The organism is Polaribacter sp. WD7, from assembly GCF_003335085.1.
In the GTDB taxonomy this organism is placed as follows: domain Bacteria; phylum Bacteroidota; class Bacteroidia; order Flavobacteriales; family Flavobacteriaceae; genus Polaribacter.
Genome location: NZ_QPEJ01000014.1, coordinates 57,672 through 115,342, shown reverse-complemented (window position 1 = coordinate 115,342; position 57,671 = coordinate 57,672). Strand labels below are relative to the sequence as shown.

44 protein-coding genes and 6 tRNA genes (2 of these 50 cut by a window edge) are annotated in these 57,671 nt (G+C 31.4%); 41 read left to right on the top strand and 9 right to left on the bottom strand.

What is annotated here, in order from left to right; genetic code table 11:
• Positions 1 to 808: the 3' portion of a DUF2851 family protein gene (locus DUT90_RS02195; RefSeq protein ID WP_114425081.1), read on the top strand. Its footprint begins 464 nt before the window's first position; the window shows 808 of its 1,272 coding nt (coding positions 465-1,272); its start codon lies beyond the left edge, outside the window; it ends in the stop codon at positions 806 to 808.
• Between the two features lie 7 nt (positions 809 to 815).
• Here DUT90_RS02195 and DUT90_RS02190 read toward each other — a convergent pair whose 3' ends face one another.
• From DUT90_RS02190 to uvrA, 5 genes are all read right to left on the bottom strand, one after another.
• Positions 816 to 3,245 carry a zinc-dependent metalloprotease gene (locus tag DUT90_RS02190; protein ID WP_114425080.1) on the bottom strand — a complete coding sequence of 810 codons (2,430 nt, stop codon included), beginning with the start codon at positions 3,243 to 3,245 and terminating at the stop codon, positions 816 to 818.
• Positions 3,246 to 3,324: 79 nt separating this feature from the next.
• Positions 3,325 to 5,778 carry a thiamine pyrophosphate-dependent enzyme gene (locus tag DUT90_RS02185; RefSeq protein WP_114425079.1) on the bottom strand — a complete coding sequence of 818 codons (2,454 nt, stop codon included), beginning with the start codon at positions 5,776 to 5,778 and terminating at the stop codon, positions 3,325 to 3,327.
• A gap of 161 nt (positions 5,779 to 5,939) precedes the next feature.
• Entirely contained in the window at positions 5,940 to 8,672 is a 2,733-nt protein-coding gene (locus DUT90_RS02180; RefSeq protein WP_258848482.1) for an aminopeptidase, read from the bottom strand.
• 439 nt (positions 8,673 to 9,111) lie between these two features.
• Complete coding sequence (locus tag DUT90_RS02175) at positions 9,112 to 9,819, bottom strand: TIGR00730 family Rossman fold protein (RefSeq protein ID WP_114425077.1); 708 nt, start codon at positions 9,817 to 9,819, stop codon at positions 9,112 to 9,114.
• 48 nt (positions 9,820 to 9,867) lie between these two features.
• Positions 9,868 to 12,690: an excinuclease ABC subunit UvrA gene (uvrA, locus tag DUT90_RS02170; protein ID WP_114425076.1), complete on the bottom strand. Its 2,823-nt coding sequence runs from the start codon at positions 12,688 to 12,690 to the stop codon at positions 9,868 to 9,870.
• A 110-nt stretch (positions 12,691 to 12,800) separates the two neighbouring features.
• Here uvrA and DUT90_RS02165 point away from each other — a divergent pair, with 110 nt between their 5' ends.
• The 25 genes from DUT90_RS02165 (at position 12,801) to DUT90_RS02045 (ending at position 35,933) form a co-directional block, all read left to right on the top strand.
• Positions 12,801 to 13,022: a PspC domain-containing protein gene (locus DUT90_RS02165; RefSeq protein ID WP_114425075.1), complete on the top strand. Its 222-nt coding sequence runs from the start codon at positions 12,801 to 12,803 to the stop codon at positions 13,020 to 13,022.
• A 3-nt stretch (positions 13,023 to 13,025) separates the two neighbouring features.
• Complete coding sequence (locus tag DUT90_RS02160) at positions 13,026 to 14,024, top strand: TrkA family potassium uptake protein (protein WP_114425074.1); 999 nt, start codon at positions 13,026 to 13,028, stop codon at positions 14,022 to 14,024.
• Positions 14,025 to 14,918 (top strand): SDR family oxidoreductase, encoded by an 894-nt coding sequence (locus DUT90_RS02155; protein ID WP_114425073.1) that lies wholly within the window; start codon positions 14,025 to 14,027, stop codon positions 14,916 to 14,918.
• 91 nt (positions 14,919 to 15,009) lie between these two features.
• Positions 15,010 to 16,608, top strand: a complete 1,599-nt coding sequence (locus DUT90_RS02150) for a sodium:alanine symporter family protein (protein ID WP_114425072.1) — start codon at positions 15,010 to 15,012, stop codon at positions 16,606 to 16,608.
• A gap of 8 nt (positions 16,609 to 16,616) precedes the next feature.
• Positions 16,617 to 17,501 (top strand): helix-hairpin-helix domain-containing protein, encoded by an 885-nt coding sequence (locus tag DUT90_RS02145; RefSeq protein WP_114425071.1) that lies wholly within the window; start codon positions 16,617 to 16,619, stop codon positions 17,499 to 17,501.
• 20 nt (positions 17,502 to 17,521) lie between these two features.
• Complete coding sequence (locus tag DUT90_RS02140; RefSeq protein ID WP_114425070.1) at positions 17,522 to 18,688, top strand: acyl-CoA dehydrogenase family protein; 1,167 nt, start codon at positions 17,522 to 17,524, stop codon at positions 18,686 to 18,688.
• Between the two features lie 394 nt (positions 18,689 to 19,082).
• Positions 19,083 to 19,280 carry a 30S ribosomal protein S21 gene (gene rpsU / locus DUT90_RS02135; RefSeq protein WP_114425069.1) on the top strand — a complete coding sequence of 66 codons (198 nt, stop codon included), beginning with the start codon at positions 19,083 to 19,085 and terminating at the stop codon, positions 19,278 to 19,280.
• 210 nt (positions 19,281 to 19,490) lie between these two features.
• Entirely contained in the window at positions 19,491 to 20,378 is an 888-nt protein-coding gene (locus DUT90_RS02130; RefSeq protein WP_114425068.1) for a tyrosine-type recombinase/integrase, read from the top strand.
• A gap of 3 nt (positions 20,379 to 20,381) precedes the next feature.
• Complete coding sequence (gene hpf, locus DUT90_RS02125; protein ID WP_114425067.1) at positions 20,382 to 20,690, top strand: ribosome hibernation-promoting factor, HPF/YfiA family; 309 nt, start codon at positions 20,382 to 20,384, stop codon at positions 20,688 to 20,690.
• A 97-nt stretch (positions 20,691 to 20,787) separates the two neighbouring features.
• Positions 20,788 to 20,861: transfer RNA gene (locus tag DUT90_RS02120), tRNA-Thr, on the top strand.
• A gap of 40 nt (positions 20,862 to 20,901) precedes the next feature.
• A tRNA-Tyr gene (locus DUT90_RS02115) sits at positions 20,902 to 20,983 on the top strand.
• Positions 20,984 to 20,996: 13 nt separating this feature from the next.
• Positions 20,997 to 21,069, top strand: a tRNA-Gly gene (locus DUT90_RS02110).
• 17 nt (positions 21,070 to 21,086) lie between these two features.
• Positions 21,087 to 21,159 (top strand) — tRNA-Thr (locus DUT90_RS02105).
• 59 nt (positions 21,160 to 21,218) lie between these two features.
• Positions 21,219 to 22,406, top strand: coding sequence for an elongation factor Tu (gene tuf, locus DUT90_RS02100; protein ID WP_114425066.1), 1,188 nt, complete (start codon positions 21,219 to 21,221; stop codon positions 22,404 to 22,406).
• Between the two features lie 77 nt (positions 22,407 to 22,483).
• Positions 22,484 to 22,556: transfer RNA gene (locus DUT90_RS02095), tRNA-Trp, on the top strand.
• A 15-nt stretch (positions 22,557 to 22,571) separates the two neighbouring features.
• On the top strand, positions 22,572 to 22,760 hold the full coding sequence (gene secE / locus DUT90_RS02090; protein WP_114425156.1) for a preprotein translocase subunit SecE: 189 nt from the start codon (positions 22,572 to 22,574) through the stop codon (positions 22,758 to 22,760).
• A 10-nt stretch (positions 22,761 to 22,770) separates the two neighbouring features.
• A complete protein-coding gene (gene nusG, locus DUT90_RS02085; protein ID WP_114425065.1) occupies positions 22,771 to 23,319 on the top strand; it encodes a transcription termination/antitermination protein NusG in 549 nt (182 codons plus the stop codon).
• Positions 23,320 to 23,390: 71 nt separating this feature from the next.
• Positions 23,391 to 23,828 (top strand): 50S ribosomal protein L11, encoded by a 438-nt coding sequence (rplK, locus tag DUT90_RS02080; RefSeq protein WP_114425064.1) that lies wholly within the window; start codon positions 23,391 to 23,393, stop codon positions 23,826 to 23,828.
• A gap of 20 nt (positions 23,829 to 23,848) precedes the next feature.
• Positions 23,849 to 24,538, top strand: a complete 690-nt coding sequence (gene rplA, locus DUT90_RS02075; RefSeq protein WP_114425063.1) for a 50S ribosomal protein L1 — start codon at positions 23,849 to 23,851, stop codon at positions 24,536 to 24,538.
• A 19-nt stretch (positions 24,539 to 24,557) separates the two neighbouring features.
• On the top strand, positions 24,558 to 25,076 hold the full coding sequence (gene rplJ, locus DUT90_RS02070; protein WP_114425155.1) for a 50S ribosomal protein L10: 519 nt from the start codon (positions 24,558 to 24,560) through the stop codon (positions 25,074 to 25,076).
• A 50-nt stretch (positions 25,077 to 25,126) separates the two neighbouring features.
• On the top strand, positions 25,127 to 25,504 hold the full coding sequence (gene rplL / locus DUT90_RS02065; RefSeq protein WP_114425062.1) for a 50S ribosomal protein L7/L12: 378 nt from the start codon (positions 25,127 to 25,129) through the stop codon (positions 25,502 to 25,504).
• Between the two features lie 153 nt (positions 25,505 to 25,657).
• Positions 25,658 to 29,467: a DNA-directed RNA polymerase subunit beta gene (gene rpoB / locus DUT90_RS02060; protein WP_114425061.1), complete on the top strand. Its 3,810-nt coding sequence runs from the start codon at positions 25,658 to 25,660 to the stop codon at positions 29,465 to 29,467.
• Positions 29,468 to 29,565: 98 nt separating this feature from the next.
• Positions 29,566 to 33,840, top strand: coding sequence for a DNA-directed RNA polymerase subunit beta' (rpoC, locus tag DUT90_RS02055; RefSeq protein WP_114425060.1), 4,275 nt, complete (start codon positions 29,566 to 29,568; stop codon positions 33,838 to 33,840).
• 99 nt (positions 33,841 to 33,939) lie between these two features.
• Entirely contained in the window at positions 33,940 to 34,251 is a 312-nt protein-coding gene (locus DUT90_RS02050) for a DUF3467 domain-containing protein (RefSeq protein WP_114425059.1), read from the top strand.
• A gap of 170 nt (positions 34,252 to 34,421) precedes the next feature.
• Positions 34,422 to 35,933, top strand: a complete 1,512-nt coding sequence (locus tag DUT90_RS02045; RefSeq protein ID WP_114425058.1) for an NADP-dependent isocitrate dehydrogenase — start codon at positions 34,422 to 34,424, stop codon at positions 35,931 to 35,933.
• Between the two features lie 57 nt (positions 35,934 to 35,990).
• Here the strand turns inward: DUT90_RS02045 and aroC are convergent, their stop codons facing one another.
• Complete coding sequence (gene aroC, locus DUT90_RS02040; RefSeq protein WP_114425057.1) at positions 35,991 to 37,055, bottom strand: chorismate synthase; 1,065 nt, start codon at positions 37,053 to 37,055, stop codon at positions 35,991 to 35,993.
• Positions 37,056 to 37,300: 245 nt separating this feature from the next.
• On the opposite strand from aroC, the gene DUT90_RS02035 reads away from it, so the two are divergent.
• A tRNA-Ser gene (locus DUT90_RS02035) sits at positions 37,301 to 37,385 on the top strand.
• 33 nt (positions 37,386 to 37,418) lie between these two features.
• On the opposite strand, the gene DUT90_RS02030 is transcribed toward DUT90_RS02035, so the two are convergent.
• Positions 37,419 to 39,233, bottom strand: coding sequence for a sodium:solute symporter family protein (locus tag DUT90_RS02030; protein ID WP_114425056.1), 1,815 nt, complete (start codon positions 39,231 to 39,233; stop codon positions 37,419 to 37,421).
• 64 nt (positions 39,234 to 39,297) lie between these two features.
• Between DUT90_RS02030 and DUT90_RS02025 the strand changes: the two genes are divergently transcribed.
• From DUT90_RS02025 to DUT90_RS01995, 7 genes are all read left to right on the top strand, one after another.
• The gene (locus DUT90_RS02025) at positions 39,298 to 39,900 is read left to right on the top strand and encodes an alpha-ketoglutarate-dependent dioxygenase AlkB (protein WP_114425055.1); all 603 of its coding nucleotides are present in this window, start codon (positions 39,298 to 39,300) and stop codon (positions 39,898 to 39,900) included.
• 65 nt (positions 39,901 to 39,965) lie between these two features.
• Entirely contained in the window at positions 39,966 to 40,850 is an 885-nt protein-coding gene (rluF, locus tag DUT90_RS02020; RefSeq protein WP_114425054.1) for a 23S rRNA pseudouridine(2604) synthase RluF, read from the top strand.
• Between the two features lie 74 nt (positions 40,851 to 40,924).
• Positions 40,925 to 42,055, top strand: coding sequence for a tRNA guanosine(34) transglycosylase Tgt (tgt, locus tag DUT90_RS02015; RefSeq protein ID WP_114425053.1), 1,131 nt, complete (start codon positions 40,925 to 40,927; stop codon positions 42,053 to 42,055).
• Positions 42,056 to 42,099: 44 nt separating this feature from the next.
• Entirely contained in the window at positions 42,100 to 43,191 is a 1,092-nt protein-coding gene (locus DUT90_RS02010; RefSeq protein ID WP_258848481.1) for an LptF/LptG family permease, read from the top strand.
• Positions 43,178 to 44,092, top strand: coding sequence for a DMT family transporter (locus DUT90_RS02005; protein WP_114425052.1), 915 nt, complete (start codon positions 43,178 to 43,180; stop codon positions 44,090 to 44,092). The genes DUT90_RS02010 and DUT90_RS02005 overlap by 14 nt, the downstream gene beginning before the upstream one ends.
• Positions 44,093 to 44,166: 74 nt before the next feature.
• Entirely contained in the window at positions 44,167 to 45,120 is a 954-nt protein-coding gene (locus tag DUT90_RS02000; RefSeq protein WP_114425051.1) for an acetyl-CoA carboxylase carboxyltransferase subunit alpha, read from the top strand.
• A 3-nt stretch (positions 45,121 to 45,123) separates the two neighbouring features.
• On the top strand, positions 45,124 to 45,825 hold the full coding sequence (locus DUT90_RS01995; protein ID WP_114425050.1) for a DUF3667 domain-containing protein: 702 nt from the start codon (positions 45,124 to 45,126) through the stop codon (positions 45,823 to 45,825).
• 53 nt (positions 45,826 to 45,878) lie between these two features.
• On the opposite strand, the gene DUT90_RS01990 is transcribed toward DUT90_RS01995, so the two are convergent.
• Complete coding sequence (locus tag DUT90_RS01990; protein ID WP_114425049.1) at positions 45,879 to 46,907, bottom strand: TlpA disulfide reductase family protein; 1,029 nt, start codon at positions 46,905 to 46,907, stop codon at positions 45,879 to 45,881.
• Positions 46,908 to 48,019: 1,112 nt separating this feature from the next.
• Between DUT90_RS01990 and DUT90_RS01985 the strand changes: the two genes are divergently transcribed.
• Together DUT90_RS01985 and DUT90_RS01980 are read left to right on the top strand one after the other, a co-directional pair.
• Positions 48,020 to 49,483 carry a hypothetical protein gene (locus DUT90_RS01985; RefSeq protein WP_114425048.1) on the top strand — a complete coding sequence of 488 codons (1,464 nt, stop codon included), beginning with the start codon at positions 48,020 to 48,022 and terminating at the stop codon, positions 49,481 to 49,483.
• 5 nt (positions 49,484 to 49,488) lie between these two features.
• On the top strand, positions 49,489 to 50,058 hold the full coding sequence (locus DUT90_RS01980) for a hypothetical protein (RefSeq protein ID WP_114425047.1): 570 nt from the start codon (positions 49,489 to 49,491) through the stop codon (positions 50,056 to 50,058).
• A 96-nt stretch (positions 50,059 to 50,154) separates the two neighbouring features.
• Here the strand turns inward: DUT90_RS01980 and DUT90_RS01975 are convergent, their stop codons facing one another.
• Positions 50,155 to 50,637, bottom strand: a complete 483-nt coding sequence (locus tag DUT90_RS01975) for a hypothetical protein (RefSeq protein WP_114425046.1) — start codon at positions 50,635 to 50,637, stop codon at positions 50,155 to 50,157.
• A 250-nt stretch (positions 50,638 to 50,887) separates the two neighbouring features.
• Between DUT90_RS01975 and DUT90_RS01965 the strand changes: the two genes are divergently transcribed.
• The 5 genes in view from DUT90_RS01965 to DUT90_RS01945 are tightly spaced (at most 16 nt apart) and all read left to right on the top strand, a layout consistent with a single transcriptional unit that may run on beyond the window.
• On the top strand, positions 50,888 to 52,465 hold the full coding sequence (locus tag DUT90_RS01965) for a class I SAM-dependent DNA methyltransferase (protein ID WP_114425044.1): 1,578 nt from the start codon (positions 50,888 to 50,890) through the stop codon (positions 52,463 to 52,465).
• Positions 52,449 to 53,666 carry a restriction endonuclease subunit S gene (locus DUT90_RS01960; protein ID WP_114425043.1) on the top strand — a complete coding sequence of 406 codons (1,218 nt, stop codon included), beginning with the start codon at positions 52,449 to 52,451 and terminating at the stop codon, positions 53,664 to 53,666. Before DUT90_RS01965 ends, DUT90_RS01960 begins: the two co-directional genes overlap by 17 nt.
• Before the next feature lie 15 nt (positions 53,667 to 53,681).
• Positions 53,682 to 55,493, top strand: a complete 1,812-nt coding sequence (locus tag DUT90_RS01955) for an ATP-dependent endonuclease (protein ID WP_114425042.1) — start codon at positions 53,682 to 53,684, stop codon at positions 55,491 to 55,493.
• Positions 55,494 to 55,502: 9 nt separating this feature from the next.
• Positions 55,503 to 56,648: a PD-(D/E)XK nuclease family protein gene (locus tag DUT90_RS01950; protein WP_114425041.1), complete on the top strand. Its 1,146-nt coding sequence runs from the start codon at positions 55,503 to 55,505 to the stop codon at positions 56,646 to 56,648.
• Positions 56,649 to 56,664: 16 nt separating this feature from the next.
• Positions 56,665 to 57,671, top strand: the 5' portion of a protein-coding gene (locus DUT90_RS01945) for a DUF262 domain-containing protein (RefSeq protein ID WP_114425040.1). The gene runs 784 nt beyond the window's last position; the window shows 1,007 of its 1,791 coding nt (coding positions 1-1,007); it begins with the start codon at positions 56,665 to 56,667; its stop codon lies beyond the right edge, outside the window.

Here is a 57,671-nt window from a genome sequence, read left to right as displayed (position 1 = left end):
GCGATTAGAGCGAAAGTCTAATGATATGAAATTGCTTTTAACTGGAAATAATGACAATTATGAGGCTACATTATTTCAGGTATTGGCTAAAAATTTTGGATTAAAAGTAAATGGTGATGCATTCTTACTATTAGCCAAATCGTTTGATTTTGGTGTTCTCAGAAAAGTAAGGTTTAACGAAACGCAGTTGGCAGCACTGTTATATGGGCAAGCTGGTTTTTTGGAGGATAATATAGAAGAAGTTTACTATAAAGCCTTGCAAAAAGAATATGCTTATTTAAGACATAAATATCATTTAAAACCAATAACTAAACATCAGTTTTCATTTTTTAGAATGCGACCTCATAATTTTCCAACCATTAGAATTGCGCAGTTAACAGCATTATATGTTGCGCATCAAAACTTGTTTCCTAAAACTCTAGAAAACAATACTATAGATAGTTTTTATAACTTGTTTAGCGTGCAAGTACACTCATTTTGGAGAAACCATTTTACCTTTCAAAAACAATCAAAAACATCTACAAAAAAACTAACAGCTTCATTTATAGATTTACTTTTGATAAACACTATTATACCATTAAAATTTTTATATCAAAAAAATAGAGGAGAGGTAAATGAACTAGATTTTTTAGAGCTATTAAAGCAGATGAATCCAGAAAAAAATAGTATTATTTCTAAGTTTGAGGATATGCAAGTTTTATCAAAATCTGCTTATGATTCTCAAACATTATTAGAGTTAAAAAACAACTATTGCACAAAGAAACGATGTTTACAATGTGCAATAGGAATGGAAATCTTAAAGAATTAAAAAACTATTATTTAGGGTTTAAAATGCTATCTATCGTTGCTGTTAAATCTTTATAATGGTATTTTGTAATTGTATTTACAGCTCTTTTGCTAGCATTATTAGCTAAATACCTTAAGCTAGTTAATTCTCCTCTAGCTATAGAAATAATATCAGAATTCTGAGCGTCTTTGTCTTTTAGAAGCGCCGCAATTTGATTTACAAATGTTTTTTGAAGATTTCTTCTAGATGTAGATACATTTTTAGTAAAACTAGTTTCTGTAAAAATTCCGTTTCTCAAATCACGAATCATGTTGTATGCAGAATAGGTATTTGGATCTAGAATTTCTGCATCAATCATTCTTTTAATTTTTGAGGTATTGATAAGGCGAGATAAAAATCTATTTTGATAACGAAGCATCATATCTGCATAACCAGCTTCGTCAATTTTATTCAATATATTTTTATCTAACAACCAGTTTTGAGTGTTAAAAGCATTTTTATGCAACCATTCTATAGATGCTTGTTGCATAGATTTGGCCATAGGTTGATATACAACACCAGATTGATTTGGCTTCTTATTATATTCATAAACGCCTCCAACATTACTAATTACATGACCTACATATCTACTCCAAACCCCTATCATTTCTCCGTATAATTCTGCTAAATCGTCATAATTATTAGTTTGATTAGATGTCCATTCAGGTAAATTTTTCGCTACAATTTTTAAGTTTTTAATTCCGTAAGAACTTGCTTTTACATGATCGTCTCCAATATCTTCTGTTTGCGATTCTGGATCAAAACCACCTCTTCTTTGAAAACCAAATTTATAAATTGGGTTGTCCGCTTTTTCTTCAATCCATTTGTCTAAGGTGTTCACTTCAGCCTCAGGTGTTGTAGCAGCAGTAATTACACGGTACCCCCAATTAATTGCATGATGGTCATAAGGTCCTAATTGACGCACAAAACGAATGTTTTTATCACCCGGTTGTGCTACATAATTGTAACGAGCATAATCCATAATGGTTGCCGCAATTCCGTATTTCTGAGTAAAACTTCCAGAACGTAGAGAGTCTACAGGGTATGCATAACTGGCAGCCATATTGTGAGGTAAACCTAACGCGTGTCCTATCTCATGAGAAATTACCATTCTCATCATTTCGCCTATGTCTTCTGCAGGTGTATTTAATGTTCTTGCAGAAGGATTCGCGGCACCAGTTTCTAATAAGTATCGGTTTCTGTAAGAGCGTAAATGGTTGTGATACCATATAATATCACTTTCTATAATTTCTCCAGAGCGTGGATCAGAAACACTAGGGCCTACAGCATTTCTAGTAGTACTTGCTACATATCTAATAGAAGAATATCTAATATCTTCCATACTAAAATCTGGATCTTCTTCTTTGCTTGGAGGCATTTTTGCCATTATTGCATTTTTAAAACCAGCAGTTTCAAAAACTTTAGCCCAATCATCTACACCTTGTTTTATAAATTTTCTTAATTTTTTTGGTGTGGCAGGGTCTAAGTAATAAACAATTGGTTTTTTAGGCTCAACCAATTCGCCTCTTTTGTAAGCCTCTATATCTTTGGGTTCTAGTCTCCAACGTCTAATGTATCTTTTGTCATCTGCTTTTAGCGCTTCTGAATTATAATCAATGTTACCTACAGAAAAGTATCCTACTCTTTTATCGTAAATTCTAGGCTTCATTGGTTTTTCTGGAAGTAAAATCATAGATTGATTAACGCGTAGCGTGATTGTATTTGTGCTTTGATTGCTTGGAGGTGCATCAGCATCAAAAGTAAAATCTTGTACCACCTCTATATTTTTAGGGTAACTTTTTATGTAGTTAATAAAACTTCGTGAAGCATCTAATCTTCTTACTTTATAAGTTTTTCTGAATTGAGAGGGTAAGCCTGAGATTGCTTTAACGTCTGATGAGAAGAAATTGGTAACATCAACTAAAACAGCTGTAGAATCTGTATTTTGAGTTTTGATGTCAAAAGAATAAATAATTGGTTCTAAATTATTTGATTTTACCGATTTAAAAATAGGTAAAGAGTCGTTAGCAATAGCATTATAGGACTTTACTTTTAGTAAAATTTTATTTTTAAAGTGTTCCCAAACAACAACTTGAGTATTTACCTTAGATCCTGCATTTACATAGCCACCACCCAAACCAGAAGGAATGTCTTTTAGTCTGGTTACTAACAGCATTTCTTTTCCTAAGTACGATTTAGGGATTTCATACATGTATTTGTTTTTAGAAAAATGGACTTTAAATAAGCCTTGATCTGTTTTGGTGTTTTTGCCAACAAAATCGGTATATTTTAATTGTTTACTTTTTGTTGTAGTTGCAGTTTTTTCTGCCTTTTTATCTTTAGATTTTTTTCTTTGTGCATCCATAGAAAATGGAAATAGCAAAGTTAAAATGAGGCAAAATAGTAGTACTTTTTTCATGATAAAAATGGTTGTAAATAGAGCAACCAAATTATCAAAAAGTCTTAAAGCAAGGTCTTATAGATGTGTTAAAAAAAGACTAATACAGGCTTTTGTATTGCTTAGGATTAAATTCATGCATCATTTCATATACTTTTTCAAAAATATCTTCAGCAGAGGGTTTTGAAAAATAATCTCCGTCTGTTCCATAAGCAGGTCTATGCGCTTTTGAGGTTAAAGTAGAAGGTTTGCTATCTAAGTATACATATCCATTTTGTTTTTCTAAAATTTCTTGCAATAGATATGCAGATGCACCTCCAGGAACATCTTCATCAACAATTAATAACTTGTTGGTTTTAGCTAAACTTTTTACGCAATCGTGATTCAAATCAAAAGGCAATAAACTTTGAGCATCTATTATTTCGATATCTATATTTACTTGTAATAATTCTTTAGCTACTTCTTCAACAATTCTTAAGGTAGATCCATAAGAAACTACGGTAATATCTTTACCTTTTTTTACGGTTTCAACAACACCTATAGGTGTTTTAAATTCCCCTAAATTAGATGGTAATTCTTCTTTTATTCTATAACCATTTAAACATTCAATAACCAAAGCGGGTTCATCTCCTTCTAAAAGTGTGTTGTAAAATCCTGCAGCTTTTGTCATATTACGAGGCACAAGAACATGTATTCCTCTAACGTTGTTAATAATTCCTCCCATTGGAGAGCCAGCATGCCAAATGCCTTCTAAACGATGTCCGCGAGTTCTTATAATTAAGGGTGCTTTTTGTTTGCCAAAAGTTCTGTAATGTAATGTAGCTAAATCATCACTCATAATTTGAAGTGCATACAATAAATAATCTAAATATTGTACTTCTGCAATGGGTCTTAAACCACGCATTGCCAACCCAATTCCTTGTCCAATAATAGTAGCTTCTCTAATACCTGTATCTGCAACCCTAATAGTGCCGTATTTATCTTGTAAGCCTTCTAAACCTTGATTTACGTCTCCAATATAACCAGCATCTTCACCAAAAATAACGACTTCTGGATGCTTTTTAAGAATAGCATCAAAATTATCTCTCATAATAATACGAGCATCTACTAATTTTTTTGCTTGATTGTATACAGGAGCTTTTTCACTAATGGTTAAAGCACTATAGTCGGTTTCGCTCATCAACTTAGAAGAATATTTGTTGTGAGCACTTTGTATATTTTTTTTGATAAAATTCTGAAGCGCAGTTTTTTCTTCAAAAGTTTCATCTTTAAGGTATCTTAACGATTTTCTTGCAGTAGATAAAATATCTTTAAAATTAGGTTCTATATTAGTTACTAAATCTTTTCTGTATTTGGCTATAAAAGCACCATTTTTACTTTTTTTAGCAATATTATCTAAAATTTGAGCACATACAGCTACTTCAGCTTTTATTTCGTTTATAAACGCGTTCCAAGCATTTCTTTTGGCGTTAACAACTTCTTTTTTTGCAGCTTTTTCTAATAAGATAATTTCTTCTTCAGATTCTACAAAACGTAAGATTTCTCCTGTTTCTGTTTCCAACTCAAAATCTAAAATCCATTCTCGCATTTTAGCAATACAATCGTGTTCTTTTTCCCAAACCAATCGTTCCTTTGTTTTGTAACGCTCATGAGATCCAGAGGTTGAGTGTCCTTGTGGTTGTGTTAATTCTTTAACATGAATTAAAACAGGCACATGCTGTTCTCTTGCAATTTTTGCTGCTTTGTTGTAGGTGTCTACAAGTTGTACGTAATCCCATCCATTAATAACAAAAATTTCGTAGCCGTTTTTTTCGTGTTCTCTTTGAAAACCTTTTAAAACATCAGAAATACTTTCTTTGGTTGTCTGGTGTTTTGCGTGAACTGAAATTCCGTATTCATCATCCCAAACACTCATTACCATAGGTACTTGTAAAACACCAGCAGCATTTATGGTTTCAAAAAATAAGCCTTCACTTGTGCTTGCGTTTCCAATAGTACCCCAAGCTACTTCATTTCCTTTATTAGAAAAGTTTGTTTTATGTTGTACACTTTTTTCGTTTCTATATATTTTAGAAGCTTGCGCTAAACCTAAAAGTCTAGGCATTTGACCTGCTGTTGGAGAAATGTCTGAGCTAGAATTGTATTGTTTTGTTAAATTTTTCCAGCTTCCATCCTCATTTATGCTATGGGTTGCAAAATGACCACCCATTTGTCTTCCTGCAGACATTGGATCTGCTTTAATGTCTGTGTGAGCGTATAAACCCGCAAAAAATTGTTGAGGTGTTAATTCTCCTAAAGCCATCATAAACGTTTGGTCTCTGTAGTAACCAGATCTAAAATCACCATGTTTAAAAGCTTTTGCCATAGCAAGTTGAGGTACTTCTTTACCGTCTCCAAAAATACCAAACTTTGCTTTTCCTGTTAAAACCTCTCTTCTGCCTAACAAACTACATTCTCTACTAATTTTAGCAATTTTATAGTCTTTTAAAACCTCGGTTCTAAAATCTTCAAATGATAATTTTTGTTTATCTTTAGTAAGAGCTGTTTGCAACATTTTTGGGAGTTTTAAACGTAGCGCAAATATAGTTTTTTTAAATGATATTTAAAAATATAAATTTTTGTTAAATTATTCTCAAAAAAAATAGTTTTAAACGTGTTTTGTTTGAGGATAATTCAAAAATAAATTAAAGAAGTTGTGTTTTTTCTTCTGTTGAGTTATAAAAAACCTCTTCTAAAAAAATTATAGATTGCACCAAAATTAGCACTTAAGGTAAATCTTATTCTTTCTTGATAAGAAGGTTTGCCAATTTCCCATCCGTTGTTTGAGTATAGTGGAAAATAAATTTCTAGAATTTGATGCACAAAATTGAATCGTATTCCGTTTTCGTACGCAAAATATACGGGTTGATCTCTATTTTTTAAGAAAGCAATACCGTTATAAAATTCTAACCACCTCCATAGACCTATGCTAGAGTTTGTAGAAACCATAAATTGATTTGCAAATCGAACAGGTAGTACAGATTTAAAGCCGCCCTCTGCAATAATAAATTGCTGACTAAAGATTCCTGAATCTTCAGAACGCCCTAAGTAGTTTAATTGAAATAAATAATCTGTAGCTCTGTCTAAGCCAAAGCTAAAATCGTCTCCAACAGTATTGTTGTTAAAAAATGTTCCTGCATATAGTCTAAAATCTAATTGGGTGTCAGAAGTGTTTAATGTACGATATCTTATGTCTAATGCCGCTTTCGAAAATTTTCTTGCAAACTCTGTACTAAAACTATATCTAAATTCTTTTATGATGTCTGGGTTCATATAATTATAACTTAGGCTAAGTACGCTGTACTTGTCTTGATCAGTTTGTACTTCTCCAGGTGCTACATCTTTATCTATATCTACTAATTTTAATAATATATATTCTCTAGAAACATCTCTTAGAGATTTTCGTTTAAAAACTAAACTAGCAAAAGGAACAAAAGACCTAAAAGATAAATTTGGTGCAAAATCTAGTGTTCTACCAGAAACACCGTATTCCATTTTGTAAATTTTAGTTTTTTCGAAATACTGATTATATCTCGTAGAAAAACTACCTAAAAAATTTCTACTTTTTGTAGCATAAGCAGGTGAAACACTAAATTCAAAATTTCTTTTAATAAGTGGTTTATTATCTAATTTTAATCCTAAAATTAATCCATTGTAAAAATTGTAACTAGCTTCTGGTTGATAAAAAAGTTGGTTAAAATTAGGGCTACTGATATCTTTAAAAAATGAGAACTTTATAGGTTTATTAAGTATTTTTTTGTCTATTTTATACCAATTATTTAAGGTGTTAAGTTCTGGGTATAAGTTTTCATAATTTAGAACAACAAAGTCATAATCTCCTTTTTCAAGTTTAACAGTTTTGACAGAATCTACATTAGAAATCCATTTTTGAGCTTTTATTTTGTCGTCTTTTAGAGCGTACAAAGCTACAGGAGTAACCATGTTTCGTTTATTTCTTATGGTAACTATAATGCTATCATTATCCTCTTTAACATATTCTATTTTATGATCAATTTTTTTATTTGTCTGAATATAATCACCAAAAAACCAATCTAAATTTCTTTTGGTATTAGCAGCAATAATTTTACGAAATTTTTTGCTAGAAGTTATTTTAAGTTTGTTTTCTTGATAGAGTGTTTTTATTGATTTGTTTAGAACACTATCTCCTACATAACCTTGCAGAAATTTAAAACCCAAACCAGATTTGTACTTGCTTAACACTTTTCTGTTAAAATTAGAAAGTGAGTCTGAAGAGGTGGTTAACGATTGATCTAAAAATTTTCTAGCCACAGATTGGTAAAGGAATGGGTACTTATCATTGAACTGAAGTTTAGAAAAATTGAAACTTCTTAATAACCAAGAGTTAGCAACTTTACCAAGTAACTTTACCTCTGGGTAAAAAGTTTCTACATATTCTATCATTAAATAATTCTGTAAACCATCTATTAACCAGTAATCTTTACGTTTATTAACAAATAGTGTGTTTTCTATGTATTTTTGGCTAATGGCTTTAAACATAGTAAGATCCCATTTAAAAGTATCTGAAAACGGACGAAGAAAATCTGGTAGCTGGTTAAACCCGTAAATAGGATTTTTACGCTGAGTGGCTCTGTCTATATAAATTTCTAAGTGTGGGTATTTTCCAAGATACTTTTCTATAAATAAGAGTTCTCTATTTAAAACATTTGTTGCTAATTTATAATCTATTGCATTCGGTTTTACATTGGAGTATATGTTAATCTTGTCTGTAATAAATACTTTTTGTTGCTTTTCTTTACTGATGCTAAGTAGAATATCGATCTTATTTTTACCAATTAAATAGTAGTTAATTTTATCGGGTAAATCTGTTTTGTATTGATACAAATTACTTTCTACAATATACTTTTTAGGTACATCTAACTCTATGTTAAAGTCTGTATTTTGTTCTAATAAATCATCAATATTTAGATTACTCATTAGTTGCCAACCATTATTATAAACAGCAGGAGTAATGTACCAATATCTTAAATGATATCCTTTATCATTTTTCCCATAGTTAGTAAAACGATCACTTGGAAATTTAACAGTGTAGGTAATTGCAATTTTAGTACTATCCTTAGGTAGTAAGGGTTTGTTGAGTGTAACTTTAAGAATATCAGCTTGATTGTCTAATTCTTGAAAATTTACATTTTCGAAATTAATAGAAAGGTTTTCAATTTTAGAATACCCTAAATCTCTTTTTTTAGCAAAATAAAGATCTTTTCTGTAGTTTTCTATAAAACGTTTAGATAACGGTGTTTTTCTGTCTTTGTAACTATTAGCCCAATTGTGTAAGTATATATTTTGAAGAATAGAGTCTGATTGATTGTAATATAAAATTTCTTGCTGAATTTTTAGAATGTGATTTGTGTCATCTAATTCTGCTTTCATAGAAATAACGTTTTGCTGTGAATAAGCAACCGAAGAAAAAGAGACGTATATTACAAGTATGTAAAAATAAAATTTCAATTAGATTTTAATATTTTTTTTAGGTTTCATAGAATTTGCTGAAAGATAGTAAATACCTTTAGAAAAAGAATCTAAATTAACATCTTATTGTTGATGGTGTAAGTTATTCTTATTCTTAATTTCATCAATAGTCTATAGATGTTTTTTTGACCTTTGAAAATGAGTGGTTAAGTTTAATTCCTTATTTTTTCTTTGTAAATTGATAAAAAATTAGGTAGCACAGTATCTATAACTGTTGTAGGTATTTTGTTATACTTTAATTATCAAATTAGCATTGTATTTAGATATTGGTAAATATCATTTTACAGATTTCACTATAAAATTGAGCTTGTAAAAAGAAAAGGAAAAAAATAAAACTATTTTAGAAATTTGGTTTTAATTGATACTTGGCATAAAACTTATTTAAATGCTCAACAGCTTCATCAGCAGTATCTACTAATCTAAATAAATCTAGATCTGTTTCGCTTATGTTTCCTTCTTCTAGCAGCGTGTTTTTAATCCAATCAATCAATCCAGACCAAAACTTTTTGCCTACTAAAACAATTGGGAATCGACCAATTTTATTGGTTTGAATTAAGGTTATAGCTTCAAAAAGTTCATCCATAGTTCCAAAACCACCAGGCATTACTACAAAACCTTGAGAGTATTTTACAAACATTACTTTACGTACAAAAAAGTAATCAAAATCAAGACTTTTATCGGCATCTATCCAAGGGTTGTCATGTTGCTCAAAAGGAAGTTCTATATTTAAGCCTACAGAAATTCCTTTACCACGATTGGCACCTTTGTTACCAGCTTCCATAATTCCTGGGCCACCACCAGTAATTACTCCGTAACCGTTTTGAGTTAGTTTAAAAGCTACTTCTTCTGCCAATTTATAATATGGGTGATCAGGTTTTGTTCTTGCAGACCCAAAAATAGATACACATGGGCCTATTTTACTTAGTTTTTCATATCCTTCCACAAATTCAGCCATAATTTTAAAGATGGCCCAAGAGTCGTTAGTTTTTATTTCGTTCCAAGTTTTTTGTTGTAGTTTTTCTCTTATTTTTCTATCGTCATTCGTCATGATCGTAATATTTTAAAGTTATTTTTTATTTTAAAGAAGCAGTACTTGCTAAAATAGTTCTTTTTTTAAAAATTTAGCAGTGTAGCTACTTTTATGTTTTGCTACTTTTTCTGGTGTTCCTGTTACTAAAATTTGACCTCCTTTTTTTCCACCTTCCATACCTACGTCAATGATGTAATCTGCTAATTTTATGACATCTAAATTATGCTCTATAATTAACACAGTATTTCCTTTATCTGCCAATTTGTTTAAGACATCCATTAACACTCTAATGTCTTCAAAATGCAGTCCGGTTGTAGGTTCGTCTAAAATATAAAAAGTGTTTCCTGTATCTCTTTTAGATAATTCTGAGGCTAATTTAATACGTTGTGCTTCACCTCCAGATAATGTTGTAGATTGTTGACCAAGAGTAATATAACCTAGGCCAACATCTTTAATAGTTTTTAACTTTCGGTAAATTTTAGGAATGTGTTCAAAGAAATTAGTGGCATCTTCAATAGTCATGTTTAAAACATCAGAAATAGATTTTCCTTTGTAACGGATTTCTAAAGTTTCTCTATTAAAACGCTTTCCTTGGCAGGTTTCGCATTCTACTTGTACGTCAGGTAAAAAGTTCATTTCTATAACACGTACACCACCACCTTGACAAGTTTCACATCGTCCTCCTTTTACATTAAAAGAAAAACGCCCAGGTTTATAGCCACGAATAGAGGCTTCTGGAGTTTTTGCAAAAAGGCTTCTAATTTCATCAAAAGTTTTGGTATATGTTGCAGGATTAGAACGTGGTGTTCTACCAATGGGAGATTGGTCAATATCAATTACTTTATCAACATGTTCTAAACCTTCTATTTTTTTATAAGGCATTGGTTTTTTTACCCCTCTATAAATATATGCATTTAAAATGGGGTATAAAGTTTCGTTTATTAAAGTTGATTTTCCGCTTCCAGAAACTCCTGTAACACAAATCATTTTTCCTAAAGGAAACTCAACGGAAACATTTTTTAAATTATTGCCAGAAGCACCTTTAAGTTTGATGATTTTTCCGTTGCCTTCTCTACGGTTTTTAGGGAGTTTAATTTCCCTTTTACCAGTTAAATAATCAGCAGTTAGCGTATTGTGTTTTTTTAAATCGTTAAAACTTCCTTTGCTTACTATTTCTCCTCCATGTTTTCCTGCACCTGGGCCAATATCTAAAACAAAATCGGCTTTTTTAATCATATCTTCATCATGCTCTACAACAACTACGGAGTTTCCAACGTCGCGCAATTTTAATAAAGAATCTATTAATTTTTGATTGTCTCTTTGGTGTAAACCAATGCTTGGTTCGTCTAAAATATATAAAACCCCTACCAATTGAGAGCCAATTTGTGTTGCCAAACGAATACGTTGTGCCTCACCACCAGAAAGCGATTTAGAAGTTCTGTCTAACGTTAAATAATCTAGCCCCACATCCAATAAAAACTGAATACGCGTTCTAATTTCTTTTAATATTTCTGAAGCAATAGTAATCTGTTTTTCAGAGAGTTCTTTTTCTATGTGTAGAAACCATGTAGCTAATTCTGTAACGTCTAGTAGTGCTAAATCGCTGATGTTTTTATCTGTAATTTTAAAGTGAAGTGCTTCTTTTTTTAATCGTTTTCCTTGACAAGTAGTACAAGTAACTTCGTCCATAAAACCTTTAGCCCATCTTTTTATAGAAGTACTTTCTGCGTTTTTGTACTGATTTTCTATAAATGCGACAATTCCTTCAAAATCTATTTTATAATTTCTGGTAACTCCAACCGTTTTAGAGGTAATTTCAAAAGATTCATTGCCTCCATTTAAAATCATCTCTAAAGCATTTTTAGGAATGTCTTTTATTGCATCTGTGATGTTGAATTTATAACGCTCTGCAATATTCTGAATTTGTTTAAAAATCCAACTGTTTTTTTGTTCTCCTAAAGGTACAATTCCGCCTTTTTTGATAGAGATAGTATTATCTGGAATTACCTTTTTTAGGTTTATTTCGTTTGTGATGCCTAATCCATTGCATATAGTACAAGCACCTTTTGGGGAATTGAATGAAAATGTATTGGGTTCTGGATTTGGATATGCAATTCCGGTTGTAGGGCACATGAGTTCTCGACTAAAATAACGAGGTTTTTCATCATCAATATCAATAACCATCATAATATTATTTCCAGAGTACAATGCTGTTTTTATGGTTTCTTCCAAGCGTTTTTCTGCAGCATCATTAACAAGTAGTCTGTCAATAACTACTTCTATATCATGAGTTTTGTAACGGTCTAAACGCATTCCTTTTTCAATTTCCTGTATTTTTCCGTCTACACGAACTCTAACAAAACCTTGCTTAGAAATTTGTTCAAAAAGTTCTCTATAATGTCCTTTTCTAGATTTAATTAAAGGTGCTAAAACAGCAATTTTTTTTCCTTCAAAATCTTTTAGAATGAGCTGTTTGATTTGTTCATCAGAATAACTCACCATTTTTTCTCCAGTGTTATAAGAATATGCGTCAGAAGCTCTTGCAAATAACAATCTTAAAAAATCATAAATCTCAGTAATAGTACCTACTGTAGATCTAGGACTTTTATTGGTTGTTTTTTGTTCTATAGAAATTACTGGAGAAAGTCCATCAATTTTATCAACATCAGGTCTTTCTAAACCACCTAAAAATTGTCTAGCATAGGCAGAAAAAGTTTCAATATAACGTCTTTGCCCTTCAGCATAAATAGTATCAAAAGCTAAAGAAGATTTTCCGCTTCCGCTTAAACCGGTAATTACAACTAGTTTTTCACGCGGAATTTTAACATCAATATTCTTCAAATTGTGTACTCTTGCTCCGTAAACTTCAATATATTCTTGATCTTTCAAAAGAGGTGTTTTTTTGGAAAAAAGCAAAGTTAAAGAATCCTTATTTAATTTTGATTCTAACTATTGTTATGAATTCTTAAAATAGTATCTTGCAGTAACTAAAATAGCATATGTTAGATAGTATTAGGCACTTTTTTGAAAGAAACGGATTTGGTGTTTTTACCAGGTTAGCAGACAGATTAGGCATGAGAGCTTCTAATGTTAGACTCTATTTTATTTATGTTACCTTTTTTACAGTGGGTTTATCTTTTGGGTTTTATTTAACATTCGCGTTTTTACTCAAATTAAAGGATATGATTTACACAAAGAGAAGTTCTGTATTTGATTTATAACTTATGAAATTATTAGAATCTAAAATTAATACGACACTTTTTTTAGTCATTACAATTATTTCTACAGGAACAATTGGGTACATTTTTCTTTCTGGGTATACTTTTGTTGATGCACTATATATGACTGTAATTACTGTAACTACTGTTGGTTTTGGAGAAGTACAACCCTTTACTCCGCAAGAAAAAATATTTACAATTTTTTTAATTTTATCTAGTATTACCGTTTTTGGTTACGGGGTTTCGTCGTTTTCTGAATATTTAGTTAGCGGTAAATTATTTGAACATTTTAAACATAGAAAAGTGGAAAAACGAATATCTCAATTAAAAGGACACACTATTGTTTGTGGTTATGGTAGAAATGGAAAACAGGCTATTTTAAAATTAAAAAACTACAATACAGATCTAGTGGTTGTAGAAAATGATAAAGAAATGTCTGAATTGTTAGATTCTGAAGAACTATTAAATATTAATGGAGATGCTACTTTAGACGAAACATTGTTGAATGCAGGTATTATGAACGCTGCAAATTTAATTACGGCTTTACCATCTGACGCAAACAACTTATTTGTGGTATTAACTGCAAGTCAGTTAAATAAAAATTGTAAAATTATTAGTAGAGCATCTAATGAAACTTCGTATAGCAAATTAAAAATTGCAGGGGCAAATAACGTTATTATGCCAGATAAATTGGGAGGAGATCATATGGCATCCTTAGTTACAACTCCAGATGTAATAGAATTTGTAGATAGATTAACTATAGAAGGAGAAACTACAGCAAACTTAGAAGAAATAGATGTAAATGATTTGCCTAAAAAATATATTGGCAAGACAATTTTAGATCTCGATTTAAGAAAACAAACAGGTTGTACTGTTATAGGTTTTAGAAACCCAAATAAAGATTACGTAATCAACCCAGAAGCAGATAGTGTATTAATAAGAGGTTCTCATCTTATTGTGTTAGGTAGACCAGAACAGATTGTAAAATTGAGAGAATTATTTTAAATGACAAAAGTAGTAATTACAGGTAGTAACGGGTTGTTGGGGCAGTCTTTATTAAATTTATTATTAGATGCCTCAAAATATCAAGTTTTTGGTTTCTCTAGAGGTAAAAATAGAAGCGGAAGAGAAGATTTTACCTATGTTTCCATAGATATTACAGAAGAAGTTACCTTAAAAAAAGAGCTGTTAAAAATACAACCAGATTTCATTATCAATACAGCAGCAATGACTCATGTAGATGTTTGCGAGTCGGAAAAAGAGGCTTGTGATCTCTTAAATGTAGAGGTTGTAAAATGGTTGAAAGAGGTTTCAGAAGAAATAAGTTCACATATAATTCATATATCTACAGACTTTATTTTTGATGGTAAGAAAGGCTATTACAAAGAAACAGATATACCAAACCCATTAAGTTATTATGGTTTGTCTAAATTAAAATCCGAAGAGGTTTTAAAAAATTCAAAAATTGATTTTACAATTTTAAGAACAATATTGGTTTTTGGAAGAGTATATGATATGAGTAGAAGTAATATTGTGCTTTGGGTAAAATCGATGCTTGAGCAAGGAAAAGAAATTACTATAGTAGAAGACCAATATAGGATGCCAACTTATGTAGAAGATTTAGCTTTAGCTTGCAAAATTTCTATGGATAAAAGAGCTACAGGAGTATACAATATTGCATCATCAGAATTGTTGAGTGTCTATAAAATTGCACAACAAATTGCAGAGGCCTTTGGTTTAAATAAAAGTCTGATAACACCAATTTCTACATCAACTTTAAATCAAACTGCACCAAGACCACCTAAAACAGGTTTCGATTTATCTAAAACAAATAAAGAATTGGGTTTTTATACGAAGACTTTTAAGGAAGATTTAGAGCGGTTTAAAAAAACCTTGTAGTCAAAAACACTTTTAACGCTTAAAAGTTGTTGAAAGTTCATTTTTTTATGATATTGCAAGCTACTAATTAAAAACTAACGAATTCTATATTATGAAGAAAACACTGTTATCGTTGTTACTCTTAACAACACCTTTAATAACATTTGCTCAAGAAAAAGGATTAGATCAGCAAATAGATGAAGCCTTTGGTAATGCTACAGGATGGTTCGTAGATTTTATTTTTTATCAAATTCCATTCACAGATACAATTAGTATTTATTGGGTATTGTTTCCATTAATTTTAGGAGCAATGTATTTTACATTCTATTTTAATTTTATCAATTTTAGAGGTTTTTTTACGTCAATTAATATTGTAAGAGGTAAATACGATGGTTTAGAAGGAAAAGGTGATGGTAAGGGAATTGAGGTTTCAAACTCTGTATCAACTACAGAAAAAGGAGACAATCCAGATACAGTCAGAGTAGAAGGTCATGATGGAGAAGTGTCACATTTCCAAGCATTAACAGCAGCTTTATCAGCAACTGTAGGTTTAGGTAACATTGCAGGTGTAGCTATAGCGGTTTCAATTGGTGGTGCTGGAGCAACATTTTGGATGATTGTTGCGGGCTTCTTAGGAATGGCTTCAAAGTTTGTAGAATGTACTTTAGGTGTTAAATACAGAGATATAGAAGCAGATGGAACTGTATACGGTGGCCCAATGTATTATTTAACCAAAGGGCTAAAAAATAAAACACTAGGAAAAATATTAGCTGGATTTTTTGCGATTTTTGTAATAGGTGGTTCATTTGGAGGAGGAAACATGTTTCAAGTAAATCAAGCTTTTCAATTGGTTGAAAATATTACAGGTGGTAAAGAATCGTTTTTAAACGGTTACGGTTGGGCATTTGGTGTAGTTATGGCTTTCTTGGTTGGTATTGTAATTATAGGAGGTATCAAAAAGATAGCTAAAGTAACAGATAAAATAGTTCCTTTTATGGTAGCAATATACGTGGCAGCTTCATTGTATGTAATTTTCTTTAATTACAATATGATAGGCGATGCATTTGGTCAAATATTTTCCGGAGCTTTCTCTCCAGAAGGTGTTGCAGGTGGTGCTGTAGGTGTTTTGGTACAAGGGTTTAGAAGAGCTGCATTTTCAAATGAAGCAGGTATTGGTTCTGCATCAATAGCGCACTCTGCAGTAAAAACAAAATACGCTGCTAGTGAAGGTCTAGTTGCTTTATTAGAACCATTTATAGATACAGTTGTGGTTTGTACTATGACAGCCTTAGTTTTAATTATTACAGGAAATGTAACAGCAGAAAATGCATCTTTAAATGATGCACAAGCAATTCTATTAACCTCTGGGGCATTTGAATCTGCTATTTCTTGGTTTCCTTATGTGTTAACAGTTGCAGTTGTTTTGTTTGCGTTTAGTTCAATGATTTCTTGGTCTTACTATGGTTTTCAAGGTTGGTCATATTTATTTGGAAGATCAAAAAAAATGGAATACACTTACAAGGTTATCTTTTGTGTCTTTGTAGTAATAGGATCTGCTGCTAGCTTAGGGTCTGTAATTGGATTCTCAGACGCAATGGTATTTGCAATGATGGTGCCAAATATGGTAGGTTTAATTTTACTAGCACCTAAAGTAAAAGGTGAGTTAAAAAAATACATGAGTGCAATAAAAGGTATTAAAGCAGAAGCATAAAAAATATAATGAAATTATTTAAATCCCATTTCTGGTACCATAAAAGCCAACGGAATGGGATTTTTTTGTTGGTCATTATCATTGTATTACTGCAATCTTTTATCGTTTTTGATTGGTTTTCTTCAGGAGAAAAAATTGATGCGGAATCAGCAGAAATTCTTGCATTTAATCAACAAATAGATAGTTTACGTTTGATAGAGTTAGAAAATAAAAAACTAAAAATTTATCCATTTAATCCTAACTACATTACAGATTATAAAGGAGAGAGGTTGGGGATGTCAGTTGCAGAGGTAGATAGGTTATTGTTGTTTAGAAAAACGGGTAAATTTATCAATTCAAAAGAAGAGTTTCAAACTGTTACTCAAGTTTCTGATAGCCTACTAAATGCTATCGCACCTTTTTTTAAATTTCCAGATTGGGTTGTTCAAAAACAATTAAAAAAAGCTTCACATACAAGTAAGTATGTTGCTACAAATTCAAAAACTAAAATTACTATAAAAGATATCAATACAGCAACTGCAGAAGATTTTAAGTCTATTTATGGAATAGGGGACGAATTGTCAAAACGTATTATTAAGTATCGTTCTAAATTACAAGGTTTTTATTACGATAATCAGATTTTTGAAGTTTGGGGTTTAGAAAAAAATGTGGCCCAAAAAGTAGTATTAAATTTTAAAGTTATTGAAAAACCCGTTATAAAAAAACAGAATGTAAACACAGTAACTTTCAGTGAATTATTAAAAAATCCATATATAAATTATGAGCTTTGCAAAAAGATTTTTGAGTACAGAGATGAAGTTGCAGAGATACAAAGTTTAACAGAATTACAACACATCAAAGATTTTCCGCTAGAGTTGTATGATAGAATAGTCTTATATTTGTTAGCTGAATAAACTTACAAATATTGAGCCTAATGAACAGTATGTATTTTACTGAAGAACACGAAGCTTTTCGTGCTAGTTTTAAAGAATTTTTACAAAAAGAAGTCGTTCCCCATATAGATAAGTGGGAAAAAACAGGAACTATTGAGCGTTTTATTTGGAAAAAATTTGGAGAAATGGGTTATTTTGGTTTATCAACTCCAGAAGCATATGGAGGTTTAGAATTAGACTTATTTTATACAGTTATTTTTTTAGAAGAATTGCAAAAAATCAATTCTGGCGGATTTGCAGCAGCAATGTGGGCGCATGAGTATTTGGCAATGACGCACTTAAATAAAGAAGGAAACCATCAACAAAAAGAAAAATACCTAATTCCGAGTGTAGAAGGAGATATGATTGGTTGCCTGTGTATAACAGAGCCTTTTGGTGGCTCAGACGTTGCAGGTATGCGTTCTACAGCAATTAAAAAAGGAGATAAATACATTTTAAACGGCTCAAAAACGTTTATTACTAACGGGGTATATTCAGATTATTTAATTGTAGCAGCAAAAACAGATCCATCAGACAAATACAAAGGTATTAGTATATTTATAGTAGATAGAAAAGCAAAAGGAGTATCTGCTACAAAACTAGATAAATTAGGTTGGCGAGCATCAGATACCGGAGAAATAGCTTTTGACAACGTAGAAATTTCTGCCGAAAATTTATTAGGTCAAGAAGGTAAGGGCTTTCCTTACATTATGCAACATTTTGCTTTAGAAAGATTGTTAATGGGGGTAAATGCCCATGCAAGAGCGGCATATGCCGTAGATTATGCAATAAAGTATATGGAAGAAAGAGTAGCTTTTGGTAAATCTCTAGATAAATTCCAAGCTTTAAGGCATAAAATAGCAGAAATGGCAAGTAGAGTAGACATGTGTAGAGAATACAATTACTCTATCACAAAACGTTTAGAAGACGGTCATTACGTGGTTAAAGAAGCAAGTATGTCTAAACTACTCTCAACAAAAATGGCAGACGAGGTTATCTATGAAGCACTCCAATTATTGGGCGGTTATGGCTATATGGAAGAGTATCCAATGGCACGTTTACTAAGAGATAGTAGACTAGGCCCTATAGGAGGAGGAACCTCAGAAATCTTGAAAGAGATTATCGCAAAAATGGTAATTGACGGAAAGGAATATAAACCAGCAACCTAAGCTTTTAATTATCAAATGTGAATTCGATTCAAAAATGCAACACTCAAAAAAGCTGTCAAATTGAGTGATTTTTAGAAGTCAAACGAATAAAAATTGAATCAAATTAAGCCTTTGTCTAAACATAAATATGACTGACATAAATTTTCTTAGGTTAAACTCATGTTATTAGTAAATCAATAAGGGCGTTCCCTAAAGGTCGGGCTTTCCACTATATCTTTTTATCGTACCTCAAAAAAGGATGCCGTTTCAATCCCTAACGCAGCCACTTTGTAAATTAATTCAATTAAGGGTTTGTAATTCATAATTAATAACTACATTTGCAGTCCAAAAATTAGAAATTAACAGTACAACTGTTTTAAAATATAAAGATACTTATGAAGGGAGGTGCCAACTTATGTTAATTATACCAGTAAAAGAAGGAGAGAATATAGATAGAGCTTTAAAACGTTACAAACGAAAGTTTGACAGAACAAAGACAATGAAGAACTTACGTAACAGAAAAAACTTCACAAAGCCATCTGTAGCTAAAAGAGCTCAAAAAATCAAAGCTTCTTACGTTCAAAGATTAAGAACACAAGAAGAAGTAGGTTAACAAACTGTAGTTTTTATAAATTGTTTACAATTTTAAAACAGACAGTTAAATTAATCTCCAAAACTTAAAATTAAGTTTTAAACTATAAAACTCGTATCAAATAACTTTGATGCGAGTTTTTTTATGCCTCAAATTTTGTAGATTTACAACAATCAACAATCAACAATCAACAATCAACAACCAACAACCAACAACCAATAACCAACAACCGTGATTGAATCCTTTCTAGAATATTTAACCTTTGAAAAAAAATACTCCAAACACACGGTCTCTGCCTATAAGAACGATTTAACTTCTTTTCAAGATTTTTTAATTACAGAATTCAATCAAGAAAATTTATTGCAAGTACATTACACTCAAATTAGAAGTTGGGTAGTTTCTTTGGTAGATCTTAAAATTTCCAATCGTTCTATCAACAGAAAAGTAAGTTCTTTAAAATCTTTTTACAAGTTTTTACAAAAAACAAAACAAGTAGAGGTAAACCCTTTGTCAAAACACAAAGCACTAAAAGTTGAAAAGAAAGTTCAAGTTCCTTTTAATCAGAAAGAAATCAACCAAGTTATTTCTAATGTAGAAAATGCAAATGATTTTGTATCTGTAAGAAATAAACTCATAGTAGAATTGTTCTATTCAACAGGAATAAGAAGAACAGAACTGATACACGTTAAAGAGCAAGATGTAGATATTGCTCAAAAGACAATAAAGGTGTTGGGTAAAAGAAATAAAGAACGTTATGTTCCTTTATTAAACTCTGTAATACATACATTACATAATTATTTACATTTAAAAGCAGAATATTCAACAGAATCAAAAGAACTTTTTATTACTGAAAAAGGAAATAAAATATATGAAACCCTTGTTTACAGAATTATAAATTCCTATTTTAGTAAAGTCTCAACAAAAGAGAAAAAAAGCCCTCATATTTTAAGGCATTCATTTGCAACACATCTTTTAAATGAAGGGGCAGATATAAATTCAGTTAAAGAATTATTAGGGCATTCTTCTTTAGCATCAACGCAAGTCTATACAAACACTAGTTTATATAAGTTAAAAAAAGTATATAATCAAGCTCACCCTAGGAGCAGCAAAAAAAAGTAAATTATGAAAGTATTCACACAATCGGTAAATTTTAATGCAGATAAAGAATTGATAAAATTTGCAGAAGATAAAGTTTCTCTACTATCAAAGTTCCATGATAAAATAATAGATGCAGAAATTTTTCTTAAAGTTCAAAATACCAGTGATAAGGAAAATAAAATAACAGAACTAAAAATAAATATACCTGGTAGAGAATTGATAGTAAAAAGAGAAACCAAAACCTTTGAAGAAGGTATCAATGCTGCTGTAGACAACTTAAAGAGACAGCTTAAAAGATCTAAAGAAAAACATAGAGATTCATTGATTTCATAAAAAATAAAAAAAATAATTATAAAAAGTTTTAGAAATAAAAAAAACTTTATACATTTGCAATCCGTTAGAAATAGCGGGTTGTTTTTTTACAACAAAAGCCGATGTAGCTCAGCTGGCTAGAGCAGCTGATTTGTAATCAGCAGGTCGTGGGTTCGAGTCCCTCCATCGGCTCAAGAAAAAAACAAAAAGTTCATTTAAATAGTAAATTATAGGGGAGATACTCAAGCGGTCAACGAGGACGGACTGTAACTCCGTTGGTTACACCTTCGCAGGTTCGAATCCTGCTCTCCCCACAATTTACATATTGCGAAAGTAGCTCAGTTGGTAGAGCGTCAGCCTTCCAAGCTGAATGTCGCCGGTTCGAACCCGGTCTTTCGCTCAGAGAAATCCAACAAAGCCGGTGTAGCTCAGTTGGTAGAGCGCATCCTTGGTAGGGATGAGGTCACGGGTTCAAGTCCCGTCATTGGCTCTCTTAAAAAAAATATTAGACACTAAATATATTTAAACTAAGAATTAAAATTAATAATCATGGCAAAAGAAACTTTTGACCGTTCGAAACCACACTTAAACATCGGTACTATCGGACACGTAGATCACGGTAAAACAACTTTAACTGCTGCTATTACAAAAGTATTAGCTGATGCAGGATTATCGGAAGCGAGAGATTTTGATCAAATTGACAACGCTCCAGAAGAAAAAGAAAGAGGTATTACAATTAACACTTCTCATGTAGAGTATCAAACAGCTAACCGTCATTACGCTCACGTTGACTGTCCAGGTCACGCGGATTACGTAAAGAACATGGTAACTGGTGCTGCTCAAATGGACGGTGCTATTTTGGTTGTTGCTGCTACAGATGGTCCAATGCCACAAACTAGAGAGCATATCTTATTAGGGCGTCAGGTTGGTATTCCACGTATCGTTGTTTTCTTGAACAAAGTAGATATGGTTGACGATGAAGAGTTGTTAGAGTTAGTTGATATGGAGGTTAGAGAATTGTTATCTTTCTATGATTATGATGGAGATAATGGTCCTGTTGTTTCAGGTTCAGCTTTAGGTGCTTTAAATGGTGAGCAAAAATGGGTTGACACAGTTTTAGAATTAATGGAAGCTTGTGATACTTGGATTGAAGAGCCTTTAAGAGAGGTTGACAAAGATTTCTTAATGCCAATTGAAGATGTATTCTCAATTACAGGTCGTGGAACTGTTGCTACAGGTCGTATCGAAACTGGTATTGCTAACACTGGTGACGGTGTAGATATTATTGGTATGGGTGCAGAAAAATTAACTTCTACTATTACTGGTATTGAAATGTTCCGTCAAATCTTAGATAGAGGTGAGGCTGGAGATAATGCAGGTATCTTATTAAGAGGTATTGAAAAAACTCAGATTAAAAGAGGTATGGTAATCTGTAAACCAGGTTCTGTAACTCCACATGCTAAGTTCAAAGCTGAGGTTTATGTTCTTAAGAAAGAAGAAGGTGGGCGTCACACTCCATTTCATAACAACTATCGTCCGCAGTTTTATGTAAGAACTACAGACGTTACAGGTACTATTAACTTACCTGATGGAGTAGAAATGGTTATGCCAGGAGATAACTTAACAATTACTGTTGATTTAATTCAACCAATTGCATTAAACTTAGGTTTACGTTTTGCAATCCGCGAGGGTGGTAGAACTGTAGGTGCAGGACAGGTAACTGAATTATTAGACTAATTGTAAAATTAGTTTATTGATGAATAAATTTTAAGGGTGTTCCGTTTTTAACGGAACGCCTTTATCAATGAATAAGAACGGGTTTAGCTCAGTTGGTAGAGCACTGGTCTCCAAAACCAGTTGTCGGGAGTTCGAGCCTCTCAACCCGTGCAAAAAACAAGTAAGATGAACTTTATACAATATATCAAAGATTCTTTTGACGAATTAAATAATCACATGACGTGGATCTCTAAAGAAGATGCACAGAAAACAACTGTAACTGTAGCTGTTTTTACAATTTTATTCGCATTAGCAGTTGCTGGTATAGACTATGTTTTTCAAACTGGGTTAGATAACTTTTTCAAATTATTTTAAGAAATAAATTATGGCTGATTCAGTAATGAAATGGTATGTTGTAAGAGCCATTGGAGGACAAGAGAATAAAGTTAAATCTTATATAGAGACAGAAATCTCAAGAGTTGGGCTTTCAGATTATGTAAGTCAGGTAATTGTTCCAACTGAGAAAGTTGTTCAATTTAGAAACGGAAAAAAAGTAAACAGAGAAAGAGTTTACTTTCCTGGTTACATCATGGTAGAAGCGAATCTATCAGGAGAAGTACCTCACGTTATAAAATCCATTACAGGTGTTATTGGTTTTTTAGGAGAAACAAAAGGAGGAGAGCCAGTACCTATGCGTAAGTCTGAAGTGAATAGGATGCTAGGTAAAGTAGATGAGCTTTCTATACAAGAAGAGAATATTGCAATACCTTATACTATAGGAGAGACCGTTAAAGTTATAGATGGTCCTTTTAATGGTTTTGATGGTAGTATTGAAAAAGTAAACGAAGAAAAGCGTAAACTTGAAGTTATGGTGAAAATCTTTGGAAGAAAAACACCGTTAGAGTTAAGTTATACGCAAGTAGAAAAGATATAATTGTTACACAAATATATATCGATTTGTTTTGAAGCTTCCAAATCAAAAACAAATCATTAAACATTTTTAAAATGGCAAAAGAAGTTAGTAAAGTAGTTAAATTACAAGTAAGGGGAGGCGCAGCGAATCCATCGCCGCCGGTTGGACCCGCTTTAGGTGCTGCTGGTGTTAACATTATGGAGTTCTGTAAACAGTTCAATGCAAGAACGCAAGACAAACAGGGTAAAGTATTACCTGTTGTTATTACTGTTTACAAAGACAAATCGTTTGATTTTGTTGTAAAAACTCCTCCTGCAGCAGTACAGTTACTAGAAGCGGCCAAAATCAAAAAAGGTTCAGGAGAACCAAACAGAAAAAAAGTAGCATCTGTTACTTGGGATCAAATTAAAGTTATTGCAGAAGATAAAATGGTAGATTTAAATGCCTTTGAAATTTCTTCAGCAATGAGAATGATTGCAGGTACAGCACGCTCTATGGGATTAACAGTAAAAGGTGATGCACCAGCATAAACTTTATAAAAAGTAGTAAAATGGCAAAATTAACAAAAAAGCAAAAGGAAGCTTACGCTAAGATTGATAAAACGCAATCTTATGATTTAGCAGCTGCTTCAGCGCTAGTCAAAGACATTACTAATGTAAAGTTTGATGCATCAGTAGATATCGCAATTCGTTTAGGGGTAGATCCTCGTAAAGCTAATCAAATGGTTAGAGGTGTGGTAACATTACCTCATGGTACAGGTAAGGATGTTAAAGTGTTAGCTTTAGTAACTCCAGACAAAGAAGCAGATGCAAAAGCAGCAGGTGCAGATTATGTTGGGTTAGATGAATACCTTCAAAAAATTAAAGGAGGATGGACAGATGTAGATGTAATTATTACAATGCCAAGTGTAATGGGTAAATTAGGTCCTTTAGGAAGAATTTTAGGTCCTAGAGGTTTAATGCCAAACCCAAAAACTGGTACTGTAACAATGGATGTATCTAAAGCTGTACAAGATGTAAAAGCTGGTAAAATCGACTTTAAGGTTGATAAAACTGGTATTGTTCACGCTGCAATTGGAAAAGTATCTTTTGATGCTAAGAAAATTGAAGAGAATGCAAACGAATTATTACAAACTATTATTAAATTGAAACCAACAACAGCAAAAGGTACTTACGTGAAGAGTGTTTTCATGTCTAGCACAATGAGTCCTTCTATTGAGGTTGATGTTAAAGCTGTTTAATAAGTTAAAACTTATCATTATGACTAGAGAAGAGAAATCACAAGTAATACAAGATTTAACGGCAACATTAGCAGATACTAATACTGTATATCTAGCAGATATTTCTGGATTAGATGCACAAACTACATCAAACTTACGTAGAGCTAGCTTTAAAGCTGGAGTTCAGTTATCAGTTGTAAAAAATACATTACTTGCAAAAGCAATGGAGGCTTCAGATAAAGATTTTGGAGATCTTCCATCAGTATTAAAAGGTAATACATCTATGATGATTGCTGAGGCTGCTAATGCACCAGCAAAATTAATAAAAGAGTTCAGAAAAAAATCAAAAGATAGACCTTTATTAAAAGGTGCTTTTGCTGAAGAATCTGTATATATTGGAGATGAACAATTGGATGCTCTTGTAGATATTAAATCTAGAGAAGAACTTATTGGAGAAATCATCGGATTATTACAATCGCCAGCTAAAAATGTTGTTTCAGCATTACAATCTGGTGGACAAACACTTTCAGGTCTTATTAAAACATTATCTGAAAAATAATCAAGCGCACAAATAAACTAAAATAAACAAAATTTTTAAAAACAATTAAAATGGCAGATTTAAAAGATTTCGCAGAACAATTAGTTAACTTAACAGTAAAAGAAGTTAACGAATTAGCTACTATCTTAAAAGATGAGTATGGTATAGAGCCGGCAGCAGCTGCAGTAGCAGTAGCAGGTCCAGCAGGTGGAGGAGATGCAGGTGCAGCTGAAGAGCAAACTGAATTTGATGTAATCTTAAAAGCAGCTGGAGGTTCTAAACTAGCAGTTGTAAAATTAGTTAAAGAATTAACTGGTTTAGGATTAAAAGAAGCTAAAGGTATCGTAGATAGTGCTCCTGCAGCAGTAAAAGAAGGTGTATCTAAAGATGAGGCTGAAGGTCTTAAAGCGTCTTTAGAAGAAGCTGGAGCTGAAGTAGAGCTTAAGTAAGCTATTACTTCTCGGATATCGAACAAGGATTCGAATTCGAGAAAACAAATTTAGGTTTAGGTACTAAGAACTAACGTTTTTAGGCCTAAACCATTTTGTGTATATATTCGTTCTTTATTTTAATTCAGATTTTAATCAAAAAAATATTCTCTTTTGGCAACGAAAAACACTACTGAAAGAATCAACTTCGCAACTTCTCAAATGATCAAGGAATATCCAGACTTTTTGGATATTCAGGTTAAATCTTTTCAAGATTTTTTCCAACTTCAAACAAAAGCAGAAGAAAGAGGTGAAGAAGGTTTGTACAAAACCTTTATGGATAACTTTCCAATTACAGATACAAGAAATCAATTCGTATTAGAATTTTTAGACTACTTCGTAGATCCACCAAGATATTCTATTCAAGAATGTATCGAAAGAGGTCTTACACACAGCGTACCGTTAAAAGCACGCTTAAAATTATATTGTACAGATCCAGAACACGAAGATTTCGAAACTATTGTACAAGATGTTTATCTTGGTACAATCCCTTATATGACAAACTCTGGTACCTTTGTAATAAATGGTGCAGAGCGTGTGGTAGTTTCTCAATTACACAGATCACCTGGTGTATTCTTTGGGCAGTCTTTCCACGCAAACGGTACAAAATTATATTCAGCAAGAGTAATTCCTTTTAAAGGTTCTTGGATTGAATTTGCTACCGATATCAATCAAGTAATGTATGCTTATATTGATAGAAAGAAAAAATTACCAGTAACAACATTATTCAGAGCCATAGGTTTTGAGAGAGATAAAGATATTTTGGAGATTTTTGATCTTGCAGAAGAAATTAAAGTTTCTAAAGCAGGATTAAAGAAAGTATTAGGTCGCAAATTAGCTGCTAGAGTTTTAAAAACGTGGCACGAGGATTTTGTAGATGAAGATACGGGAGAGGTAGTATCTATTGAAAGAAATGAAATTGTTTTTGATAGAGATACTATTTTAGAAAAAGAACATATAGACGAAATAATAGAAGCAGGTGCCAAAACGATTTTACTTCATAAAGAAGATAATCAAATGGCAGATTATGCTATTATTCATAATACATTACAAAAAGATCCTACAAATTCAGAGAAAGAGGCTGTAGAACATATTTATAGACAATTACGTAATGCAGAACCACCAGATGAGGAAACTGCTAGAGGTATTATAGATAAATTATTCTTCTCTGAGCAACGTTATAATTTAGGTGAAGTTGGTCGTTTTAGAATGAACACAAAACTTCAGTTAGACGTAGATATGGATCAAAAAGTATTAACAAAGCTAGATATTATTACAATAATCAAGTTTTTAATACAATTAATTAACTCTAAAGCAGAAGTTGATGATATTGACCACTTATCTAATAGACGTGTACGTACTGTAGGCGAACAATTAGCAGGTCAGTTTGGTGTTGGTTTAGCACGTATGGCTAGAACCATTCGTGAGCGTATGAATGTGCGTGATAACGAGGTGTTTACACCAATCGATTTGATCAATGCAAAAACATTATCATCTGTAATAAACTCATTCTTTGGTACAAATCAGTTGTCTCAATTCATGGATCAAACCAATCCATTAGCAGAGATTACACATAAGCGTAGGTTATCTGCATTAGGACCAGGTGGTTTATCAAGAGAAAGAGCAGGTTTTGAGGTTCGTGACGTACACTATACACACTATGGTCGTTTATGTCCTATTGAAACACCTGAAGGTCCAAACATTGGTCTAATTTCTTCACTGTCTGTATTTGCGAAAGTGAATAACTTAGGATTTATAGAAACACCATATAGAAAAGTTAATGATGGTGTAGTAGCACCAGAAGAGCCAATTTATTTGAGTGCTGAAGAAGAAGAAGGTATGAGAATTGCCCAATCTAATTTAGAATTAAATGAAGATGGAACTTTTATTTCAGATAGAGTAATTGCTCGTGAAGAAGGAGATTTTCCTGTGGTAACTCCACAAGATATCCAATATATGGATGTTGCACCAAATCAAATTGCATCAATATCTGCATCTTTAATTCCGTTTTTAGAACATGATGATGCAAACCGTGCATTAATGGGGTCTAACATGATGCGTCAAGCAGTTCCTTTATTACGTCCAGAATCACCAATAGTAGGTACAGGTTTAGAGCGTAGAGTTGCCAAAGATTCTAGAATCTTAATCAACGCAGAAGGTGCAGGAGAAGTTACTTATGTAGATGCTAATAAAATTACAATTAAGTACGATAGATCAGAAGAAGAAAAAATGGTAAGTTTTGATTCTGATGAAGTATCTTATAACTTGATCAAATTTAGAAAAACCAATCAAGGTACATCTATCAACTTAAAGCCTATTGTAGAAAAGGGAGATAGAGTTGAAGAAGGACAAGTACTTTGTGAAGGATATGCAACACAAAAAGGAGAGTTAGCTCTAGGTAGAAATATGAAAGTAGCCTTTATGCCATGGAAAGGGTATAACTTTGAGGATGCAATTGTAATTTCTGAAAGAGTTGTTCGTGAAGATATTTTTACATCTATTCACATTGATGAGTATTCTTTAGATGTTAGAGATACAAAACTAGGTACAGAAGAATTAACAAACGATATTCCTAATGTTTCAGAAGAAGCTACTAAAGATTTAGATGAAAATGGAATGATTCGTATTGGAGCAGAGGTTAATCCTGGTGATATTTTAATTGGAAAAATTACACCAAAAGGAGAATCTGATCCTACTCCAGAAGAAAAACTATTACGTGCTATTTTTGGTGATAAAGCTGGTGATGTTAAAGATGCATCATTAAAAGCTTCACCATCATTAAGAGGTGTGGTAATTGATAAAAAATTATTCAAAAGAGCTGTAAAAGATAAAAATAAAAGAATTAGAGATAAAGAAGCTGTGTCTGCTTTAGAACAATCTTTTGTTTCAAAATTTGAAGCTTTAAAAGACGAATTAATAGAGAAGTTATTTGCTTTAATTAGTGGTAAAACATCACAAGGAGTATTTAATGATTTAGGAGAAGAAGTATTACCAAAAGGTAAGAAGTATACACTTAAAATGTTAAATTCTGTTGATGATTATGTTCACTTAACAGGTTCTTGGACTACAGATGAAGATTTAAATAAATTAGTTGGAGAATTAGTACACAACTACAAAATTAAAGTTAACGATTTACAAGGTTCTTTACGTCGTCAAAAGTTTACCATTTCTGTAGGTGATGAGTTACCAGCAGGAATCTTAAAACTAGCTAAAATTTACATTGCTAAAAAACGTAAGTTAAAAGTAGGTGATAAAATGGCGGGGCGTCATGGAAACAAAGGTATTGTTGCTCGTATTGTAAGAGCAGAAGATATGCCTTTCTTAGAAGACGGAACTCCTGTAGATATTGTATTAAACCCATTAGGTGTACCATCTCGTATGAACATCGGTCAGATTTATGAAACTGTTCTTGGTTGGGCAGGTCAAAAATTAGATAAAAAGTATGCAACACCAATATTTGATGGAGCATCTTTAGATGAAATTAATAAATACACAGATGAAGCAGGCGTACCTAGATTTGGTCATACGTATTTATATGATGGAGGAACAGGTAAACGTTTTGATCAACCAGCAACAGTTGGGGTAATCTATATGATTAAGTTAGGCCACATGATTGAAGATAAAATGCATGCGCGTTCTATTGGTCCTTATTCATTAATAACTCAACAACCTTTAGGTGGTAAAGCACAATTTGGAGGTCAACGTTTTGGTGAGATGGAAGTATGGGCACTTGAAGCGTATGGTGCTTCAAGTATCTTAAGAGAAATCTTAACTGTAAAATCTGATGATGTTATGGGTAGAGCCAAAACTTACGAAAGTATCGTAAAAGGAGAATCTATGCCTGAACCAGGTTTACCAGAATCTTTTAACGTATTAATGCATGAACTGAAAGGTTTAGGGTTAGACGTTAGATTAGAAGAATAATTTTAATAGTTGGTGGTTATTAGTTGGTAGTTATTGGATATAGAATCTAAACTAACAACTAACAACTAATAACTAAAAACCAAAAACTATAAAAAGACATGGCAAGAAGACAAGAAAAGTACACTGTAAAAAAGTTTAACAAAATTTCAATTGGTTTATCATCACCAGAAGCAATTTTAGAGATTTCTAAAGGTGAGGTTTTAAAACCAGAAACTATAAATTATCGTACACACAAACCAGAACGTGACGGTTTGTTTTGTGAGCGTATTTTTGGTCCTGTAAAGGATTATGAATGTGCTTGTGGTAAATATAAAAGAATACGCTACAAGGGTATCGTTTGTGATAGATGTGGTGTTGAAGTAACAGAAAAGAAAGTACGTAGAGACAGAGTAGGGCACATTAATTTAGTAGTTCCTGTAGCTCATATCTGGTATTTTAGATCATTACCTAACAAAATGGGATACCTTTTAGGTTTACCATCTAAAAAGTTAGATATGATTATTTACTACGAACGTTACGTAGTAATTCAACCTGGTATTGCAAAAAATGTAGAAGGAGAACCATTACAAAAAATGGACTTCTTAACAGAAGAAGAATATTTAGATATTGTTGATGAGTTACCTCAAGACAACCAGTATTTAGAAGATACAGACCCTAACAAGTTTATTGCTAAAATGGGAGCTGAGTGTTTGATTGATTTATTAGGTCGTATAGACTTAGATCAACTATCTTTTGATTTAAGACATAAAGCAAACACAGAAACTTCTAAACAACGTAAAACAGAAGCATTAAAGCGTTTAAATGTTGTTGAAGCATTCAGAGATTCTCAAAAAAATCGAGAAAATAATCCTGAATGGATGATTATGAAGGCAATACCAGTAATTCCACCAGAATTACGTCCATTGGTGCCTTTAGATGGTGGTCGTTTTGCAACTTCAGATTTAAATGATTTATATAGAAGAGTTATTATTAGAAACAATCGTTTAAAAAGATTGGTAGAAATAAAGGCTCCAGAAGTAATTTTGCGTAATGAAAAACGTATGTTACAAGAATCTGTAGATTCATTATTTGATAACACACGTAAATCATCTGCTGTAAAAACAGAATCTAACAGACCATTAAAATCATTATCAGATTCATTAAAAGGTAAACAAGGTCGTTTCCGTCAAAACTTATTAGGTAAGCGTGTTGATTATTCTGCACGTTCTGTAATTGTTGTTGGACCAGAAATGAAATTGTCTGAATGTGGATTGCCAAAAGATATGGCAGCAGAATTGTACAAGCCTTTTGTAATCAGAAAACTGATTGAAAGAGGAATCGTTAAAACTGTAAAATCTGCAAAGAAAATTATAGACAGAAAAGAGCCAGTTGTTTGGGATATTTTAGAAAACGTAATTAAAGGACACCCTGTATTATTAAACAGAGCTCCTACTTTACACAGGTTAGGTATTCAAGCTTTTCAACCAAAATTAATTGAAGGAAAAGCAATTCAATTACATCCATTAGCATGTTCAGCATTTAATGCCGATTTTGATGGAGATCAAATGGCGGTTCATTTACCATTAGGACCAGAAGCTATTTTAGAAGCGCAATTATTAATGTTGGCTTCTCATAATATTTTAAATCCAGCAAATGGAGCTCCAGTAACTGTACCTTCTCAAGATATGGTATTGGGTCTTTATTATATGACTAAAGAAAGAAAGTCTACCCCAGAAGTTCCTATTAAAGGAGAAGGAATAACCTTTTATTCTCCAGAAGAAGTAACTATTGCCTTTAACGAAGAAAAAGTAGACTTAAATGCTGGTATTAAGGTAAGAACTCAAGATCTTGATGAAAATGGTAATCAAGTAACTAGAATTATTGAAACTACTGTTGGTAGAGTTCTATTTAATGAAAAAGTTCCTGCAGCAGCAGGATATATTAATGAAGTATTAACTAAGAAAAACTTACGTGGAATTATTGGAGGAATTTTAAAAGCCACAGATATTCCAACAACAGGTGCATTCTTAGATGAAATAAAAAACATGGGATATAAATTTGCCTTTGAAGGTGGTTTATCTTTCTCATTAGGTGATATCATTATACCTGCTGAAAAACAATCTATGATTGAAGAAGCAAATAAAGAGGTAGATGGTATTGTAATGAATTATAACATGGGTATGCTAACGCAGAAAGAGCGTTACAATCAGGTAATTGATGTTTGGGGTTCTACCAACAACAGATTAACTGAGTTATCTATGAAACGTTTGCGCGAAGACCAACAAGGATTTAATTCGGTTTATATGATGTTAGATTCTGGAGCAAGGGGTTCTAAAGAACAAATTCGTCAGTTAACTGGTATGCGTGGATTAATGGCAAAGCCTAAAAAATCTACAGCTGGTGGTGGAGAAATTATTGAAAACCCTATTCTTTCTAACTTTAAAGAAGGTTTATCAATCTTAGAATACTTTATCTCTACTCACGGTGCTCGTAAAGGTTTAGCAGATACGGCATTAAAAACAGCAGATGCTGGTTACTTAACACGTAGGTTGGTAGATGTTTCTCAAGATGTTATTATCAATGAAGAAGATTGTGGAACACTACGAGGTTTAGAAGTTACGCCATTAAAGAAAAATGATGAGATTGTAGAATCATTGTCAGATAGAATTGAAGGGCGTATTTCTTTACAAGATGTATATCATCCAGTAACAGAAGAGTTAATCTTAGAAGCAAATCAACCAATTACAGCTCAATTGGCATTAGCCGTTGAAAAATCTGGAATTGATAGAATGGAAGTAAGATCTCCATTAACATGTGAATCTTCTAGAGGTATATGTGCAAAATGTTACGGTCAAAGTTTATCAACATTAAGTAAAGTTCAAATAGGTGAAGCAGTTGGTGTAATTGCAGCACAGTCTATTGGAGAACCTGGTACACAGTTAACATTACGTACATTCCACGTTGGTGGGGTAGCAGGTAACATATCTGAAGATAATAAGTTAATCGCTAAATTTGATGGTAACGTTGCTATAGAAGATCTAAGAACTGTAAAAGGTAAAGATAATGACGGTAACGAAGTTGATATTGTAATTTCTAGAACAGCAGAAATTAAAATTATAGATAAGAAAACAGGAATTACTCAGAGTACAAATATTATTCCTTATGGATCTATCATTTTTGATAAAGATAGAAAAACAATTACAAAAGGAGATGTAATTGTACAATGGGACCCATTTAACGGTGTAATCGTTTCAGAATTTGCTGGTAAAGTTAAGTTTGACAATTTAGAACAAGGTATGAATTATTCTGTTGAAATTGACGAACAAACTGGTTTCCAAGAAAAAGTAATTACAGATTCTAAGAATAAGAAAATCATTGCTTCTTTAATTATAGAAGATGAAGACGGTAATGCATTACGTTCTTACAGTTTACCTGTAGGTGCTCACTTAATGGTAGATAATGGAGACACTGTAGAAAGCGGAAAAACATTGGTAAAGATTCCAAGAAAATCTGGTAAAGCAGGAGATATTACAGGAGGTTTACCACGTGTAACAGAATTATTTGAAGCACGTAATCCTTCAAATCCATCAGTTGTTTCTGAAATAGATGGTGTTGTTTCTTTTGGTAAAATAAAAAGAGGTAATAGAGAAATTATTGTTGAGTCTAAAACAGGTGACATTAGAAAATATTTAGTAAAACTTTCTAATCAGATTTTAGTTCAAGAGAACGACTTTATTAAAGCGGGTATGCCATTATCTGATGGTGCTACAACCCCTTCTGATATTTTAAGAATTAAAGGGCCATCTGCAGTTCAAGAGTATCTCGTTAACGAAATTCAAGAAGTATATCGTCTACAAGGTGTAAAAATCAATGACAAACATTTTGAAGTAGTTGTTCGTCAAATGATGCGTAAAGTTAAGATTATTGATTCAGGAGATACATTATTCTTAGAGAATCAATTGATTCATAAAAATGACTTTATCACAGAAAACGATGCAATTTATGGAATGAAAGTTGTTGAAGATTCTGGAGATTCAGAAAACCTAAAAGCAGGTCAGATTATTACCGCACGTCAATTAAGAGATGAAAATTCTTTATTAAGAAGAAATGATCAGAACTTAGTAGAAGCAAGAGATGCAAGACCAGCTACGGCAGAACAAGTACTACAAGGTATTACAAGAGCTTCTTTACAGACAAAATCATTTATCTCTGCAGCTTCTTTCCAAGAAACTACAAAAGTATTAAATGAAGCAGCTGTAAGTGGTAAAGTAGATTCTTTAGAAGGCTTAAAAGAAAATGTAATTGTTGGTAAGAAAATACCAGCAGGAACAGGTATGAGAACTTATGACAACTTAATTGTTGGTCCAAAAGATGAGATAGAACAAAGTTTCTAAATTTATAACATAAACGTCATTATGATTAAAAGAGGAGAAATCTATAAGAAGATTACTTCAGTATATTTTTCATAATGACGTTTTTTTATTCAATAAAATATGGAAGAAAATCAAAATAAAGACGGGCAAATAAATATAGAATTGGATCAGGATGTTGCAGAAGGAACATATTCTAATTTAGCAATAATCAATCATTCTATGTCAGAGTTTATCGTAGATTTCATCAACATAATGCCGGGTGTCCCAAAGGCAAAAGTAAAATCTAGAATAATTTTAACGCCTCAACACGCGAAACGTTTGGTGCAAGCTTTGGCAGACAATGTTCGTAAATTTGAGCAGCAACATGGAGAGATTAAAGATTATGAACAACCTCCAATTCCTATGAATTTTGGACCAACAGGGCAAGCATAGTTTTTACATATAATATAATCTATTAACGATTGTAAAGTTTACAGTATTTATCCCAAGCTTTTGCTTGGGATATTTTTTATACATAAAAAAAGTTTATACATTTCATAAAAAACATATATAAAAATATATAAATTATTTTTTTGACCTTTGTAGTGTTAAATTACAAGACAATGGAAAAACTACAGACAAAAAACAAAGCTCAAAGAGTTAATAATTATAATGTTACTAAAGTAGCTGTTGCCTATGGTGATGGAATTGGACCAGAAATAATGGATGCAACACTAAAGATTTTAGATGCTGCAGGAGCAAATATTCAAGCAGATAAAATTGAAATAGGAGAACAAGTTTATCTTTCAGGAAATTCTTCAGGAATTGAAAAAAGCGCTTGGGAAACTATAAATAAAAATAAACTTATATTAAAAGCACCCATAACAACTCCACAAGGTAAAGGGTATAAAAGTTTAAATGTTACACTAAGAAAAGCCTTAGGGTTGTTTGCCAATGTTAGACCCGTAAGTGCTTTTGCTCCTTATGTAGAAACTAACTTTGCAGGGATGGATGTTGTTGTTGTAAGAGAAAATGAAGAAGATTTGTATGCGGGTATAGAGCATCAACAAACACAAGATGTTGTGCAGTGCTTAAAATTGATTACTAGACCAGGATGCGAAAAGATTGTAAGATATGCTTTTGAGTATGCAAGAGCCTATGGAAGAAAAAAGGTAACTTGTATGGTTAAAGACAACATTATGAAATTAACCGATGGTTTGTTTCATAATGTATTCAAAGAAATAGCATTAGCGTATCCAGATATAGAAAGTAACTCTCAGATTATTGATATAGGGTCTGCAAGATTAGCGGCAACCCCTCAAAATTATGATGTAATTGTAACTTCAAACTTGTATGGAGATATCATTTCTGATATTGCTGCAGAAATTGCGGGTTCAGTTGGTATGGCAGGTTCAGCTAATATAGGAACCAATGTAGCGATGTTTGAAGCAATACATGGGTCTGCGCCAGACATTGCAGGTAAAAAAGTTGCAAATCCTTCTGGATTATTAAATGCAGCTATTATGTTGTTGTCTCATGTTGGTAAAACTCAAATTGCAGACAATATAAAAAATGCTTGGTTAAAAACGTTAGAAGACTGCTATCATACTGCAGATATATACCAAGAAGCTATCACAAAAGAAGTGGTTTCAACAGGAGAGTTTGCAAATAGAGTTATCGATAATTTAGGGAAATTGCCCACTCAATTACCAGTTAGTAAATTGTCAGAAGGAAATGGAGAAATTAAAATACCAGAATATGTTAGAAAAGAACAAAAACAAGTTTTGGTTGGTGTAGATATTTTTATCAATTGGAAAGGGAAAAACCCCAACGAAATAGGAGACATTCTAAATAATATCAATTCTTTTAAAATGAAATTGAAGATGATTACAAATAGAGGTGTTAAAGTATATCCTAATGGTTTAGCAGAAACATACTGTACTGATCACTGGAGATGTAGGTTTGTAGATATTGATTCTAAAATTGATGGAGAAAAAATTTATAATCCTGTTGATTTTGAAAAAGTAATAGCGCTTCAATCTATTTTACACCACAAAGGTTTTGAAGTGATTAAAACAGAAAATCTATACGAGTTTGATGGGAAAAGAGCATTTTCTTTAGGACAAGGAGAGTAAAGGAACTGTATATTTTGAAAAAAAGTGAAACGGCAAACGTTTCACTTTTTTATGTAACTAAACTTTTCTCGTTCTATTAAGCAAGTAAAAATCAGCTAAAACTAAAGCAGTCATTGCCTCTACAATCGGAACAGCTCTAGGTACTACACAAGGATCATGACGACCTTTACCTGTAATTTCTGTTACCTCGTTTTCAGAGTTTATGGTTTGTTGGCTACTCATAATTGTAGCAACAGGTTTAAAAGCTACTCTAAAGTATATATCCATTCCGTTGCTAATTCCACCTTGTATGCCACCAGACAAATTAGACTGTGTAGAACCATCAGCATTAAAAATATCATTATGCTCAGAACCTTTCATTTTAGCACCGCAAAATCCACTACCAAATTCAAACCCCTTAACAGCATTTATAGATAACATTGCGCTACCCAATTGAGCATGTAGTTTATGAAAAATAGGTTCACCCAAACCAACAGGAACATTTTGAGCAACACAAGTAATGGTACCTCCAATGGTATCTCCTGCTTTTCTAATTTCTTTAATTTTAGTAATCATTTTTTCTGCAGCATCTTCATCAGGGCAACGAACAATATTGTTTTCAGTTTTTGAAAAATCTACTTCTTGATACGGTTTTTCCATAAAAATATCACCTACAGAAGAGGTAAATGCATTTATATTTATGCTTGCCATTAATTGTTTAGCCAAAGCACCAGCCACTACCCAATTTGCAGTTTCACGAGCAGAACTTCTTCCACCACCTCTATAATCTCTTAAACCATATTTTTGGTCATAGGTATAATCTGCATGAGAAGGTCTGTACACGTTGGTGTTGTGATTATAATCTTTACTTTTTTGATTGGTATTTTTAATGATAAAACCGATAGAAGTACCTGTAGTAACACCCTCAAAAATGCCTGAGAGAAACTCAACAGTGTCAGGTTCTTTACGTTGTGTTACAATTTTAGATTGCCCAGGTTTACGTCTGTTTAACTCTTCTTGAATAGCTTCAAAGTCTAATTGAACACCAGCAGGAAAACCGTCAATAACTCCACCAATAGCAGTTCCATGAGACTCTCCAAAAGTTGTAACTTTTAATAAATTTCCAAAAGAATTGAATGACATAATCTAAATCTTAAAAATAATTTGTGCAAAGATACTAAAGACCTATATAAAATGTAGTGCTTTTTAAGTTTTACTGATGATTTCTAAAAACCTAAAAAAAGTTATATATCTTGATAGTTAGTAAGATATGAATTGTATTAGATGATATTCAAAAAAAGTGAAAAATAATAGCATTTTTGTTTCAGAAAAATAAAAAAGCTTTCTATATTTGCATCCGCATTCAGGAAATACCTGATGAGACATTTGGAGAAATGGCAGAGTGGTCGAATGCGGCAGTCTTGAAAACTGTTGACTGTAACAGGTCCGGGGGTTCGAATCCCTCTTTCTCCGCAAAACCTCGCAATTTATTGTGAGGTTTTTTGTTTATAAAACTTTGCTTTTAATTTTTTTCCAAACTTTTAGTAGTAAAAAACTAGAAATTACTGCTGATGCAGAAAGTAAAAGTGCATTGGTTATTTGTCCGTAAATCCAAAACCCTGTGGCAAACAAACAACTATAAATTAAAATACAACCCAACAACATTGCTAAAATACCAGCAGGTACACTCCAAGGAGTATTGTTTGTTTTTAAGTTGATGTTTTCTAATGCAGCATCTTTAATAATTTTATTCCAACCCATACCACCAGGTTGAATTTTAGCATAAAAATTATACAATACATCTTTATTATCAGGCTGTGTAATATAGGTTACAATTAACCAAAAAGCGGTAGTAATTAAAACAACAAAAGGTAATTGAAACCATGTAGGTAAGATACCCGATGTAGCACCAAATAATGTTGTTCCTAAAGTTGTAAAGTTTAGTAAAATAGAAATAATACCTGATGCAAACATTGCTGAAATTTCGCTCCAAGCATTAATGCGCCACCAAAACCAACGTAAAATAAACAGTAAGCCAGTACCGGCACCAAACATTATAATAATGTCAAAAACTTGTTTTACATTAGTTAAACTTAAGGCTAAAAGGCCACTAACTAACATCATCAAAACAGTAGTTAATCGGCCAATATTTACGAGCTGTTTTTCGGTAGCATCTTTTTTTATAAACCGCTGATAAAAGTCGTTTACTACATAAGAAGCACCCCAATTTAAATGTGTAGAAATGGTACTCATGTAAGCAGCAATTAGAGAGGCTAAAACAATACCTAAAACACCTGTGGGTAAAAAGTTTAGCATTGCAGGATATGCTAAATCATGTCCTAATTTATCTTGAGGAATATCAGGAAAAGCACTATGTAAACTTGCAATATCTGGAAAAATGACTAAAGAAGCCAAGGCAACCAAAATCCAAGGCCAAGGACGTAGTGCATAATGTACAAAGTTGAAAAAGAAAGTAGCTCCAATTGCATGATTTTCATCTTTAGCCGCCAACATTCTTTGAGCAATATAACCACCGCCACCAGGTTCTGCTCCTGGATACCAAGAACTCCACCATTGCAAAGCAATAGGTATAATTAACAAAGAGATTAGTGTTTCTGTATTGTTAAAATCTGGTAACATATTCATTTTAGAAATTACCAAATCGTTTTGCAAAAGATTTTCTAAACCACCTACTTGAGGAAGGTTTACCGCATAATATGCAGCAGCAAAAGCACCAAATAAAGCAATAATAAATAAAAGAAAATCGGTATAAACCACACCTCTAAAACCACCAAAAGCACTAAAAGCAACTGTAATAGTGCCTGCGTAAACCACAACTTCCCATGGCTGCAGATTTAACATAATTCCCCCAATTTTTATAGCGGCTAGAGTTACAACAGACATCACCAAAATATTAAAAATAACACCTAAATATACAGCTCTGAATCCGCGAAGAAATTTTGCAGTGTTACCACTATAACGCAATTCGTAAAATTCTAAATCTGTATTTACAGCAGATTTGCGCCATAATTTAGCGTAAACAAAAACGGTTAACAAACCTGTAATTAAAAATGCCCACCATACCCAGTTGCCAGAAACCCCGTCTGCTCTAACAATGTCTGTAACAAGTAAAGGAGTGTCTGCGGCAAAAGTAGTAGCCACCATAGAAAAACCTAATAACCACCAAGGCATACTGCGTCCTGAAAGAAAAAACTCAGTACTACTTTTACCCGATTTTTTGGATACAAAAATTCCGATACACAATACTATGGTAAAAAAAGAAAAGATTAGAATATAATCTAGAGTGCTAATTTGAATCATAAGAAATAACTTATTTTTAAAACTTAAAAGTAACCAATTCAAGTTTAATTTGTATTTTTAATTGATGGATTTATTTTCTATAACACAAGTACAAAATCTTCTTCCTTTTGATGGAGTTGCCAATTATCACGGTATTGTTTTAACCAAAGATCAATGCAATTTTTATTATCAAAAATTACTAGATAACATTACTTGGGAAAATGATAAAGCTATTATTTTTGGTAAAACAATTATTACAAAACGAAAAGTAGCTTGGTACGGAGTATCTGAGTTTGCGTATACCTACTCAAAAATAACAAAAACGGCTAGACTGTTTACAGAAGAATTAAGGCAACTTAAAGCAATTGTAGAAAAAGAAAGTGGAGAGACCTATAATTCTTGCTTGTTAAATTTATACCATTCTGGAGATGAAGGTATGGCATATCATTCTGATGGTGAAAAAATGTTAAAAAAGGACGGGGCTATAGCTTCTTTATCTTTAGGAGCAGAACGTAAATTTTCGTTTAAACACAAGCAAACAAAACAGAGAATAGATATTTTTTTGGAAAGAGGAAGTTTGTTGGTTATGAAAGATAAAACCCAAACCAACTGGTTACATAGATTGCCCCCAACAAAGAAAGTACAAGTACCGCGAATTAACTTAACATTTAGAACTATAGAATTGTAACAGTTTATCTTATTTAATTGAAACATTCATAATAAACTTTCTTTATTTTTGCTAAAAATTTTTCTTTGGAAAACAAGAACCAACAATCTATAAACTTAAATAAATTTATCAGTTCTACAGGAATTTGCTCTCGTAGAGAAGCAGAGAAGCTTATTGTTGAAGGACGGGTAACTATTAACGGAAAACCAACCCAACTAGGTAATAGAGTTTTTCAAAAAGACGTAGTTAAAGTTGATGGTAGGCTGTTAAAACAGAAAGCAAAAACATTATACATTGCGTTAAACAAGCCTGTAGGAGTGGTCTCTACCACAGATTCTAAAGAACGCAATAATATTGTAAAAGCGGTAAATCATCCGCAACGATTATTCCCAATAGGGCGCTTAGATAAACCTTCTGAGGGGTTGATTTTTTTAACCAACGATGGTGATATTGTCAATAAAATATTAAGAGCAGGTAACAATCATGAAAAAGAATATATCGTTTCTGTAAACAAAACTATTGATGATGATTTTATAAAAAAAATGAGTAACGGAATTCCTATTTTAGGTACAGTTACCAAAAAGTGTAGGGTAGAAAAAATTTCAGAAAAGGTTTTTAAAATTATTTTAGTACAAGGTTTAAATCGTCAAATACGTAGAATGTGCGAATACCTAGATTATGAGGTTACCAAATTAAAACGTACAAGAATTATGAATGTAAAACTTGGCAATTTAAAACCTGGAGATTGGAGAGAATTAACAGAAGAAGAACTTAACATTATCAATTCGATGATTGCTACATCATCAAAAACAGAAGAAGCTTCTGTGCTTCAGGAAAATAAAAAGACTAATAAATCTAAAAAAAAGCACGCACCCACAAAAAATGATTTTAATAAGAAAAGCGCTTCTTTTAGAAAATCATCTCCTAAAAATAAAAAATCCAAATCAAAGTTTGGTAGAAAACGAAATTAACATTTTTCTTAAATATTAGTAAATTCCTTTTCTTTAAGAAGGTTAGGATACGCTTTTTACTATCTTTGCCAGCAATGAATTTTGATTTAAAAACAACAGACCCTAAAAGTCAGGCAAGAGCTGGTACTATTACTACAGATCATGGTGTTATAGAAACTCCAATTTTTATGCCTGTAGGAACTGTAGGTACCGTAAAAGGCGTACATCAAACAGAATTAAAAAACGAGATAAATCCAGATATTATATTGGGTAATACCTATCATTTATATCTAAGACCTAAGTTAGAAGTTTTAGAAGCTGCTGGTGGTTTGCATAAATTTATGAATTGGGATAGAAATATTTTAACCGATTCTGGAGGGTATCAAGTTTATTCTTTGTCTGGAAGAAGAAAAATTAATGAAGAAGGAGTTAAATTTAAAAGTCATATAGACGGTTCTACGCATTTTTTTACACCCGAAAATGTTATGGAAATTCAGCGTACCATAGGTGCAGATATTATTATGGCATTTGATGAATGTACACCTTACCCATGTGATTATAATTATGCAAAACGCTCTATGCATATGACACATAGATGGTTAGATAGATGTATGAATCATTTAGAAAAATTGCCGTATAAGTATGGTTATGAGCAAACTTTTTTTCCTATTGTACAAGGAAGTACTTACAAAGATTTACGAAAACAATCTGCAGAATATATAGCTAACGCAGGAGCACAAGCAAATGCTATTGGTGGACTTTCTGTTGGAGAACCAGCAGAAGAAATGTACGCAATGACAGAGGTAGTTACAGAGATTTTACCAAAAGATAAACCTCGCTATTTAATGGGGGTTGGTACGCCTATAAATATTCTAGAAAATATTGCGTTAGGTATAGATATGTTTGATTGCGTTATGCCTACAAGAAATGCTAGAAACGGAATGTTGTTTACAGCGCATGGTACAATTAATATCAAAAATAAAAAATGGGAAAAAGACTTTTCTCCAATAGATGAAATGGCAATTACAAATGTAGATACGTTATACTCTAAAGCATATTTAAGACATTTATTTGTCTCTAAAGAAATGTTAGGTAAACAAATTGCGTCTATTCATAATTTAGGATTTTATGTATGGTTAACACGAGAAGCAAGAAAACATATTATTGCAGGAGATTTTAGAGAATGGAAAGATAAAATGGTAAAACAAATGGATAAACGTTTGTAAATAAGTATTTAATATTCTTAAAGAAGCAATAGTAGATTTATATAGTGAAAATAATAGATAAGTACATATTAAAAAAATATATGGTAACCTTTGTGTTTACCTTACTTATCTTGATTCCTATTGCGGTAGCTATAGACATCTCTGAAAAAATAGATAATTTTTTAGAACACGCAGACCTTACCGTAGATCAAATTATTGATGAGTATTACGTTAATTTTGTCATTTATTATGCCAACACTTTTATGCCTTTGGCATTGTTTATTGCTGTTATTTTCTTTACATCAAAGCTATCCAATAATACAGAAATAATTGCTATAACTAATGCTAAAGTATCGTTTACAAGATTTTTGTACCCATATTTCGTAGGGTCTACTCTAATCGTTTTTCTATCACTATTAATGAATCACTTTATTGTTCCTAATAGTAGTACAGAAAGAAAAGGTTTTGAGAAAGAATATATAAATAATAGAAGTCAAAAAAGAGCCTTAAAATCGGTAAGAGAATTTAGCTTACAACTTACAGATAGTACTTATATTTATATTCATAGTTTTGATACCGAAAATAACTCTGGATACTATTTTTCTTCAGAAGTTTATGACGGAATAGAACTTAAATCTAAACTAATGGCAGATAGAATTAGGTTTAATAAAGAAGATTCTGTTTTTACATTAAATACTTGGAGACAGAGAATCGTTTACCAAAATAGAGATAGTATTTTTTCTGGATCAAAATTGGATACAGTATTTGATTTTACGCCAAGAGATTTAATTTATAAATCTGCGTTTGCTCAAGAAATGCCTTCTGATGAATTGATAGAATATATCGATTTATCAAGAACCAGAGGCGTAAAAAATCTAAATGCATATTTGGTAGAGTTGCATAAAAGAACAAGTATGCCAATGGCATCTTACATTTTAACAGTTATTGCAGTTGCACTTGCTTTTAGAAAAAGAAGAGGAGGTACAGGAGTAAATTTAGCCATAGGTATAGGAATTATGTTTTTTTATGTCTTTTTGATGAAAATAGCAGAGGTTTTAGGGGCTGTAGCAGGCGTAAATTCTTTTGTTTACGTTTGGATGCCAAATCTTGTCTTTGGTTGTTTAGCAGTTTATTTGTATCTAAATGCAAGAAAATAGTTTTAAACACTACCTGATACTTCATTTTATTGTTTTTATATGGGGTTTTACAGCTATTTTAGGAGCACTAATTTCTATTGAAGCTATTCCTTTAGTATGGTATAGAATGTTATTTGCATCTATCATTATTCTACTGTATTTATTGTTTAAAAAGAAACATTTAACAGTTGATAAAAGGGGACTCTTAAAATTTATAATTACCGGAGTTTTAATTGCATTGCATTGGATTTTTTTCTTTAAGGCCATTAAGGTGTCTAATGTTTCTGTTGCCTTGGTGACTATGAGCACAGGAGCTTTTTTTACCTCATTAATAGAACCTCTTTTTTTTAAAAGAAAAATTAGATTGTTAGAAATTGTCCTAGGTCTAGTAGTTATTCTTGGGTTGTATATTATTTTTAATTTTGAAAGCCAATACAAGTTAGGTATCATTTATGCTTTGATATCTTCATTTTTGAGTGCTTTGTTTTCTGTACTCAATGGTCTTTTTGTAAAACAATACTCAGCAAACACCTTGTCATTTTACCAACTTTTTTTTGGAGCGTTATTCATCACAATATATATAATAGTAACAACCTCATTTTCTATAGACTTCTTTAATTTACAAACTTTAGATTGGTTGTATCTTTTTATCTTAAGCAGTATTTGTACTGCATATGCTTTTATAGCGTCTGTAAAGGTGATGCAATACATTTCTCCCTATACAGTAATGCTAACTGTAAATTTAGAGCCAGTATACGCAATTTTATTAGCCTTAGTAATTTTTGGAGAAAAAGAAAAAATGAATTCTGAGTTCTATGTCGGTGCATTTATTATTTTATTTGTAGTGTTGTTTAACGGTATTTTAAAGAATAAAGCAGCCATAAGACAAAAAATTAGAGCAAAAACGAGCAGAAAAAAGTAAGCACTTTTTTTAAAAAACTATGAATTTTATAGTATGTTTGTTATTACAAATAACTCAAATCAGATAATTACAATATGGAATATTTAGATTTTGAAATGCCTATCAAAGAGCTTCTAGATCAACTAGATAAATGTCAGGTTATTGGTGAAGAAAGTGATGTAGATGTAAGTGCTACTTGTAAAAAAATTCAGCAAAAACTAGATAAAGCTAGAAAAGATATTTACAAAAATCTAACCCCTTGGCAAAGAGTTCAATTGTCTAGACACCCAAATAGACCATACACGTTAGATTATATTAAAGCACTTTGTGGTGATACTTTTATGGAATTGCATGGAGATAGAAGTGTAAAAGACGACAAAGCCATGATTGGTGGTTTGGGAAAAATTGGCGATCAATCATTCATGTTTATTGGTCAGCAAAAAGGTTACAATACAAAAACACGTCAGTATAGAAATTTTGGGATGGCAAACCCAGAAGGATATCGTAAAGCTTTGCGATTGATGAAAATGGCTGAAAAATTCGGAATCCCTGTAGTTACTTTGGTAGATACTCCTGGAGCTTATCCTGGGTTAGAAGCTGAAGAACGAGGACAAGGTGAAGCTATTGCCAGAAATATTTTTGAAATGACTCGTTTAAAAACACCAATTATAACTATTGTTATTGGTGAAGGAGCTTCTGGAGGTGCTTTGGGTATAGGTGTTGGAGATAAAGTATATATGATGGAAAATACATGGTATACTGTAATATCTCCAGAATCTTGTTCTTCTATTTTATGGAGAAGTTGGGAGTATAAAGAACAAGCTGCAGATGCTTTAAAGCTAACAGGTAAAGACATGAAAAAATTACAGCTTATAGATGGTATTATTGCAGAACCTGTAGGAGGAGCTCATACTGATAGAGAAGGAGCTTTTAATGCAGTTCAAAATCAAATTTTAGAAGCTTTTAAAGAATTAAAAGATATAGGAAAAGAAAAATTAGTACTTATAAGAATGGATAAGTATGCTAATATGGGTGTTTATAAAGAATAGCCATTGTCTTGTATCAATTGTAATATCGATTTTGAAGGCCAGTTTTGTCCAAAATGTGGAGAAAAAAAAGATATAGATAGAATTACGTTTCAATCTATAATTCAATCAGTTTTTTCGGGATTCATAGATATGGATAAAGGACTTCTTTTTAACCTAAAAAACTTAACAATACGTCCTAAAATTACAATATTACAGTATGTAAACGGTAAAAGAAAATATATTTTAAATCCTATAAGTTACGCTATAATTACAATCAGTATTTATCTTTTTTTAGATTCTTTATTACCAAGAGGAACTAGACCAAAACTGTCTAAAGTAGATATATATGGAGCGCAAGAAATGGGCGTTAAATTAGGCTATTTTATTAGAGATAAGATGAAGTATTTGTGGTTAACTTATGCTTTATACTCTTCATTCTTTACAAGAATCTTTTACAAAAAATATAATTTTTTTGAACACTTAGCTATCAATTGTTTTATTCTTGGACATGCAACTATTATCGCAATTTTAACAAGATTAATTTACAATAGAGAATTAATTATTTTTAACTTTTTAGTGTTCGTTTATATCTCAATTTTGCAATATAAAGTTTTTAAAAACCCTAAAGACGCTTTTGGTACAGCTGCATTATCACTAATTATAGTTTTTGTAAGCTACCTCCTTTTTTTAGGACTTCCTTTTGCATTTGCTAATTTTATAATATAAAAAAACGGACTCAAATTTTTGAATCCGTTTTATGCTTTAAAATTAAAATAGTTTTATAAATCTAAAGCATTTAGTATTTCTTCTAACCTAGGTTCAGAAGGTCTTGGTGCATTAGCGTCTACAATATTCCCTTGAGGGTCAATTAGAATAAATCTTGGAATGCCTGTAATTTGGTAGGCTTGTTGAAATGTAAAATCTTGACCAGACCATAATTGAACTCCGCTTAATTGTTTTTCTTTAACAAAATCTCTCCATTTTTTTTCTGCGGCTTCCCAGCTACCACCACTTCTTCTAGATTCGTCTGTAGATATACTAACAAATTCAATATTCTTATCATGGTATTTTTTCTCAAGATTTTTTAGATAAGGAATTTGTTGAATACAAGGACCACACCAAGTTGCCCAAACGTCTATGTAAACGTACTTTCCTTTAAAAGAGTCTAAAGATTTCTTTCCGCCTTTATAATCAACATAACCTTTAAATTTTGGAGAAGGTCTACCTTTTCCCATAATTAAATTATTGGCATATACTTGATGAAAATAACTAAACATTTGTTCATTTTGTTTGCTTGCCAAATTCACCAAAGTAGAGTCTAAATTGTGGTAAGAAGCTAAAATACTATCGTATTCTTTTTTAATTGCAGCAATTTTTTTGTCAAATGCCTTTTCTTCTAAATTGAATAATTCATTAGGATCTCCTAAATCCTTTCCTTTTTTTAACTGAGCAACTATAAATTTACTGTTATTAGAACCTTCTCCAGAATATTCTAGTGTAGTCATAATGTCTTCGTCAATATTCCCTTTAATTGTAATATCATATCCGTTTTTTAGAAATAAAGGAGCTCTTTTTTCTCTATTGATTTCAAGAGTATAAATTTCTGCTTTAGGCACTCTTAAAGTGTCTTTAAAAGAGCCGTCTTTATTGATTACTATGGTTTTAGCAATTCCTGTTCTAGTAATTATAGAAAGTATAGAATCTGTATTGTTCTGTAATTGACCGCTTAAACTTACGTAATCTTTAGGCGTATTAGTACATGAAACTAAGATTATAACCAGTAGCAATACTATATTTAGTTTTTTCATTATTGAAATGTATTTTTTATGCAAATATAATTGATATAAGAGAATAAAACTTGTTAAAAGAATGTTGTTGTTTTTTTGTGATGAACAAAAAAAAGTTTGATTATACTAAAAAAGCAACGCGTAAAACGTTGCTTTCTTTGTAGCGAAGACGGGATTTGAACCCGTGACCTCAGGGTTATGAATTTAAAATAAATTCATTTATAAAACCCCTTTTGAGCATTATTTCTATAAAATCGTGTACTAAATTGTATACTCTGATTATTAAATAATTATTATTCAAATCTATTGAAAATTGTAATACAAAAACAGATTTTTTTAATCTGATATTTTCTTCTTTAAAAATTCCAACGCAGTACCTAGTTTATTAAACATTTGAATAGTACTACTCAGTTTTAATTTGTGTTTTTCATGCTCCTACGTATTAATATCACACGTAAATTTCCATTGATCTATCACTTCTTCAGCATAAAACCTTAAGATTCATATTCTCTATTGGTTTTAAAATTATTTTATTTTTTTGTAAACGATTTATAATATGTTTTTTATGACATTCTATCATTTTTGGGAATAATAATATTAGAATTATCACTTTACTACAAACTATCAAAGAATAGAGGTTTTTTACATAAAAAATAATACTTTAAGAAACTTATAGGATAGTCAAATACCTCTTTTTAAATTTTCAGATGTATGATTAGTTTTCAGATGAAAAATAAAAACAAAATGGAGGTGTACCAAACAAATTATAACAATTTTTTTCTTAAATAAAGACCAACATGGTATTAAAGACAAAAATAAACATAGTTGTTTTGAGAGAATAAACCTAAAAAGAGTTCAAGAACCTCTGTAAAAAAAAACATTAATTTATCTATTTCAAAACTGCAAGGTTTAAAGTTTAACCAGAAATTTTAAAAATATGACCTAATGGATTTAAAATAACCGCTTACAACGATTGTGTGATTTTTTTAATAAAATAAAAGCTAATTTATAATTAAAAGAACTTTAAGTTCATAGAATACAAGTAACAGATTTTAAAATAAATATACTTAGGTATAGGTATTAAAATAACAAAACAATTAAATTAAATTTATAACAAACTAATATCTCAAATCATGTTAAGTAAAACAACATATGTCAATGTAGGCAGATCAGGTACTTTTAATCCTTCTGCAAACCATAGATACGATACAAAACCAGAAGATGTAGACGCAATAATAGAGTTATTAAGAACCAATAATCAAAGAGAATTAGGATTATATTTTCATGGCGGTTTGGTAAAAGATACTGCTGGTATTCAATCTGCAAAAATTATGAATTCTAAAATAACTGAATCTGGTTTACATCCAATTTCTTTTGTTTGGGAAACAGGAATTTTCGATGTATTAAGGGAAAAATTAGATAAAATTGGACGTAAAACTTTATTTAAAATCATTCAAAGAATAATTGTAAGAAGATTGGGTGATAGAATACCTCTTAGTAAGAACAGAGAGGCAATTAAAGAAATTACATACAGCGAAATAGAATTTGAATTATCAAAAAAAACACCTTTTAAGAACTATGTGATAAATGATAACTATAGAGTCTTAGAGGACAATAATTTTCAAACAGAAGATGAGATGGTAATCACTTTAGAAGAAGACATAAAAAAAGATGTTTTAGAAAACCCTATACTTATAGAGGGTTTAGATATAGGTGAAGTAGATGATATTATTTATGATAATAAATATACTTTAGAAAAATCGATGAGTAGAGATGCCCCATTTTTAGGTGGTTTTTTCTGGAGTATTGCAAAGATTGTTTACAATATTATTTTGAGGTTTAAAAGAGATAATGACCATGGCTTTTACGCAACAATGATAGAAGAGATTTTTAGACGTTATTATGTTGCGAAAATAGGGGCTTCAATATGGCAAGAAATGAAAGATAAGGCAAAAGAGATGTGGAAGTCAAATACAGGAAGGTCTGGAAATAATTTATATGCAGGAACATATTTATTGACCAAATTAAACGAATTAGGAACCATTGAAAATCCAATAATTATTAATCTAATTGGTCATAGTGCAGGGTCAATTGCAATTTGTTATTTAATAAAAGAAGTACAAGAGAACTATCCCCACATAAAAGTAAATAACCTTGTATTTCTAGCACCAGCTTGTCGTTCTGAATTATTTGATGAATATGTTGTTCAAAAAACAGAAAGGTTTAATGAAATTAGAATCTTTACAATGTCTGATGAATATGAAAGAAAGGATACATTAATTGACGGTTTCTCTATTGTATATCCTCACTCGTTACTATACTTTATTTCTGGAATTCTAGAAGATGCAGGGAAAAATCCTGATGCTCATATACTCGGGTTAGAAAGACATGTAAATTGGCAAAAATATATGAAACATAGTCATCTAAAAAACATTAACACCTATTTAAACGATACTCAAAAAAATAGATTGGTTTTGTCAGTATCAAAAACTAACGAGGTTGGTTTATCTAGTAATGCTATTGATCATGGCGATTTTGATGACAACCCTAATACATTAACAAGTATTGTACATATTTTAAAAAACGGATTAAATTAAAAATTATGAGAATAAATTATAAAGGAAAATTTAGTCAAATTATTACAGCAATTGAAGATGCTAATGATATTTTAAATTCAGAAGAATTTTACCAATTAATTTCAAATCATGGAGATTTTAATTGTTCAGACTTTTCATCGGAAGATATTTCTAATATTATTAAGAAATCTAAATTAGAAGTAGAAGTTAAAATCTACAAACCAAGATGGAGATATAGTAAAGTTTTAGGATACTTTATAAAAAGCAAACCGAATAAAATATTTTTGAATAGTAGAAAAATTTATAGAGACACCAATTCCATTACCAATACAATTATTCACGAATATGTACATGCTGTAGATAACGATAATAATAGCAACGCAATCGAGTTTGGTCATATTTGTCAATCCTTTACAAATACTGCACCCTATGTAATTGGCAGTTATGCTGAGTTTTTAATGGAAGGTAATGCAACTACTGAAATCCCCAATCTAATTAATGCTTTGGTAGAGCAAAACCACATGTGTATACAAGAAGATATTAATGCTTTAGATTCAGCTGATTTATTTATCATTGAAGAACATAGGGTTTTATAATTTTTTTATATATAAAATATAATTCAACCTCCAACAAATTTGTTGGAGGTTTTTTGCTTAAATAAAGGTTGTAAAATTAAGTAAGATTTTATGTTTTTAACATCTAGGTTTACAGTAATTAGTTGCTAATTTTTGCGCTTCAACATCATTAGATGCGTTTACAGAAAATGTAGTTTTATCACAATTACAAATAAAAGTGTATATAAAACTTTTGGGTTTATTAGGATCATCTTCTTTAGAAACAAAACTTATTTTTGTTGGTTCTATAAACCAATCTCTTACCCAACCTGCAACATTAGAGTTTCCTGCAATTGCATCATATGCTACTGCAAAAGGAAGTAGAATTGCACCAATAACCCAAGTAATAAAAACACAAATTGTATTTAAAATTTCAACAACTATATTTCTTACAACCCATACAATAATTAATACTAAAATGGTGGTAAACCAACACCACAGGCGCTGCCACCACCTTCTTCTTGTCCTACAGGTTCTTCTTCTTTGATTTACCCAGTTTTCAACTGGTTCAATTACTTCTCTTGTTATCCATGTTCTAGATGTTCTACATATTAAAGCCATATTGTTTTTTTTCAAAGGTAAATTGGTTTTTTATGTTGATTATCAATGAATAAACTACTATTTTTAAAGATAACCACCTTAAAAAAATGGAGTAAACCACCTTTTAAACTCTTTTTAAGCTTCAACAAATTTTTCATAGGCTTTTTATTTCTTACAATTACACTCTTCCTTAATCCTATTCCACTTCTTTTTACTATTTTTAAGATTCAAAAAAATAATTGCAAACCAAACTTAACAACTTATATGCCTAATGGCTAAAAAAGCATCACCGAAGAAACAAAAATCCATAGAAGAAACTTTGTGGGATTCAGCTAATAAATTACGTGGAACTGTAGAAAGTTCAGAATACAAACACGTAGTTTTAGGACTAATTTTTTTAAAATTTGCAAGTGATAAATTTCAAGTTTGTAGACAAGAATTGCTAGACGATGGCAAAGAGAGATTTATCGATATGGTAGAATTCTACACACAGAAAAACGTGTTTTATTTAACCGAAGAATCACGTTGGAGCTACATTATAGAAAATGCCAAACAAGACGATATTGCCCTAAAAATAGATACAGCATTACATACTGTAGAAAAAAATAACCCATCGTTAAAAGGTGCGTTGCCAGACAACTATTTTTCACGTTTAAATATGGATGTCAGCAAACTATCAGCGTTGTTAGATACCATAAACAATATAGACACCTTAAAAGACAAAGAACAAGATATTGTTGGGCGAGTGTATGAATATTTTTTAAGCAAGTTTGCTTTAGCTGAAGGAAAAGGAAAAGGGGAATTCTACACCCCTAAAAGTATTGTAAACCTCATTGCTGAAATGATTGAACCTTACCAAGGCATCATTTACGACCCTGCTTGTGGTTCTGGCGGAATGTTTGTGCAGTCTATGAAGTTTATTGAAGCCCATAATGGAGACAAAAAAGCCATTTCTATTTACGGACAAGAATATACATCTACTACATACAAACTAGCAAAAATGAACTTGGCAATTCGTGGTATTGCTGCCAATTTAGGAGATGTACCCGCAGATACGTTTGCCAAAGACCAGCACAAAGATTTAAAAGCCGATTTTATTATGGCAAATCCACCTTTTAACCAAAAGGATTGGAGAGCTAGTGATGAATTAACAGACGACCCACGTTGGAAAGGCTATGATGTTCCACCAAAAAGTAATGCTAATTATGGGTGGATTTTAAATATGGTTTCCAAGCTCTCACAAAATGGAGTGGCTGGCTTTATCTTGGCAAATGGCGCACTTTCTGGTGGTGGAGAAGAATATAAAATACGTAAAAAACTCATTGAAAACAACTTGGTTGAAGCCATTGTTATATTGCCTCAAAATATGTTTTATACGACCAATATTTCTGTAACCCTATGGATTATAAACAACAATAAAAAGGAGCGTACTGTAAAACTTCCAGACGCTACACGTAACTATAGAAAGAGAGAAGAAGTTTTGTTTATAGATTTAAGAGAAGTTGGTGAGCCTTTTGAGAAAAAGTTTATTCAATTTTCACCAAAACAAATAAAACATATTGCTGACACTTATCACAACTGGCAATGTCATTCTGAGCTTGCAGAAGAATCTTACAAAGACATCCCAGAATTCTGCTTTTCAGCAACAAAAGATGACATCATCAAAAAAGATTATTCTCTTGTACCTAGTAAATACATAGAGTTTGTAAACCGAGATGAAAACATCAATTTTGAGGATAAGATGAAAGCCTTACAAACTGAAATGGCTGATTTATTAAAACAAGAAGCAGAATCGAAAGAAGACTTATTAAATGTTTTTAAAGAGCTTGGTTATGATATCGAATTATAGAAAAATAGGCGATTTCATTAGACAAGTTAATGTCCGAAACGATGATGAAAATATTGAACTCCTTTTAGGTGTGAATCTTGATAAGGTATTCATTCCATCAGTAGCTAATACCAACGGAACCGATATGACAAAATATAAAGTCATTAAAAAAGGTCAGTTTGGTTGTAAGTTAATGAGTGTAGGTAGAGATAAAAAACTTCCTATTTCTAGATTGGTTGATCATGAAAAGGCACTAATATCTTCTGCATACTATGTTTTTGAAGTTTCAGATGAAAGTATTTTAAACCCAGAATATTTAATGATGTGGTTTTCTAGATCAGAATCAGATAGATATTTATGGTTTCAAAGTGGAGGAGATGTTAGAGGTAGAATAACTTGGGATGATTTATGTGATTTACCTATTAAGGTTCCGTCTATAGAAAAACAAAACGAAATTGTTAAAGAATACAACACTGTTGTAAATCGTATAAAACTTAATGAGCAACTCAACCAAAAACTAGAAGAAACTGCTCAAGCTTTATACAAACATTGGTTTGTAGATTTCAACTTTCCTAATACAGAGGGTAAACCTTATAAATCTTCTGGTGGTGCAATGGTTTATAATGAGGAGTTGGATAAGGAGATTCCTGTTAGGTGGAGCGTTGAACCACTGAAGAAACACACTAGTTTTTCTAAAGATAGAGTTAGTATCAACTCTTTATCAATTGAGAACTATATTTCTACTGATAACATGCTTCAAAATAAAAAAGGAATTACTAAAGCCAATAAACTTCCTTCATCGAAGACTGTAGCTAAATTTATATCAGGCGATGTTTTGATTTCAAATATTCGTCCTTATTTGAAAAAAATATGGCACGCATCATTCGTTGGTGGGGCCTCTAATGATGTACTCTGTTTAACTATTAAAAATAAAGATTATCAATCATTCATATACACCATCCTAGAACAGGATTCATTTTTTGATTACATAATGCAAGGTGCAAAGGGAACAAAAATGCCAAGAGGTGATAAGGATTGGGTAATGAATTATCATATAATAAACCCTTCAAAATACGTTTTATCCAAATTTACTAAGTTTAGTAAAATATTCTTGAATTCAAAAAAAGTAAAACACGAGCAAGAAAGATACCTATTGGAATTATCAAATATCTTATTAAAACGTATGACTATAGTTGAGGCTGAAAAAGAAATAATAAATTAAAAAAGTAAAAAAGCTATGTCAAAAATTAGAATAAATGGAATATCAATAGCAAATTACAGGTCATTTAAAGAGCGACAAGATTTTGTTTTTCCAAATTCAGAATATAAAAAACCTGTCTCTATTGTTGGTTATAATAATTCAGGTAAAACAAATTTAATGAATGCAATTTTATTCGCTTTACAGGTTAATTTTGTTAGCAAAGATACTTTTACAATTAATGATTTTCATAATAAAAATATAGATAATGTACCTTCAATTACTCTTGGTGCTACAAGTTCAACTGAAGCTAAGTTTGACGGTGAAAAACAAGCAAACCTCTCTGGTTATCATAGGTTAAAAATTTACATTGATGGCGATGAAATAGAAGGAAGTAAAATAGAATCATTAAATGGTTTAGATCAAGTTCCAAATTACGGAGGTGAATTAGTTGATGATATAAATTGGCAATCTTATGGAGCCACAAGGTATTTTAATATTTTTTACATAAATTTTCATAAAATAAAAGAGGAGATAAGTACTCAAAAAACAAGTTGGGGAAATTTGAAATCATTTTTAGGAAAGCATATTCAAAAAGTCGTAGATACTGATGCAACTATGAGTGATAAAAAGGATGTTTTTGCACAAGAAGTTGATGAGAGTACTAAAAAGGTATTAGCTGATTCAGAGTTAGAAAAGTTTATTAGCTTAATAAGAAAAAACTACATAACAAACCTAAGAAACGACAATTGCACTGTAGAATTTGGACTTCCTACTTATGAAGATATTTTTTTAAAAATGTTATTTAAAGTCGGTTTAAATGGAGATACACAGAACTTAGTACCTATAGATCACTTTGGAGATGGCTATATCTCTATGTTTGTTATGGCTGTGATACAAGCAATAGCTGAATCTAGTGAAGATGATGAGTGTCTTTTTCTCTTTGAAGAACCAGAAAGTTTTTTACATGAAAATCATCAAGAGTATTTTTATAAAACTGTTTTATGTGGTTTAGCAGAAAGAGGGCATCAAGTTATTTTCACAACCCATTCAGCAAAAATGATTAACCCATTTGATACAAAGGGCTTAATCAGATTGGAAATGAATGAAAGCAATCAAACTGTAAAAAAATATAATGATGTAGGTGAGTTTAATTTTGAAGGTTTAGATTTAGGTAATGGTGAACCAATAAATATTTCTCGGTACAATGAATTTATCAAAACGATTGAACCAAATTTAAACAAAATTCTTTTTAGTAAAAAAGTAATTCTCGTTGAAGGCCCAAATGATGTTATGGTCTATAACTATGCAATCAAGCAAAAAGTTTTAGAATTTATTGATGGTAATGAGTCGATATTAAATAAAGATAAGTTTGCTGATGCATATATGAATTTTGAAAATATTTCAATTGTATGTCATCATGGAAAAAGTACTGCTAATTACATAATTGAATTATGTAAACATTTTCATCTTGAATATTTTGTTATCAACGATTGGGATTTTGATGAATCTGAATTATCAATAGAAACAATTATTGGGTTTAAGACATTGACTGAATTAAAAGCAAGTCAAATTTATACACAAAGTGATAAGAAGGCAATGATAACCAATAATTGGAATTTAATTCATAACTCAGGTGTCGCTAATATACATTTTAATGTTAAAAAATTAGAAACTGTAATTGGATATGATTCTGAGAATAAAAATAGCCTAGCAATATGGGATTTAATAAATAGCAATGAATTTGTTTTTAATGAGAATTTATTTCCTAAAAAGTTAGAGTTTTTTTTAGGTTTGATTAAAGAAAACAATGAGGGGTTGGTTGAAGAAGATGATAATCCATTCTTATAATTAGTAATTATGAGTGAAAACATAAAATTTCAAGAACTACAAAATTTCCTCAACCAAAACGAAATTCCTAAAATAAAAGGAAAACCCAAAACCTTTTTAGGTATTGCCAAACAACCCCATTACGAGAATGTAATCTCTAATATCTATGCGTTCTTTTTTAATGTAAATGAAGAGCATCATTTTAAAGACTTATTTATAAAGAGTTTGTTAGAACTGCTAAAAACCTCTAGATTGGGTAAAGAAAAAAGCACTCTAATCAATACTTTTTTCAACTTCGAAATCACTACAGAGTATACTACCAACAAAGGCGGAAGAATAGATCTATTGTTAAGCAGTCCAGAAAACTCAATCATTATAGAAAATAAGGTATACCATCATTTAAATAATAATCTAGATGATTATTGGGAGAGTGTATCAAGTACAAATAAAATAGGGGTTATTCTATCTTTACAACATATTTCAAGAAGTAATTATTCAGCATTTGAATATGCTTCTAATTTTATCTGCATCACACACAAAAAACTGATGCAACAGATTCAAAAAAACATGGGTTTATATTTACTTGATGCTAATGAAAAATACACCATCTTTTTAAAAGATTTCATTCAGAACATAACCAATCTAAGCACTAAAATGATGAATAAAAAAGAAATTGATTTTTACTTTAAAAATCAACAAAAAATAAGAGATACAAAAGCTTTTTTAGAAAGTGTTGAGCATCATGTAAAAACAGAAATTGAAAAGGCTGGTAATGTTTTAAATGGTGTTAATTTAAATACTCCAAGAGCTAATTCAAATTCTAGCAATGTATTACGATATTTTATTTCAGATAAAAACAAAAACCTAATGTTTACCATTTTATTTGATAAATTAACTAATGGAGAAAACAAGTTAGTTATCATAATAGAATTACAACATAAAGCATTAAAAGATAAAAGAAAGTATCATAAAATAGATCTTAGCGAAGAAGAATTAAAAATCTGTTTTACAGATAACTTTTTAAATACTAATAATTTTTGGGCGCACTTCGCACTCAAAGAATATATTTTAGAAGCAGAAGATATTCATAATTTATCTTCTTTTATTATAGATAAACTCGAAAAAGATAACTTCATTTCAATTTTTAGAAAACTAGAAAGTTTTTTAGAAAATTAAAAAACAAAAAATAGCTATGGCAAAATATTCAGTACATCAACAACCAGTAGAAACTTTATTAAGTTGGATAAAATCTGGCGAAATTGCAATACCAGAAATACAACGTCCTTTTGTTTGGAAAAGTGTAAAAGTTAGAGATTTAATAGATTCTTTATATCAAGGCTTTCCTGTAGGGTATATTATTACGTGGCGAAACCCAGATGTAAAGTTAAAAAATGGAGAGTTATCCGCAGGTAAAAAAGTGCTTATAGATGGGCAACAACGTATTACAGCGTTAACAGCTGCTGTTGTTGGGCAGCGTGTTTTAAATAAGAATTATAAAGAAATAAATATACGTATTGCATTTAACCCATTAACTGAAAAGTTTGAGGTACTTAACAAAGCCTTTGAGAAAAGTCCAGAATGGATTAACAACATCAATCCCATTATTAATGATGAGGTTTCCATAACAAAAGCAATTAGAGCCTACGTAAAATTAAATCCAGAAGCTGACGAGGATTTAATAGAAGATAGAATAGAAAATCTAAAACGTATAAAAACCAAACAGGTTGGTATTATAGAGTTAGACAGCTCATTAGATATAGATACAGTTACTGATATTTTTATTAGAATCAACCAAAAAGGTGTGGTGCTTAGCAATGCAGATTTTGTAATGTCTAAAATAGCATCAGATGAAGTGTATGGAGGTAACAAAATGCGTAAACTGGTCGATTATTTTTGCAGATTGTTAGTAGATAAAGATTTTAACAAACATATTATAGACAATGATACACATTTTGCAGAAAGCGATTATTACAAAGCTTTAAAATGGATGGCAACAGGTAGTGATGACTTGTATGTACCAGATTACATTGATGTATTGCGTGTAGCTTTTACATATAAATTCAGTCGTGGTAAATTTAGTGATTTGGTAGCCTTGTTGTCTGGGCGTAATTTTGAAGCTAGAACCTATGAAAGTACAATTTCTGAGCACAGTTATAATAAACTATCAAATGGTTTAATGGACTTTGTAAACCAAACTAG

What these genes read in the sequence shown, in the direction of transcription:
- tgt (WP_114425053.1), top strand. Translation starts at nt 40,925, where the DNA reads ATGAATTTTGATTTAAAAACAACAGACCCTAAAAGTCAGGCAAGAGCT.
- DUT90_RS01980 (WP_114425047.1), top strand. Translation starts at nt 49,489, where the DNA reads ATGAGAATAAATTATAAAGGAAAATTTAGTCAAATTATTACAGCAATT.
- DUT90_RS01965 (WP_114425044.1), top strand. Translation starts at nt 50,888, where the DNA reads ATGGCTAAAAAAGCATCACCGAAGAAACAAAAATCCATAGAAGAAACT.
- DUT90_RS02175 (WP_114425077.1), bottom strand. Translation starts at nt 9,819, where the DNA reads ATGACGAATGACGATAGAAAAATAAGAGAAAAACTACAACAAAAAACT.
- DUT90_RS02140 (WP_114425070.1), top strand. Translation starts at nt 17,522, where the DNA reads ATGAACAGTATGTATTTTACTGAAGAACACGAAGCTTTTCGTGCTAGT.
- DUT90_RS01985 (WP_114425048.1), top strand. Translation starts at nt 48,020, where the DNA reads ATGTTAAGTAAAACAACATATGTCAATGTAGGCAGATCAGGTACTTTT.
- tuf (WP_114425066.1), top strand. Translation starts at nt 21,219, where the DNA reads ATGGCAAAAGAAACTTTTGACCGTTCGAAACCACACTTAAACATCGGT.
- DUT90_RS02000 (WP_114425051.1), top strand. Translation starts at nt 44,167, where the DNA reads ATGGAATATTTAGATTTTGAAATGCCTATCAAAGAGCTTCTAGATCAA.
- DUT90_RS02180 (WP_258848482.1), bottom strand. Translation starts at nt 8,672, where the DNA reads ATGAAAGCAGAATTAGATGACACAAATCACATTCTAAAAATTCAGCAA.
- DUT90_RS01990 (WP_114425049.1), bottom strand. Translation starts at nt 46,907, where the DNA reads ATGAAAAAACTAAATATAGTATTGCTACTGGTTATAATCTTAGTTTCA.
- DUT90_RS02190 (WP_114425080.1), bottom strand. Translation starts at nt 3,245, where the DNA reads ATGAAAAAAGTACTACTATTTTGCCTCATTTTAACTTTGCTATTTCCA.
- DUT90_RS01955 (WP_114425042.1), top strand. Translation starts at nt 53,682, where the DNA reads ATGTCAAAAATTAGAATAAATGGAATATCAATAGCAAATTACAGGTCA.
- nusG (WP_114425065.1), top strand. Translation starts at nt 22,771, where the DNA reads ATGGCTGATTCAGTAATGAAATGGTATGTTGTAAGAGCCATTGGAGGA.
- DUT90_RS02005 (WP_114425052.1), top strand. Translation starts at nt 43,178, where the DNA reads ATGCAAGAAAATAGTTTTAAACACTACCTGATACTTCATTTTATTGTT.
- DUT90_RS01950 (WP_114425041.1), top strand. Translation starts at nt 55,503, where the DNA reads ATGAGTGAAAACATAAAATTTCAAGAACTACAAAATTTCCTCAACCAA.
- DUT90_RS02185 (WP_114425079.1), bottom strand. Translation starts at nt 5,778, where the DNA reads ATGTTGCAAACAGCTCTTACTAAAGATAAACAAAAATTATCATTTGAA.
- DUT90_RS02155 (WP_114425073.1), top strand. Translation starts at nt 14,025, where the DNA reads ATGACAAAAGTAGTAATTACAGGTAGTAACGGGTTGTTGGGGCAGTCT.
- rplA (WP_114425063.1), top strand. Translation starts at nt 23,849, where the DNA reads ATGGCAAAATTAACAAAAAAGCAAAAGGAAGCTTACGCTAAGATTGAT.
- DUT90_RS02150 (WP_114425072.1), top strand. Translation starts at nt 15,010, where the DNA reads ATGAAGAAAACACTGTTATCGTTGTTACTCTTAACAACACCTTTAATA.
- DUT90_RS02045 (WP_114425058.1), top strand. Translation starts at nt 34,422, where the DNA reads ATGGAAAAACTACAGACAAAAAACAAAGCTCAAAGAGTTAATAATTAT.
- aroC (WP_114425057.1), bottom strand. Translation starts at nt 37,055, where the DNA reads ATGTCATTCAATTCTTTTGGAAATTTATTAAAAGTTACAACTTTTGGA.
- DUT90_RS02025 (WP_114425055.1), top strand. Translation starts at nt 39,298, where the DNA reads ATGGATTTATTTTCTATAACACAAGTACAAAATCTTCTTCCTTTTGAT.
- DUT90_RS02165 (WP_114425075.1), top strand. Translation starts at nt 12,801, where the DNA reads ATGTTAGATAGTATTAGGCACTTTTTTGAAAGAAACGGATTTGGTGTT.
- rpoC (WP_114425060.1), top strand. Translation starts at nt 29,566, where the DNA reads ATGGCAAGAAGACAAGAAAAGTACACTGTAAAAAAGTTTAACAAAATT.
- hpf (WP_114425067.1), top strand. Translation starts at nt 20,382, where the DNA reads ATGAAAGTATTCACACAATCGGTAAATTTTAATGCAGATAAAGAATTG.
- DUT90_RS02050 (WP_114425059.1), top strand. Translation starts at nt 33,940, where the DNA reads ATGGAAGAAAATCAAAATAAAGACGGGCAAATAAATATAGAATTGGAT.
- DUT90_RS01975 (WP_114425046.1), bottom strand. Translation starts at nt 50,637, where the DNA reads ATGGCTTTAATATGTAGAACATCTAGAACATGGATAACAAGAGAAGTA.
- DUT90_RS01960 (WP_114425043.1), top strand. Translation starts at nt 52,449, where the DNA reads ATGATATCGAATTATAGAAAAATAGGCGATTTCATTAGACAAGTTAAT.
- DUT90_RS02030 (WP_114425056.1), bottom strand. Translation starts at nt 39,233, where the DNA reads ATGATTCAAATTAGCACTCTAGATTATATTCTAATCTTTTCTTTTTTT.
- rpsU (WP_114425069.1), top strand. Translation starts at nt 19,083, where the DNA reads ATGTTAATTATACCAGTAAAAGAAGGAGAGAATATAGATAGAGCTTTA.
- rplL (WP_114425062.1), top strand. Translation starts at nt 25,127, where the DNA reads ATGGCAGATTTAAAAGATTTCGCAGAACAATTAGTTAACTTAACAGTA.
- DUT90_RS02160 (WP_114425074.1), top strand. Translation starts at nt 13,026, where the DNA reads ATGAAATTATTAGAATCTAAAATTAATACGACACTTTTTTTAGTCATT.
- DUT90_RS02145 (WP_114425071.1), top strand. Translation starts at nt 16,617, where the DNA reads ATGAAATTATTTAAATCCCATTTCTGGTACCATAAAAGCCAACGGAAT.
- rplJ (WP_114425155.1), top strand. Translation starts at nt 24,558, where the DNA reads ATGACTAGAGAAGAGAAATCACAAGTAATACAAGATTTAACGGCAACA.
- rplK (WP_114425064.1), top strand. Translation starts at nt 23,391, where the DNA reads ATGGCAAAAGAAGTTAGTAAAGTAGTTAAATTACAAGTAAGGGGAGGC.
- secE (WP_114425156.1), top strand. Translation starts at nt 22,572, where the DNA reads ATGAACTTTATACAATATATCAAAGATTCTTTTGACGAATTAAATAAT.